This is a genomic window from Nocardioides alcanivorans, assembly GCF_021555175.1.
In the GTDB taxonomy this organism is placed as follows: Bacteria; Actinomycetota; Actinomycetes; order Propionibacteriales; family Nocardioidaceae; genus Nocardioides; species Nocardioides alcanivorans.
In genome coordinates, this window is record NZ_JAKGRW010000048.1 from 1 (window position 1) to 47,666 (window position 47,666).

Genomic DNA, 47,666 nt, shown 5'->3' on the forward strand with positions numbered 1-47,666 from the left:
CCGGGCCGTGCCGTCCGGGGCAGCCTCCGTCGCTGGGGCGGCGCGTCGTGAGCGCGGCTTTTTGGGTGGGTTGCGTTGGGTGGGCGCCCGCCGCGGCCAAGCCCCTTGACGCTCCGTCGGCAACCCCGGACGTCCCACCGCGTCCCTGTGCCCCGCCGGTCGAGCTTGTCGAGACCATTGCCGCACCCCGTTGCTCGAGCCTGTGCGCCGTTTGGTCGACCTGTACGTCGTTGGTCGAGCCTGTCGAGACCTTGCCGCACCCCCGCTGGTCGAGCCCGTGCGTCGTCGGTCGAGCTTGTCGAGACCAGCTCTGATCCGCGGGGCAAGGTCTCGACAGGCTCGACCACCGGGATCCTGTTCTCGAACCCATGGCATCCCCGCCGGTCGAGCTTGTCGAGACCCCCGCCCCCTCTGGTCGGTGTGGTGGGCGTGCCTGTGCCCCGGGAGAGCGTGTGTTCTCCCGGGGTGGGCGGGTGGTGCTGTTCGGCAGGCGCTGTTTGTGACCCGGTGGTGCTCAGCTGAGCTCAGCGGGTGGCGGTGGTGTCGTGGGTGCCTTGGGGTGTGACCAGCCAGGTCCTGCCGTGCTGGCTGGTCCAGATATACGTTCCGTCCCTGGCCCGGCGATAACGCCACCTACCGTGGGTTTTCATCAGGTGGTGACGTCGACACAACGGCGCCAGGTTCTCGGGGCGGGTTTGTCCGGGTGGGCCACCCTCACCGGGTGGTTGGTAGGGGTCGATGTGGTCGAGGTCGGCGTCCCAGCTGGAGCGTTCACAGTTGGGATACACACAGTGTGGGTCACGTAGTCGGACGAGGGTGTCCATCCATTCGGGTGGATCATGACGATCCACCGCATCGGTGCGGTTCAAATCCACGACCGGGGTGATGGTCGCAAGCGAACCGTGACGGGTGATCCAGCCTCGTAGTTGGCTGGTGAGGACCTGCCCCAACCGGTCGGTGGACGTGATCCCGTCGCCGTCCAACCCCAACTCGTGGGGGTCGAGGCCCAACGCGAACAGGTCCGCAAGGTTGACGTGGGCCATCACCCGCAACCCACGCCGACGTCCGAACGGCCCCGGTGTCGTCACCAACCGACCCGGCTTCACCCCGACCCCCGGCTCGCCCAGCACCGGGTTGCCCAGCACCGACTCGCCACCCGCCGCCACAACGGCGGACGAGGCGCTGCCGGTGCCGTTCTCGCTGTCGTCATCAATGAGGGTGGTGTAGTCGAGGGTGGGTTGGTCGGTGTCGTCGGTGAGCCGTCCGATCGCCTTCGCACGACGCTGGTTCACTGTGTCGGTGTCGCCCAGACGCCGCAGGGTTTCGGCTTCGTGGTTGAGGAGGTCCAGGAACCGGGTGAGATCCAGCGAGTCACCAACAGCTTGGAGCTCCGAGGTTCCTGCAACACCGCCGGCTCCTTCTTCGTGTCCGGCGTGGGGGTGGTGCAGCCACACACCCCAATCAGCCTTCCCCCTCGGCATGGCGGGGTCTTTGACGAGGTCGGGGTGGAACTTGGCGATCGCCATCGCCAACCACTTCTCAATCGTCGGCCACCCGGTGAGGCCGGTGGCGGCGAGGTGGTCGTCGAACCACCGTGCCGCCTCATAGGACAGTTTCCTGGTGAGGAGGGCGACGCGACGGGCGTTCCACCCCGGCACCTCCAGGGCCTCGACCTTCGCCCACAACAGAGGCAACCGGTGCACCAGGTCCAACGCGTCGGCGACCAGGGAGAACCCAGCAGCACGCGACATCCCGGCCGATGCGGCGAGTTCCTCGACCGCGAACAGGGCGATGTCGGGGGTGCCGTCACCCGAGATCCTGTCCTCACAGTCGGTGGGAAACAGGGTCTCGTCACCCACCACCGCCTTCGGGTGCTCCGGAGACGGCGGGTGCATGATCGCCCACTGGTAGGCGAGGCGGAGTTTGCTGCGGATGGCTTTCAGCTCGACGATCCGGTTCTCGGCGAGGAAGCCGAGCAGGGTCCCGCCATCGAGGTCAGAGACCTCGTACGGCTGGTGGCGGGCGTCGATTTCAATCATGAAACCAGTCCAACATTTGGCTCCGACACAACCCGGCGATCACGAACTCAACCTGTGGACAACCACCACCCGGGCTGCCGCGCTGCCGGAACGAGGTCTCGACAAGCTCGACCAACGGAGTACAGGCTCGACCAGCGGGGTGGGCGGCGCGAGGGGTCTCGACAGGCTCGACCTCCGGGGGTGGGCGGCGCGAGGGGTCTCGACAGGCTCGACCAACGGCGGAGGGGTGGCTCGCGCTCGTCGACTGATACGAGCAACGACACAGGCCAGCAGGCAGGCCAGGGCGAGCCCGGCGGTGAGCAAGGTGAACCACGTGTCACCGTGGTAGAGGATCGGGTGCCGGTGAAGACCAGCCCGGCGAGCATCCATCCGTAGCCGCGCACCCGGGCCAGGCGTGCCTGGCGGACGAAGACCCAAGCCACGCCCACGCCGACCATCCAGGGAACCATCACCGCGCTGTACATCAGGCCCTCGATGCCGCGGGGAGGACGCGGGAACTCCCGCCCGTACCTCTCTCCGAAGTAGCCGTATTCGTAAGCCTTGTGGACGTCGATGGTGGTCAGCCGGTGGTGGTCCCAGAACACCCCGATGTCTATCCCCAGGAATACCGCGCCCACCAAGGCGCCGAGCCCGAGCAACCACAGGCTCGCTCGCCGCACGGGTGTCCACGGCGTGGGTCCTCGGTAGGCACCGCCACGCGTCTCGACCTCGTCACGCAACGCCGTCAGCGCCACTTCGTTGCTGAACGATGCCGAGACGGTGTTCTTCTCCGCACCCACCCCAACCGAGTGCCACTCGAACATTTCCCCGTGGGTGGTCGCGCCGAGGTCTTCGAGCGTTCGGGCCGTGACCACGGCAACCCTCCGGGCGCCGAGGTCGCCGAGTGTCATCCGGTACTCACCGACGACCTTCACCTTGACGTCGACACCGAGCAGGTTCTTGGCGAAACGGCGACCGGCCTCCTTGCTGGTCTCACCGGACCGGATCACCTCGTGGGGCAGAGAAGCCACGCGGTCATGCGGGCCCCGCAGCAGGAGGGCCTTGCCATCACGCACGAAGACGAGCAGGACCAATTCCGCCGGCACCTTCTCCGGCGCACGTTTCCCGGTCACGCAACCTCCACGTCAGAGCGCCCGCGACATCTCAGCGCAGGCCTGCAGCCACGCGCTCCTCGTCTCCTCCGACAGCTGGTCGTAGTGCAGCACCGAGCCGGCCACCAGTGCCGGGTCGTAGGGGATCCGGAAGACACCGCGGGTGCGCTTGCCATAGACCTCGACGAGGTCCTTGGCCAGTTGCGCATCCACGTTGGGCGACGGGTCGGCCAACACCGTCACGGTGCGGTTGAAGAGGTCCTGATAACCCGCATCCGCCAACGCGTCGAGCATCCACAGTCCGCTGTAGCCGGTGTCTTCACGGACCGTGCAGGTGACCACGATCAGGTCGGCTGTCTCAGCGGCTGCCAGCCAGTTCTCCGCACGCAGGTTGTTGCCGGTGTCGACGAGGATCAGGTGGTAGAAGCGCTCCAGCAACCGGTGCACAGCAGAGAAGTCACGCGCCTTGATCGTGCCGGTGACGTCGGCCCGCTCGTCGGAGGCAAGCACGTCGAAGTGGGCGTCGCCCTGGCTGCGCACGAACGCCCCGAGGTCCCCGATGCGCGACTCATAGACGTCACTGAACCGCTCGAGGTCATCGAGCAGCTCGCGCGTCGTGTTCTGGTGGTTGGCCTGCTCACCACGGATGCCGAGGGTGCCGCGGGTCTCGTTGTTGTCCCACGCGACCACACCGCCGCCGCGCACCGTGCCGAACGTGAAACCCGCAGCCAGCACACTCGTGGTCTTGGCCGCTCCGCCCTTCGGATTGGCGAAGACGATCGTGCGTGGCCCCGAGAAGGAACGTTGTACGGCGGCGCGCGCCTCCCGGTGGGCCCGTTCCTTCGGGCCCATCTTCGGCTTGACGAGGCCGAACGTTGCCCTGCGGAGCTTGCCGCGCCAGCCCCAGGTCGCGGGACCGTGGTCGATCGACCGGTGGCGACCCTGGAGGAAGTCCTGCGCCGTGGGCAACGGCTCCGGGGCGGGAGGTGCGGCCGGAGGGGCCGGCGGCTGTTCGAGATACTGCTGCGGGGCTGCGCCATGCGCTGAGGCACGTAGGGCTGCTCCGGCACCGGCTGGACGGGAGCGATCGGCTGCCCAGTCCACGGGTCCCACTGTTGCGCCGGCCCCTGGGGCGCCTCGGGTTGCGCAGGAGTGTCTCGCGGCGTCGACTGGGTGCTCATCTTCAACACGTCCAGCTGCTCGGCCGGCACCTCACCTTCCGGCCGTGGCGCATCGGCCACGGGGCCCGGTTGCACCTCCCACATCTGCTGCCCTTGCGTGCTGTGACGGCCGGCGCCGGGATGAGTGGGCGGATTCTCCGGCGGGTGCTGCGACATGGTGCTCCTCGCACGACGTGGCGCCTCCCCGAGTAGGACACGCCTGCGTGGCGCGCGTACCCACCACGACGCTCGGCAAAACCCACGACCTCGTTGTCTGCTACTTGGTCACGCGTCCGACTACGCTGCCCCCATGACCTCGACAGGGGTGGCGCCCACCACACTCTCGCGGCGTACCCGCTTCGGCTACGCCACCGGCTCGGTGGCCACGGGCGCCTTCGGGACGGTGCCCGGACTGATGCTGCTGCCGTTCCTCACCGACCAGCTTGGCGTCGCTGCGCTCTGGGCCGGCGTGATCGTCTTCCTGCCGAAGGCGTGGGACGTCATCCTCAACCCGATCGCTGGCCGCATCAGCGACCGCACCGTCGACCCGCGCGGACCCCGCCGCCCCTGGCTGCTGCGCGGAGGCATCACCCTCGCGATCACGTTCGCGGTGATCTTCGCGGGGCCCGAGCTCGGCTCCTCCACTGCCGACGCCCTCTGGGTGCTGGTGGCGTTCCTCGCCTGCGCATCGGCCTACGCCTTCTTCCAGGTCCCCTACGTCGCGATGCCTGCGGAGCTCACCTCCTCCTACGACGAGCGCACCCGGATGATGTCGTCCCGGGTCGCCGTGCTCGCCTTCACGATCCTGCTCGCCGGCGCCAGTGCCCCCGCGATCCGCGACGCAATCGGCGGCCGCGACGGCTACCGCGTGATGGGCGTGCTGATGGCGGCGCTCATCCTCGTCGGCGTGATCGGCACGTACGTCGGCACTCGCGCCCCGACGTACCCGGCGGTCTCCGCGGGCCAAGCTGGCCTGCGCGACCAGCTGCGGATCGTCGCCAAGGTGCGTGACTTCCGGCTGCTATTGACGACGTTCATCGTCCAGGCGCTCGCCGTCGGGGCGATGCTCGCCGGCGTCGACTACCTGGCCGGCGACGTGCTGGAGAAGACGGGGGCCGCGACGGTGCTCTTCATCTGCTTCGTCGGGCCAGCGCTGGTGCTGACTCCCGTGTGGGCACGGTTCGGGACGCGCTTCGGCAAGCGCCGCGGCTACCTGACGTCGTCACTGGTACTGGCCACCGGTGCCGTGTTCGTCTTCTCGGCGCTGTGGGCGCCGAACTGGGTGGTGTTCGTCGCGGTCGGCGTGGTCGGCGTCGGCTACACCGGTGCGCAGGTCTTCCCGATGGCGATGCTGCCGGATGTCGCCGCCACCGACGCGCGACTCCACGGCGAGAACCGGATCGGCGTCTTCACCGGCATCTGGACCGCGGGTGAGACCCTCGGCCTGGCTGCCGGACCGGGTGTCTTCGCCGTGCTGCTCGCCCTGGGTGACTACCGCTCGTCCACCTCGGGAGGCGCCGACCAACCCGACTCCGCCGTCACCGCGATCGTCCTCGGGATGTCGCTGCTGCCGGCCGCCCTCATCCTGTTGTCCCTGTGGTGGCTGTCGCGTTATCGCGACACGCACGATCCCGACCCCGTTCACCCCGACCGCTCCATCGAGGAGGCCCTGTGAACTCCGACGTCCTGGCCCGGCTGGCCAAGCTGCAGGAAGCAGACCTGCCCGTGCTGGGCGGTCGCACGCTCGCCTACGTGTACGACTCCGGCCTCGCCGAGGTCGATACGCTCGGCCGCGCTGCCGTGGCGGCCTACGCCGGCTCCAACGGGCTCGACCCGACGGCCTTCCCGTCGCTGCTGACGATGGAGAACGACCTGGTCCGCTTCGCCGCCCCGCTGCTCGATGCCCCCGACACGGTCGTCGGGTCGGTGACCTCGGGCGGCACGGAGTCGGTGCTGCTCGCCGTGCAGGGTGCGCGCGACTCGCGGCCCGACATCGACCGTCCGACGATGGTCATCCCAGCGACGGCACACGCTGCCTTCCACAAGGCCGCGCACTACTTCTGCGTCGAGCCGGTGATCGTGCCGGTCGGTGACGACTTCCGCGCCGATGTCGCCGCCATGGCAGCAGCCGTCGACGACCGCACCGTGCTCGTCGTGGCGAGCGCTCCGTCGTACGCCCACGGGGTCATCGACCCGGTCACCGAGATCGCATCACTCGCCCAGGAGCATGGCATCCGCTGCCACGTGGACGCGTGCATCGGTGGCTGGGTGCTGCCCTACAAGGCACGGCTGGGGCGCGACGTACCGCCGTGGACGTTCGCTGTCGAGGGGGTCACGTCGATCTCGGTCGACCTCCACAAGTACGGCTACGCGCCCAAGGGGTCTCGCTGCTGCTGCACCGTGATCCGTCACTGCGGAAGCCGCAATACTTCGCCAGCGCTGCATGGCCGGGCTACACGATGCTCAACTCGACGATGCAGTCCACGAAGTCGGGCGGCCCGCTCGCCGGTGCCTGGGCGGTGACCCAGCGTCTGGGCCACGAGGGCTACCGGACACTGACTGCCGACGTACTCGAGGCCGTCGATCGGATCGTTGCCGGCGTCGCCGACATCCCCGCGCTGTCGCTGGTCGCGACGCCCGACTCCACGCTCATCGCCTTCTCCTGTGACGAGACCTGCGACCCCTTCACGATCTGCGACGAGTTGGCGACCGCCAAGTGGTACGTGCAGCCGCAGATGGCCTTCGCCGGGCACCCCGCCACCGTCCACCTGTCGGTGAGCGCTGCCACCCTCAGCGGGGTCGACGACTTCCTCGCGGCCCTGCGGGCTGCGGTTGAGCGCGCCGTGGCCGCCGGACCGGTGCAGGTCGACCCCGACGTGGTCGCCTTCATCGAGGCCCTCGACCCGACCGCCCTGACCGACGCCGACTTCGACGGCCTCCTCGCTGCCTCCGGCCTCCTCGGTGGCGCCGGGACCGAAGGCCGTGCCGACGCAGCGGGCGTCGAAGGCGGCCCGGACGGATCCGCCAGCCTGCAGTTGCCCAGCCGGATGGCCGAGATCAACGCCCTCCTCGACGTCGCCGCCCCGGCCATGCGAGAGGCGCTCCTCATCGCCTTCCTCGACCGCCTCCAGCGCCCCTGACCCGCGAACCTTCACTCAGAACACGCGAACCTTCAGAAATGTACGGTGATCCTGCAGCAGTCCGTCACCGAGGAGAATCACCATGGCTCATCACCGTCCACACCGCTTGAGCTGCACACTGGCGCTCCTGCTCGCTCTCACCCTGGTGACACCAACCGGCCCCGCAGCCGCAGCGCAGCGCGCCCAGCCCGGCAAGTACGCCGGCAACGTCCTGGATGCCGGGAAACCGAGCAAGAAGGAATACGTGAGGTTCACGGTCAAGGGGCGGCGGGTGGTGAAGCTCAAGGGCCGCGTCTGGGTCCACTGCTACACCTACCCATCCACCTACACCCAGCTTCCCGTCGTCTTCACGATGCCCAAGGCCAAGATCAAGAGGAACAAGATCGACAAGTCGTGGAAGACGAAATACAAGGTGGACGGCGAGTCCTACACCTTCACGGGGCGGGTCAAGCTCTCGTTCAAGAAGCGGGGCAAGGTGTCGGGCCGTCTCTCGGTCGACTTCGCCAACTGCGCCAGTCGACTCGGTGACCCGCCGTACTGGGTCAAGCTCAAGGCCAGGAAGCGCTGATCCGCTGCCCGGATCCCGCGAACCTGCAGTCAGGCCTCACGCCACCCCGGGCGCCAACCGCCAGTCGACCGGCGTACCGCCCTGCTCCTCCAACAACCGGTTGATGCGGCTGAAGGGCCGCGACCCGAAGAAGCCACGAGAGGCCGAGAGCGGCGAGGGGTGCGCCGACTCGACCCACGGGATCGGCCCGAGCATCGGCTTGAGCGACTGCGCATCGCGCCCCCAGAGGATCGCGGCGAGCGGCCCGCCACGCTTGGCGAGAGCAGTGATCGCCTGCTCGGTCACGGGTTCCCACCCCTCCCGCGGTGCGACGCCGGAGCGCCTGGACGCACGGTCAGTGACCTGTTGAGCAACATGACGCCCTGATCGGCCCATGCGGAGAGGTCACCGTGCGCCGGCGTCTCGATGCCCAGGTCGGTGCGCAACTCCTGGTAGATGTTCGTCAGGCTGCGCGGCAGCGGGCGTACGTCGGCGCCCACCGCGAAGCTCAAACCGATGGGATGGCCGGGGGTCGGGTAGGGGTCCTGGCCCACGACGAGCACCTTCACCTCGGAAAGCGGGCGCTGGAACGCGCGCAGGATCTGGTCACCGCGCGGCAGGTAGTCGTGCCCGGCCGCGATCTCTTCGCGGAGGAAGACGCCCATGCGTGCGATCTGTTCCTCGACTGGCGCCAACGCCTCGGCCCAGTCCGCGGCCACGAGGCCCTTCTCCACCAGATCGGCAAGCGTGCTCATGGGGAGAGCCTAGAACCTCTCCTCCATGGTTGAAGTTTCAATCAAAATGAGGCATCATGGAGTCATGGCCGAGACGACCCCCACCCCCAGCGACCGGATGCCCGCTCTCTACATCGGTCACGGAGCACCTCCGTTGCTCGATGACCCACTGTGGTCGGGCCAGCTGGCTGCCTGGGCCGCTCGCCTCCCCCGCCCGAAGGGGATCCTGATCGTGAGCGCCCACTGGGAGTCGGCCCCGCTGAGCCTCACTGCTTCCGAGGCGCCCCTCGTCTATGACTTCGGAGGATTCGCAGAGAAGTACTACCGGATGACCTACACGACGCCGGACTCCACGGCGCTCGCTGCCAAGGTCGCCTCACTCATGCCCAGGACCGAGCCGGTCCACCAGCACACCTCCCGCGGTCTCGACCACGGCGCCTGGGTGCCGCTGAAGATCATGTACCCCGCCGCCGACATCCCCGTCGTACAGATGTCGCTGCCCACGCACGATCCCTACAAACTGCTCGGCATCGGCATGCGCCTGCGCGCCCTGCGCGACGAGGGCATTCTCGTCATCGGCTCGGGCTTCCTGACCCACGGCCTGCCGTTCCTCACCGACTGGTCGCTCGACGCCAAGGCCCCGACCTGGTCGAAGGAGTTCGACCTCTGGGCCGCCGAGGCGATCAGCAAGGGCGACGTCGATGAGCTCGCCCAATTCAAGCAACGCGCCCCGGGCATGCCCTACGCCCACCCGACCGTCGAGCACTACAGCCCGCTCTTCATCACCCTCGGCGTGGCCACCAAGAGCGACGAACCCGCCGACCAACTGGTCGACGGGTTCTGGATGGGGCTGTCCAAGCGCTCGCTCCAGGTCGCCTGACCCCCTGAAATCACCGATCGTCCCTAACAGATTTGTAGTTTTCCAGCCAGAAATCTACAAATCTGTTAGGGACGATCCTCCAAGAAAGACGGAGGCGGGTCAGCGGATCCCGAGCTTGCGCATGATGCCCAGGCCCTTGATCTGCTCCTCGACGTTCTTCTCGAAGGGCTTGTCGTCGGGGACCTGCATGACCTGCTTCTTGAGGATGCCGACGTTCTGGCAGTCGGTGTACTTCAGCAGGCCCTGGTCGCCGTGGCGAGCGCCGACGCCAGACTGCTTGACGCCACCTGACGGCGTGCCCTTCGACGCGTAGGCCGTCGCGAGGATGTCATTGATGTTGACGTTGCCCGATTCGATGCGCTTGCCGACCCGGATCGCGTTGTCGAGATCCGAACCCCAGACGCTGGCATTGAGGCCGTAGTCGGTGTCGTTGGCGAGCCCGATGGCCTCGTCCTCGGTCTGGTAGCGGTGCAGCGCCACGACCGGGCCGAAGGTCTCGGTCACGCCGGCCAGCATCTCCTTGGTGACCCCCTCAAGGATCGTCGGCTCGAAGAACGCCGGCCCGAGGTCGGGGCGCTCCTTGCCACCGGTCACGACGGTCGCGCCCTTCTCGACGGCATCCGCGACGTGCGAGGCCACGCGGTCCTTGTGGTCGACACTGATCAGCGAGCCCACGTTGGGACCGAAGTCGTACGCCGCCCCCACGACCAGCTTCTCGGCGGCTGCCTTGAAGCGCGCCTTGAAGTCGTCGTAGATCGAGTCATGGATGTACATCCGCTCGATGTGCATGCAGATCTGGCCGGTGTTGCCGAAAGCACCGAAGAGTGCACCCTTGACCGTGTCGTCGAGGTCGGCGTCGGGCAGCACGATCATCGGGTTCTTGCCGCCGAGCTCGAGGCAGGCACCGATGAGGTTGCGGCCGGCCCGCTCACCGATCACGCGCCCGGTGTTGGTGGAGCCGGTGAACATCACGTAGTTGGCGTTGTCGATCAAGGTCGGCCCCACGTCGGGGCCCTCCCCGCAGACCACCTGGAAGAGGCCCTTGGGCAGGCCAGCCTCCTCCAGCAACTGGACGCCGAAGAGCGGCGAGAGCGCCGTCTTGTTGTCGGGCTTGACCACCACTCCGTTGCCGGCGATCAGCGCCGGGATCGCGTCGGAGATGCCGGTGGCAAAGGGGAAGTTCCACGGCGCGATGATGCCGATGACCCCCTTCGGGATCCGCACCTCCTGCGACGAGGAGACGACCGGCACCGGCCCCGCGTGCTTCTTGGTGGCGAGCACCTTGGCTGCACGCTTGAGGTAGTAGCCGGTGACCATGGGTACGTCGAGGGTCTCCTCGAACGCCATCCGCCGGGCCTTGCCCGACTCGACCTGGATCAGGTCGACGATCGTCTCGTTGCGCTGGAGCACCAGCGAGTGGAACTTCTTGAAGACCTTGAGGCGCTGCTTGAGCGGCGTGGCCGCCCAGGCCTTCTGCGCCCGACGGGAGGCTGCGAAAGCGGCTTCGATGTCTTCGGGCGACGACTGGGGCAGCTCAACCAGCACGTCACCGGTGTAGACCTCGGTGAGCTTCCAGGTGTTGCCGGTCGTTCCCGGCACCCGGGAGACCAGCTTCTGCAGGAACTCCGGCGTGACGGAGGTGGGACGCTTCAGTTCGGTGACGGTCATCAGAGTTCCTGCCCAAGCACGATCGCGCCGGCCATGTCGCCGATCATCATCGACGGCGCGTTGGTGTTGCCGCCGATGATGGACGGCATGATCGAGGCGTCGGCGACGCGCAGGCCTTCGACGCCACGGACCTTGAGCTCCGGGTCGACCACGGCTCGCTCGTCGACGCCCATGCGTACCGAGCCGACCGGGTGGTAGACGGTGCTGACACGTCGCAGCACCTCGTCCTTGAGCTTGTCGCCGGTGTAGGACGGTCCGGGCTCGTATTCCTCCTTGACGTGCTTGGCGATCGCGGAGTCGGCCATGATCGCGCGGATCATCTCGACGCCCTCGAGCAGCACCTTCAGGTCGTCGGGCTCGGAAAGCAGTTTCGGGTCGATGATCGGCGCTGCGAGCGGGTCCGCACTGGCCAGGCGCACCGTGCCGCGCGACTTCGGCCGGATCAGCGTGGAGAAGGCCGACAGCGAGGGGCGTTTGTCGGGGCTGAGCCGCACCGGCTCGTCCTGGAAGGGCGGGTAGGACCACGGGATGGCGAAGAGCTGCAGGTCGGGAGCGGTCGACTGCGACAGGGAGGTGTGCAGGAAGGCACCCGCCTCGAAGACCGAGTGCGCCAGGAAGTTCGAGCCCGGCTTGAAACGATCCTTGAGGATGCCCTTGCCGAAGTAGAACGGCGTGCTGCGGTGCGGCGAGTTGTCGACCGAGTAGGTCATCGGCACGAACAGGTGGTCGTGCAGATTGTCACCGACCGGCAGGTCCGCGACGACGTCGATGCCGTGGCCGCGCAGGTGCCCGGCCGGACCGATCCCGGAGAGCATCAGGATCTGCGGGGAGCCGAAGGCGCCAGCGGCGAGGATCACCTCGGTGCGCGCCTTCACGATGCGGCGCTGACCGCCCTCCTCGATGACCTCGACGCCCGTCGCCCGGCCGCCCTCGATGACCACACGGGAGACCGTGCCGCCCTGCTGCACCTCGAGCGTCGGCAGCTCCTGCCCGGTCAGATAGCCGCGCGAGGAGCTGAATCGGATCGCTTTGCTGGTGTTCTCCTGGATGACGTGCATGCCATCCTGGCTCGCCCCGTTGTAGTCGGGGTTGACCGGCACGCCCAGCGCCGAGGCACCGGCCTCGATGAACGTCTTGGCCGCGTCGCAGATGTCGGGGTTCTCGAGAACCTTGATCGGACCGCCCTTGCCACGGTAGTCGCTCGCGGGGCCGGCCCAGTCCTCCATGCGCTTGTAGGACTTGAGGACGTCGGCATAGCCCCAGCCCTTGTTGCCCTCGGCCTCCCAGGAGTCGAAGTTCTCCTTGTTGCCGCGCACGTAGATCATGCCGTTGACCGAGCCGGAACCACCCATCACCTTGCCGCGCGTGGCGACGAGGCGGCGGTCGTTCACATGCTCCTGCGGGCTGAGGTAGTAGCCCCAGTCGAACTTCTTCTTCAGCTTCGGCTCGCTGTGGATCATCGTGATCATCCCGGGCCGCTTGAACATGATCGACTTGTCGGGACCACCGGCCTCGATCAGGATCACCTGCTTGCCGGCTTCGGCGAGGCGACCGGCCAGGGCACATCCCGCGGACCCGGCACCGACGATGACGTATTCGGCCTCGTTCGAGTAGGGCTTCTTGGCCATGCTGCTACCTCTCCAGCTCCCGGGTGTGGCACACCCCACACCAATCCCGCCAACTGTAACTTGTTCTACTTTGTGGTTACAAGACATACCGACCGACGGTATGGAACTGATTTCCGGTCCGCGCCGCGTCTTCGCCCGGGCCGGTGGGAGACTGTCGGCGTGAAGGTGCTCTCCATCCAGTCCTCGGTCGCCTATGGCCACGTCGGCAACTCCGCAGCGGTCTTCCCGCTCCAGCGCCTCGGTCACGAGGTCTGGCCGGTCCACACGGTGAACTTCTCCAACCACACCGGGTACGGCGCGTGGCGCGGTCCCCTGATCGCGGCGGAGGACGTGCGGGACGTGATCACCGGCATCGAGGAACGCGGCGCGCTCGCCGAGGTCGACGTCGTACTCTCGGGCTACCAGGGGGGCGAGGCGATCGGTGACGTCATCCTCGACGCGGTCGCCCGGGTGAAGGCGGCGAATCCCGATGCGGTCTACGCCTGCGACCCCGTGATGGGCAACGCCAAGAGCGGCTGCTTCGTCAACCCCGCCATCCCGGTCCTGCTGCGCGAACGAGTCGTGCCGGCAGCCGACATCATCACGCCCAACCAGTTCGAACTCGGTTTCCTCACAGACCGCGAGCCAAGGACCCTCGCCGAGATCCTCGAGGCAGCCGACGCCGCTCGCGCGATGGGCCCGAGCACGGTGCTGGTCACCAGCGTCGAGCAGGCCGAGCGCCCGGCCGACACCATCGAGATGCTCGCCGTCACCCCCGACGGCGCCTGGATCGTGCGGACTCCCCTGCTGCCGATGAAGGCCAACGGCTCCGGCGACGTGACCGCAGCACTCTTCACCGCCCACTACCGGTCCAGCGGCGATGCCGGCGACGCCCTCGCCCGCACCGTCTCGAGCATCTTCGACCTGCTGCAGAACACGCTCGACGCCGGCTCGAAGGAGCTGTTGCTGGTGGAGTCGCAGGAGGCCTACGCGCACCCGCGGCTGCAGTTCCAGGTCTCACGGGTCCGCTGACGCCCGCAGCGTTCGACCCCTGATCCCGTCGGAGCCGGAGACAGGATTTGAACCTGCGACATCCTCTTTACAAGAGAGGCGCTCTACCACTGAGCTACACCGGCGCATCGCGGTGACCGCGACGAGCAAATCCTAACCGGAGCGTTGAGCTCACAGGTCCGCGGTGGTCGTCAACGCCGACAGGGGCACCCAGTCGTCGACGTCGAAACGGCCGTTCGTCTGCAACGTGACGTTCTGCAACCCCGACGGCTGGCCGTTGCGGATCGTGAGGAGGGTGAACTGGGCAGAGCGCCTCAACTTGCTCCCCACCGCGACGGCGTACGCCGCTCCCCGGACGTCCCGTTGGTGTAGGTGTAGCCCACCCGACCGTTGATGCCGGTGATCTCGTCAGGACCGGTCTGCACGTGCACGTGGCCGGCGATGACGAGGTCAGCACAGCCACGCGCAAGTGCGTCGCTGCCCATGTCGTCGTCGTGCACCATCACCAGGTTGACCCGTTCCTCCTCGGCGCAGGCCACGTTGCCGATGCTGGCGGAGACATCGCCGACGGTCTGCTCGACCGCGTCGCGCCAGGTGCCGAGACCGCTGGAGCGCGGGTCGTTGCGGGCGATCATCCGCATCCCGCCCGGGCCGTCGAACGCGTCGTGCTCGGCACCCTTCCAGCCTCGCTGCTCCAGATAGGTGCCCACGAAGGTGCCGTGGTCGTGGTTGCCCTGGACTGCATAGCGGTCGTAGTCCTTGAACGCGCTGTCGAGCGAGTCGAGGGAGAAGGCCTCCCAGGCCTCACCCGTCGACGTGTCGTCACCGAGGTCGAGCACGGCGGTCGCACCCGCGTTGTCGGCGACCGTACGGATCACCTTGTCCATGCCGATGTTGTCGTGTCGGTCGGAGACGATGACGGCGACGGTCTCGCCTTCCTGCTTCTCCCGGACGACGACGTCCTCGGCCGCCGCGACCGCGGCCTTGTAGAAGTTCTTGCTGCGGTCATAGGTGTCGACCGCGCTCATCAGCAGCTTCCGGCTGCCGGTGCTGGTCGCGGTCACTGCCACCTCGACCCGCGCTGCCTCGGAGGGCACGTTGAGGGTGGGCAGGAACTCGGGCAACGTCTGCCAGTCGACGTTCCTCGCCTGGATGGCCGTGTCGTCGGCCCAGGGCCGGACGCCCAGCACCACCACCAGAGCCACGACGGCGAAGGCTGCCGACCAGCCGGTGATCATCCGCTTGAGGAAGGTCCCCCCGAGCAGCTGATAGCGCCGCTCGCGGCCGATGAGCAACCACAGCATCGGCGGCAGCAACGCCACCAGCGCAGCCTGGCCGGCAGACGTCAACGCCAGTTGGAACAACGCATCCTTGACGTGGTCGATCTGGGCATCCGGCTGGCTGGCGATGAACGCGTAGCGCTCCACCATCGCTTCGGGTGTCGCTGCCTCGGTCTTCCCCAGTTGCAGGTCGACGCCGATGAAGGAGTCCGACGGCATCCGCAGGTCCGGCAGGTAGGGCCCGGTGTGCACCGTGACGAAACGGTCCGTCGTCGGCGACACCACGGTGTCGTGCGAGGCGACCGGGACGACCGTCGACGAGTTGAAGAAGAAGACGATCGACAACGGCACAGCCACGATGAACCACGTCAGGCCGTAGCGAGCGGCCTGACGGACCCGGGGCCGGCGCCACCACGAGGTCATGCGTCAGCTCCGGGCCTGCGCCACCGAGTAGAGAGCGATCGACGCGGCGACACCGGCATTGAGCGACTCGAGTTCGGCAGCCATGGGGATGGAAAGGAGTTGGTCACAGGTCTCGCTGACCAGACGTCCGAGGCCCTTGCCCTCGGAGCCCACCACGAGCACGAGCGGACCGGTGGCCAGCTCGAGGTCGGGCAGCGACACGTCACCGTCTGCCGCCAGGCCGACCACCATGCAGCCGGCCTCCTGGTAGGCCTTCAGCTGGCGGGTCAGGTTGACCGTCTGCGCCACCGGAACCCGAGCGGCGGCACCCGCAGAGGTCTTCCACGCCGACGCGGTCATGCCCGCAGCACGACGCTCCGGGATCAGGACGCCGTGGGCACCGAAACCACCCGCGGAGCGGATGATCGCGCCGAGGTTGCGGGGGTCGGTGACCTGGTCGAGCGCCACGATGAGCGGCTTCTCGCCCCGCTCCGCCGCCAACGCGAGCAGGTCGTCGGGGTGGGCGTACTCATAGGCTGGCATCCGCGCCGCGAGGCCCTGGTGGACCGCACCCGCGGTGAGCCGGTCGAGCTCGGCGCGCGGCGCCTCCAGCAGGCTGATGCCCTGCTCGGCCGCCAGCTCGAATGCCTCGCGCAGCCGACCGTCGCGCTCGGCTCCCTCGGCGACGTACAACGTGGTCACCGGCATGTGCGAACGCAGCGCCTCGACGACCGAGTTGCGCCCGGCGACCCACTCGGAGTCGCCGCCGCGCGACGGCTTGCGGGGTCGGCGCGCGCCCTCCTTCTCGACGCGCTTGGCTGCCTTGTGGGCCTGATGGTAGGGACGGTCCTTGGCCTTGGGCGTGGGGCCCTTGCCCTCCAGACCACGGCGGACCCGGCCTCCGGATCCTGCCGTCGGGTTGCCCTTGCCGCTCTTGCGAATGGCGCCCTTGCGCTGGGAATTGCCGGCCATCAGTGGCCCTCTCCGTTGATGCTCCATTGGGCCCCGGACGGGGTGTCCTCGATCGAGATGCCAGCCGCCTTGATCCGGTCGCGGATCGCATCGGCAGTGGTGAAGTCCTTGGCGGCGCGAGCCGCCTGACGCTGCTCCAGCAACCCGGCGATGAGCTCGTCGACCGCTCTCTCCAGGTCGGCGTCATCACCACCGGTCGCGAAGGCCGGGTCCGCCGGGTCGAGGCCGAGGACGTCGAGCATGGCCCGTACCTTGCCCGCCACCGTTGCAGCGCCGTCGCGATCACCGTCGCCGAGGAGCTTGTTGCCTTCACGCACGTGGTCGTGGATGACGGCCACGGCCGCCGGGGTGGCCAGGTCATCGTTCATCGCGCCCACGAACGCCGCAGGAAGCTCGGCGCTGATCTCGGCGGGGGCTCGGTCGAGGAAGTGTTCGATGCGCCGGAACCCGGCCGCCGCTTCATCGAGTGCCTCGAAGGAGAACTCGACGTGGGAGCGGTAGTGGGCCGCCACCATGTAGAAGCGCAACTCGATCGCCCGCACTCGTTTGAGCACCTCGGGCACCAGCAGTGAGTTGCCCAGCGACTTGCTCATCTTCTCGCCAGCCGTGGTGATCCACGCGTTGTGCATCCAGTAGTTGGCGAAACCGTGCCCGGCGGCGCGCGACTGCGCCTGCTCGTTCTCGTGGTGCGGGAAGCGGAGGTCGAGTCCACCACCGTGGATGTCGAAGGCCTCGCCGAGATACTTGCCGGCCATGGCGGAGCACTCGATGTGCCAGCCGGGACGGCCACGGCCCCACGGGCTCGCCCAGGACGCGGTGCGGGGCTCGGACTCCTGCTTCCAGCCCTTCCACAGCGCGAAGTCACGGGGGTCGCGCTTGCCACGCGGATCGGCGTCGGCAGCCGCCTCCATGTCGTCGACGCGCTGTCCTGACAGCTCGCCGTACGCCGGCCACGACCGGACGTCGAAGTAGACGTCACCGGAGCCGTCGGCCGCAGCGTAGGCATGACCGCGCTCGATCAGCAGCTCGATGAGCTCGATCATCTCCGGCACGTGGCCCGTGGCGTTGGGCTCGTAGGTGGGCCGGGCGACGTTGAGCAGCCCGTAGGCACGGGCCAGCTCGGCCGCCATCTCGTAGGCGAGGTTGTACCAAGGACGTCCCTGGTCGGCTGCCTTGGCGAGGATCTTGTCGTCGATGTCGGTGGTGTTGCGGATGAAGGTCACCCGGTGACCGGACGCACGCAGCCAGCGCTGGAGCACGTCGAAGTTCACACCCGAGCGGATGTGACCGACGTGGGGCTCCGACTGCACGGTCAGCCCGCACAGATAGATGCTGACCTCGCCCTCGCGCAGGGGCACGAAGTCGCGCACGGTGCGGGTGGCAGAGTCATGGATGCGGAGCGTCACTCGGCAATCCTAGGTGGAAACCGTGGCCAGACCCGAACCCGCGTCGTCCGGGGTCAGACGCCGTAGCCGCCGTCGACGTCGAGCTTCTGCCCGCTGATGAATCCGGCGCGCGACGAGGCGAGGAAGCAGACCGCCTCGGAGATGTCCCGTGCCCGGCCGAAGCGCGACAGCGGGATGTTGCGTCGGGTGATCTCCAAGGCCTCTTCGTCCAGGTCGCCGCTACCGATCAGCCGCTCGGCCATGCCGTCGGTCAACATGCCCGGGCCGACCGCGTTGACCCGGATGCCGAAGCGTCCCTCCTCCGATGCGAGACCACGCACGAGCGCCTCGACCGCGGCCTTGGGCGCCGAGGAGAGACCGTCGCGTTTGGGGTGGCGGGCGGTGCCCGCCGTCGTCACCGCGACGATCGATCCCTGCGACTCGCGCAACGCCGGCAGGGCGGCATGGACGACCGTGAAGAAACCGAGCGTGTCGTCGCGCAGTTGCTGTGCCATCTCGTCGGGGGTCACCTTCGACAGGTGCACCATCGGCACGTGCGGACCCGCGGCATGCACCAACGTGTGCACTCCGCCGTGAGTCGCGATCACCTCGGAGACCACGCGAGCCGCGCCCTCCGCGGAGGTGACGTCGAGCTGGTGGCTCGATCCCGCGCCGTACGCCGTCACGTCGGCCAGGGTGCGCGCTGCGGCATCGCTGCCACGACGGTAGGTGAGGGCGACGGCGCTGCCCCGCTCGGCGAGGAGCCGGGCGATGTCGGCACCGAGGCCGCCGCTGCCGCCGATGACGAGTGCGGCGCCGGTGGTGGGGAATTCGGTCTGCATGGACGCAGTCTGGCGCATCAGGACACGAAGAACTCGACCTCGTGCCACCCCGTGGCACCGTCAGGACGGACGTCGGTGACCACGCCGGTCTGCTCCTCGCCGTCACGTGTGATCGCCCTCACCCGTGCCTCGTGGTTGCCGGAGCCGAGTTCGACGCCGATCTCCCACTGCACCCACGTGTCCGGGTTGGGGACCTCGGCGATGCGCGCCGTCATCCACGGCCCGCCGTCGACGGCGACCTGCACCTCGGCGACTCCGCGGCGGGGTGCCCATGCAGTTCCCCCAGCTGCACCACTCCGGCGTCGAGCGACTGCCCGGCAGTCGGGACTTCGATACGGGAGCCGGTCTTGACCGGCCCCAGTTCAGCGAAACCGCGTCGGGTGGCCTCGCCCTCGGCAAGCTCGAACGTGGTCACCTCGAGGCTGGTCAACCACTTGCACGCCGACACGTGTCCGAAGAGGCCGGGCACGATCGTGCGTACCGGGTAGCCGTGCTCGATCGGGAGTGGCTCGCCGTTCATGCCGACCGCGAGCATCGCCCCGCGGGAATCGGTCATCGCAGCGAGCGGCGTGACGCACGTCCAGTTCTCGACGGAGGTCTGCAGCACCGCGTCGGCACCCGGCAGCACCCCCGCCTCCTTGAGCAGTGCTGCGACCGGCACCCCACTCCACCAGGCCGTGCCGATCTGGTTGCCGCCCACGGGATTGAGCACACTCGCCAGCGTGGTCCACGAGCTGACGATCTCCCGCTCGATCAGCTGCTGGTAGGTGAGCTCGACCTCCCGCTCGACCATGCCGTGGATACGCAGCCGCCATTCGGTGAGTTCCACCGCTGGCTCGACCAGCGCCGTGTGCTGCACGAAGAAGTCCTCGTTGGGAGTGCGCCACGGCCCCACTCCCGGGACCCCCACCCGCCATGCTGCGGGTGGCGTCTTCGCCTTGATCGGAAGGTTGAGCAGTCGGCGGGTCTCGTCGACGTGGCGCAGGCGGCGTCCGAACTGCCCGCCCCGCAACCACAACCACGTGCCGCCCAGGCCGAGCACCGCCGTACGCGCCACGAAGTCCCGGCGCCGCAACCGAGTGCGGGCAGCGACCTGCTCGGGATCCTGCTTCTCCATGGGTTCGCGCGCGGCCAGGTGGCGCTGCAGCGGTCCGAGGACGAAGGAGAGCACCACGATCCACGTCGCGGCACCGGCCACGACAGGTACGGCGGTGACCACCGACATGCCGTAGTTGCCGAGCATCGCCAGCACACCCACTGTCCCGACTGCGACCTGCAGGACGACGGGCTGCCACCAGCCGCGCCTCCCGAGCGCGCCAGCGGTCACGCAGATCCCCGCGAACAACGCGAAGAAGATGATCGTCAGCCACGGTTGGATCACCTCGGTGGCTGCGACCTCGGAGGCGCCGGTGTCGCGGTTGCCCAGCAGGTTGACGACCGTGTCCTGCAACCAGCCCGGCGTGCGATCAGCTGCGAACTCGCCCGCTGACACGAAGGGGTTGGGGCGCAACGTGAGTCGCATGGTGAGGGCATGCGCGACTGCGATCCCGGCCACTCCCGCGACAAGACCGGCCACCGGCCATGCGGCACGCTGCATCCTCACGAGCCCATGTTCTCAGGCATGATCGACCTGTGACTCCCACCCCCGCATCGGCATCGGCACCGACGTCCACCGTTACGCCGAGGGGCGGCCCCTGTGGTTGGCCGGCCTGGAGTGGCCCGACGAACCCGTCGGGCTCGAGGGCACTCCGACGCCGACGTCGTCGCGCACGCCGCCTGCGACGCGTTGTTGTCGGCCTGCGGGCTGGGCGATCTCGGCTCCAACTTCGGTACGTCGGCCCCCGAGTGGGCCGGCGCCTCCGGCGTCGCACTGCTCACCGAGACGGTGCGCCGCGTCCACGAGGCCGGCTTCACCGTGGGCAACGTTGCGGTCCAGATGATCGGCAACCGGCCGCGGCTCGGCACCCGGCGCAGTGAGGCCGAGACCACGTTGTCCGACTGCATCGGCGCACCGGTCAGCATCTCCGCCACCACCACCGATGGTCTCGGGCTCACCGGGCGTGGCGAGGGTGTTGCCGCCATCGCCACCGCCCTCGTCCTCTGAACCGTTCAGAAACCGCCAATTCCCCGCCCGGGCGGGGAACTTGTCGCTTGGCGTGCGTGGTTACGGCCCACAAGGGCCCATTTAGGTGACACAGTCTGGGCTCTGGACCCATCGAGCCCTTGAGTTCGGTGGTGCTCGGAGGGCGGCGACGCAGCGATACCCACCCCCGGCGTACGACGCCAGCCCGGTCCCCGGCATGGGTGGCAGTCGAGCCTGGGGTTGAGTCGTGCAGCCCATCGCCGAACGACCCGAACCTGCGCGGCGCCGTACACACCCCTGGAGTCCCAGCAGTTGCACTAAGTGATGGGAATGAACGCTTGGCGGCTGTGGCTACACGCACCAAGCGACAAGTTCCCCGCCCGGGCGGGGAATCTTGAGGCGCGTGAGACGCGTGAGACGCGTAGGGCTGGAGCTCAACCCCCGCTGTCACCGGGGAGCGGGAGCAGGCGCTCGAGCATCTCGGGGCTCATGGCGCTGAGCTCCTCGCGCAGGGCGATCTCGATGTTGCTGGTGAGGGCGGAGCGGAAGGCGGCCATCACGACCTGGACGGCGTTGGGGATGACCGACTCGAAGTTGCCGATCAGCTGCTCCCAGCCCTCCTCGGGCATCCCGTCCCTGGCGAAGGGCTCCCAGACCTCCTTGCGAGCCGCGGTGACGAACCGCTCGGCGAGGTCGCCGGTGTCGTGGGTGATGGCGTCGAACAGCGCGATCACGGTCGGCGGTGCGAAGCCGATGTTGAGCACCTGCGCGCCGCAGCGCACGATCGTCGGCTCGAGCGCCCTGAAGTGCTCGTCATCGATCACCTCGATCAGGCCACGGTCGACCATCTGCCCCACCAGCCAGTCGCGCGTTGCATCGTCGCGGATCCCGGCGAGCGCGGCCAGCGTCTCCCGGCTCATCACCTCGGGCTCGGGGCGCTGACCCATGGGGTTGGCCAGCAGGCCGAGCAGGTCAAGGGCATGGGTGTCGGGCATCTCCGGGCGCCCCTCGAGCGCCTTCTCCACCGCACTCAGGGTGTAGCCGCGGTCGATCAGCTCCCGGATCAGTCGCAGCCGCGACTCGTGCTCGGGGCCGTAAAACCCCTTGCGACCCACCAGCGTCGGCGCTGGCAGCAGTCCCCGAGTGGCATAGGCGCGCACGTTGCGCACCGTCATGCCGACCCTCGACGCCAGTTGGTCGATGGTCATCTCACGTGCACCCACGGCTGCCTCCGCCCTCGCTGCCTCACCACGGCCACCCGGCCACCCAGTTGACCGGTTGCCGCAGCCTCCCGACCATGATGTCATGATCGATGTTACATTCACGATGTCACACAGGAGTGCACGATGCAGACCTTCGACGGCCTGGAGCTCCACGTCCGCACCTACGGTCGCACCGATGCCGACGTCACCGTCGTGCTCGCCCACTGTTGGACCGCCGACGTCGAGGACTGGCACTACCAAGTGCACGACCTCCTTGCCGAATACGGCCACGAGATCCGCATCGTCACGTGGGACCACCGAGGCCACGGCAAGTCCGACCCCGCACCCCGCGACGCCTGCACGGTGCACAACCTGGGCCGCGACATGGCCGACGTCATCGACGGGCATGCCCCCACGGGCAGGCTGGTGCTCGCCGGCCACTCCATCGGGGGCATGACGATGATGGCGCTGGCCGAGCAGCGCCCCGACATCATGGACCGGGTGGCCGGCGCTCTCTTCTGCGCCACCTCCGCCGCCGACCTCGACACCGTCAACCTCGGCATGCCCGAGATGGGCAGGTTCGCCAAGGCGCAGATCCCGCTCATCCTCGCCCAGCGGGCCTGCCTCAACCTCGCAGCGCCCGCCGTCGGATGCCGGTGGTCGAGCGCCACGTCGTGCGCCGCTTCCTCTTCGGGCGACCGCTGCGCCCCCGTGACACCGGTCTGGTGGTCGACCAGATCATCCAGTGTCCGCCCGCCACCATGGAGGGTTTCCTGCGCGACATGCTCCACCACCACGACCGGGTCGAGGCACTCAAGGCATACGACGACATCCCCACGGTCGTGCTCGTGGGCGACCACGACCTGCTCACCCCTCCCCGCACGCACGCAAGATCGCCGCCAGCATCCGCGGCGCCCGCCTCATCACCCTGCCCGGCGCGGGCCACATGCTGACGCTGGAGCGCGACGAGACGGTGTCGGGCGAACTCATCTCGTTGGTGAAGAGGGCTCAGGCCGCAGCCGACACCAACGCGCGCCGATAACGTCGCACCACGAGCTGGGCGACCAGTGGATCGGGGCCGATCACCTCGGCGACCACGGTCGCCCCGTGCAGTCGCGCTTCCCGAGACAGCCTGGTCGCGAAACGGCCCCGCGCGAGCAGGTACGGCGCCACCGCAACCCGCGCGCCGGGCCCGGCCACCCGGCGTACGTCGGCCATCGCCTCGGGCAAACCGCGGCCCGAACCCGCTGAGGGTCGCCACCCGCACCGGCCCGCCCCAGCGCATGGCGAGGAGCCGACCGGCCAGCACGAGGTCACGGAGGCCGTCAGGGTCGCTCGACCCCGCAGCCGCCAGCACGACTGCGTCGGTTGGCCTCGCCCCGGCACCACGCAGCCGGCGCACCAGCACCTCGGCAAGCAGGGGGTCGGGGCCGAGTCCGGCCGTGATCACCGCCCGGGCTCCCGAGCCACGGACCATCGCCGGGATGTCGCGGCGCTGGTGCACCCCGCTCGAGAGCAGCAGGGGCACCACGACCGCCGACGGCAGCTCCGGTCCGCCGATCACCTCCCCCAGCACGGGCGCGCACAACCCGACGTAGGCGGCCGTGCCCGGGACACCGAGCAACCTCGCCGCCCGCGCGGTGACCGCCGCCCCGACCAGGTTGCCCGCGCGCAGCCGGGTGCCGTGGAGACCGTCACCAGGCGGGTCATCCGACAGCCAGTCGATAGCCCCGCTTCACGACTGTCTGCACCAGGCGGGTGCCGACGGCTGCCCGGAGCCGGGCCACGGCCATCTCGACCGCGTGCTCGGTCGTGGCCTGACCGCTGGGCAGGGAGACCAGCAGGTCACGGCGACTGACCACGTGACCCGGGTTGACCGCCAACGCGGTGAGCACCGCATGCGGTCCGGGCGGCAGGTGCACCTCGGTGCCGTCGAGCACGACGACATCGCCGTGCAGGAGCAAGGACCTGCCGGCCACGCTCAACGTCTGCCCGGCCCGGCGCAGTGGCAGCTCGACCTCGAGCATCTTGATCATCGCGGCAGTGCGCGACCGCTCGGGCTGCACCGTCGGCACGCCCCACAGCTCCAGGGCGGCCGCAGTGACCGGTCCGACGCAGGTGGCGACCACGTCGGCCTGGAAGGCGGCGACCACCTCGTCGCGGCGCCCCAGCGCGGCCGCTGCCTCGAGCAGGGACGCAGCGGCGGGGGCCGACGTGAACGTGACCGCATCGAGCTTGGCCTCGGCGATCAACCCCACCATCCGGAAGAGCGGGGCCTGGTCCTCGGGCCCCTCTATCCGATAGACGGTGACGACCTGCACGTCAGCGCCTTGGCTGCGCAGCACGTTGGCCACCGTCGACAGCGACTGCCCGTGCTCCTGCACCACGATCCGCTTGCCGGTGAGCTCGCGACCGCGCAGGTGCGTGAGCACGTCCTCGAAGCACTCCGACTCCGGCACCCACAGCTCTCGCAATCCGGCCCGGCGCAGTGCACCGACCGACTTCGGGCCACGTGCCAGGATCTCGGCCTGCCCCAGCGCCGCCAGGAGGTCGGGCAGCAGGCCCCACTGCTCGGCGTACTCGAACCAGGAGTTCACACCGATCCCGGTCGTGGCGACGAACATGTCGACCGGCGCTGCGATGACCTGTTCGGTCGCCGCCCGCAGGCCGGCCTCATCGACGCGGTCGGGTTCGACCGACACCGCAGGCGCCCACTCGACCTCGGCGCCACGACGCTCGAGCAGGGCGATCTGTTCCTCCGCACGTCGGGCAGCGGTCACACCGACGCGCCAGCCGGAGAGCGGTCCCTCCGTTCCGGGCCCAGTCATCGTGCCTGTCTCCCGCCGACCATGACCACATCATCGACCACGTCGACCTCGTACGTCGCCACCCGGACCTGCTCGTCGTCGAGGCACTGGCCGGTGCGCAGGTCGAAGGCGTGCTTGTGCATCGGGGAGGCGACGAAAGGCGTGTCACCTCGGGTGCCGACGATGCCGCGGGAGAGGACGCTGGCCCGTGCGAAGGGGTCGTAGTTGTCGAGGGCATGGAGTTGGTCGTCGTGGGTGCGGAAGACCGCGACCGCCCGACCGTGCACCAGCGCGACGACGCCGCGCTCGGGCACCAGGGCACTCATTCGGCAGATCGGCTCCCAACCCGTGGTGCTCATCGTGTCCCCGCATCGATCCGGGCCACGGCCGGGGCGCCGACGGAGATGGTGGCACCGAGCAGGACCGGGCCGTCACTGACCGCGGGGGCGATCTGCCCCTCGTCTCGGTGAAGCTGATGTGTGGATCGGGCACGTCAGGTGCGTTGACGAACGACACGAAGCGGGCGAGCTTCTCCGGATCCTCGAGCGTTGCCGCCCACTCGTCGACATAGCCGCCGATGTGGGTGGCCATGGCCGCCTCGAGCTCCGCCCCCAGACCGAGTGCGTCGTCCAGCACCACCGCGCGGACCCGTTCGACACCTCCGTCGAGGCTGTCGAGCCAGGTCGACGTCCGCTGCAGCCGGTCGGCGGTGCGGATGTAGTACATGAGGAACCGGTCCAGCGCCGACAGCAGTTCGTCGTCGCTCAGGTCCGCAGCCAGCAGCTGCGCGTGGGCCGGATTGGCGCCGCCATTGCCCCCGACGTAGAGGTTCCAGCCCTTCTCGGTGGCGATCACGCCGAAGTCCTTGCCTCGTGCCTCGGCGCACTCGCGGGCACAGCCGGAGACGCCGCCCTTGAGCTTGTGCGGCGAGCGCAGCCCCCGATAGCGGAGCTCGAGTGCGATCGCCATGCCGACACTGTCCTGGACGCCGAACCGGCACCAGGTCGAGCCGACGCACGACTTCACCGTGCGCAGCGACTTGCCGTAGGCATGGCCGCTCTCGAAACCGGCGTCGACGAGTCGGCTCCAGATGGCCGGGAGCTGTTCGGTGCGGGCCCCGAACAGGTCGATCCGCTGGCCGCCGGTGATCTTGGTGTAGAGCCCGAAGTCGCGAGCCACCTCGCCGATGACGATCAACTTCTCCGGGGTGATCTCCCCACCGGGGATCCGCGGCACCACCGAGTAGGTGCCGTTCTTCTGCAGGTTGCCGAGGTAGGCGTCGTTGGTGTCCTGCAGCGTGCCAGTCTCCTGCGAGAGCACGTGGCCGCCTGTCTGGGAGGCCAGGATCGAGGCGACCGTCGGTTTGCAGATGTCGCAACCGCGGCCCGTCCCGTGCCCCTCGACGATCGCGTCGAAGGTGCGGTAGCCGTGCACCAGCACCAAGTCGAAGAGCTCCTGCCGGGTGTGGGCGAAGTGCTCGCACAGGCTCTTGTCGACCGACTTGCCCTGGGCGGCGAAGTGCTCCTCGATGAGGTTCTTGACCACCGGCACGCAGGAACCGCAGGTGCTGCCGGCCCGAGTGCACGCCTTGACGCAGGAGACGTCGGCACAGGAGTGGTCACCGCCGGTGTCGAGGGCCCCGGTGATCTCCCCCTTGGTGACGTTGTTGCAGGAGCAGACGACAGCCTCGTCCGGCATCCCGAGTGGGGCGGCTCCTTCACGGGCAGCGGGGAGGATCAGCTCCTCGGGGTTGTCGGGCAGCGCCATCCCCGACGAGACCATCGGGCGCAGCACGCCGTACGCCGACGCGTCGCCGACGAGGATGCCGCCGAGCAGTCGGAACGTGCCGTCCTCGCTCTCGGCGACGACGAGCTTCTTGTAGGTCCCGGCCACCGCGTCGGCGAAGACGAGTTCCAGGGACTCCTCGGTGGCACCGAACGCGTCGCCGAACGACGCGACGTCGACCCCGAGGAGCTTCAGCTTCGTGGACATGTCGGCGCCCAGGAACTCCCCGGCCCTCCGAGCAGGGCATCGACGACGACCTCGGCCATCGCGTAACCGGGGGCGACGAGGCCGTACATCCTGCCGCCGGGAGCCGCGCACTCGCCGATGGCGAACACCGCCGGGTCACTGGTGCGGCACTGCTCGTCGACCAGGATGCCGCCACGCTCCGCGACGTCGAGTCCGGCGTCACGCGCCAACTGGTCGCGGGGTCGGATCCCGGCGGAGAAGACCACGACCTCGGCCGGAATCGCTTCCGCTTCCTTCAACCCGAGCCCGCCGACGGTGCCGTCGCCCGCGTCCTGCACCTCCGTGGTGGCGGCACCGGTGTGCACGGTGACACCGAGCTTCTCGATGTGCCGCACGAGCGTGGCGCCCGCGGGTTGGTCGAGCTGCACCGGCATGAGGCGCGGTGCCATCTCGACCACATGGGTCTCCAGGCCCAGCTGCACCAGGGCGTTGGCCGCCTCCAGCCCGAGGAGCCCGCCACCGATCACGGCGCCGACCGTTGCGGTCCTTGCCGCCTCCCGGATCGCCTCGAGGTCCTCGATGGTGCGATAGACGAACGCGCCGTCGAGGTCCTTGCCGGGGATCGGCGGAACGAACGGTCCGGCGCCCGTGGCGAGCACGAGGTGGTCGTAGTCGACGACCTCACCAGTGCCCAGCAGCACCTGCTGCGCCTTGCGGTCCAACCCGGTCACCGGGGTGTCGAGCACCAGGCGGACCCGAGGATCGTCGTAGGCCCCGCCGGGCAGGAAGGAGAGTTGTTCCGCGCCCACCTCGAAGAAGGAGGTCAGGGCCACCCGGTCGTACGCCGGACGCGGCTCCTCGCCGATGACCACCAGATCCCACCGTTCAGTGACCCCGCGCTCGATGGCGGCCTGCACGAAGCGGTGTCCGACCATGCCGTTGCCCACCACGACCAGGGTCCTGCGTGTGTGCGTCATCCGAGTTCCTCTCATTCCGCAAGGTCCTTCAACCTCTGTGGGCAAACCTAGGAATCTCGTGTTCTCGCTGCGTTCCCCGTTTGTAACAGCGAGGAAAACCCTCGCTCACGGCTGTGACGTGGCGGCGGCCTCGGCGGTGCCCACGAGGCGCGCGACGACCGACGTGCACCCGCCGCAGCCGGTGGTGGCGCGGGTGCGCACCTTGGCTGCCGCCACGGAGGGGCAGGCGCGGAGCGCACCCGCGGTCACACCCGGCACAGGCGCAGACCTCGCGTCGTCGTCGGGCAGCATCACCGGTTCGGCCTCGGGCCGCTCCACCATGAGCAACTCCCGGCTCCTGCTCGCCGAGCACGGTTCCGCGGTCGTAGAACTGGGTGATCAGCCCGATCCGGCTGAGGTCGCCGACCAGGGCGCCAGCGGTGATGACGCCGCCGTGCACCACCAGTTTGCGGTGGCTGCCGACGACAGGGTTGGTCACCTCGACGACCTCGCCCTCAGCCTTCTCCGGGTCACCCAGCACCGCCACGTCCAGACCGGTGGCGCGGAGGCGGGCGACGGTCCGAGTGCCCGCGTACGTCGGCACCTCCAGCGTCGATCCCGCCGAGAGGATCCCGGCGAGCACCTCTGCCTGTTCCCAGGCGGGAGCGACGAAGCCGGTGCTGCGCTCGTTGAACTCGGCGCAGTCACCGATCGCGTGGACCCGGGGATCGGTGACCGAGGCGAGATGCTCGTCGACGACGATCCCGCGACGTACTCGCAGACCCGCGGCGCGCGCCAGGGCGGTCGAGGGACGGCCGCCGGCGGTGAGCACCACCAGGTCGGTGTCGAGCACGTGCCCGTTGTCGAGCTGCACGCCTTCATCGGTGAGCCGCACCGCCCGGGTGCCGGTGTAGACCTCCGTGCCCAGCTTGCGCAGGCTGCGTCGCAGCACCGAGCCACCACGAGCGTCGACCTGGCGCGACAGCAGGTGCTCGGCCCCTTCGACGACCTCGGTGTGGATTCCCCGCACGCTGAGGGCGCGGGCCACCTGCAGGCCGAGCAACCCACCACCGACGACCACGGCACGCTGCGCCGCGGGTACCGACCCCATCAGGCGCAGGCAGTCGGCCAGCGATCGAAAGGCGTGGACCTTCGGGTGCAGCTGCCCGTCCATCCCGACGAGGCCGCGGATGGGTGGCAACGTCGGGATCGCGCCTGTCGCGAGCACCACCTTGTCGAAGCCGAAGCGGGTGCCGTCGACCAGCATCACCTCGCCACGCCCGAGGTCGAGCTCGAGCACCCGCGCCCCGAGCCGCAGGTCGATGCCGTGGCGGGCGTGCCACTCCGGATCGCGCAAGGTGAGCGCGTCCAGCGAGTGCGTGCCCTCGAGCACCGCCGACAACAGGATCCGGTTGTAGGCAGGTCCCGGCTCGTCGCCGAGCACGGTGATCGATCCGGCGTAGCCGTGGGACACCAACTCCTCGCACAGCCGAGTGGCGGCCATCCCGTTGCCGATCACGACGAGCCGTTCCCGCATCACCGCGCTCCTCCAGCAGCGCTCACCGCTGCCGCGCACACCTTGAACTCCGGCATTCGTGAGGTGGGGTCGAGCGCATCGTTGGTGAGCAGGTTGGCCCCGACCCAGTGGAAGGGGATGAAGACGGTGTCGGGCCGGATGCCCTCGTCCACCTTGGCCGGCGCCAGCATCTCGCCGCGGCGGGTGCGTACGGTGATGGCGTCGCCGTCGACCACCGCGAGCCGACCGGCCAGTTGTGGGTGCAGCTGCACGAAGGGGCCGGAGTCGGGCAGTTCCTTGACGCGCCGGGTCTGCGCGCCCGACTGGTACTGCGCCAGCACCCGGCCCGTGGTGAGGTGCACCGGGTAGTCGGCGTCGGTGGGCTCGGCCGGACCGCGATGCTCCACCAGGTGGAAGCGAGCGCGGCCGTCGGCGTGGGCGAACCGGTCGAGGAACATCCGCGGCGTCCCGGGGTGGTCCACGCTCGGACACGGCCAGAAGACGCCGCCCTCCGCGACGATCCGCTCCGGCGTGATGCCTGAGTAGTCGGCCGGGCCGCCGGCCGAGGCCCGTCGTAGCTCAGCGAAGACCTCATCGGGGTCGGTGGGGAAGCCGGCGGTCGAGCCGAGTCGTCGGGCCAGGCCAGCCACCACGTCGAGATCGCTGCGTACGCCGGCCGGCGGGGTGATTGCGCGCTCCCTGCGGATCACTCGCCCTTCCAGGTTGGTCATCGTGCCGGACTCCTCCGCCCACTGGGTCACCGGCAGGACGACGTCGGCTCGGGCGGCGGTCTCGCTCATCACGAAGTCGGCGACGACGAGCAGGTCGAGGGCGTCGAGGCGGTCGGAGACCGAGCGGGCGTTGGGAGCGGAGACGACGATGTTGGAGCCGAAGACCAGCATCGCCTTCGGGCCGCCGTGGGTGCCCAACGCGTCGAGCAACTCGTAGGCAGAGCGTCCCTTCCCGGGCAGGTCGTTCGCGTCGATCCCCCACACCCCGGCGACGTGCTCGCGAGCCGCCGGGTCCTCGATGCTGCGATAGCCCGGCAGCTGGTCGGCCTTCTGGCCGTGCTCGCGACCACCTTGTCCGTTGCCCTGGCCGGTGAGGCAGCCGTAGCCGGCGTACGGCGTCCCAGGCGCTCCGAGCGCCAGCGCGAGGTTGATCCACGCCAGCACCGTGTCGGTGCCGCTGGCATGTTGCTCGGCACCTCGGGCGGTGAGCACGATGACCCGCTCGGAGGTGCCCAGGAGGACGGCCAGCTCCCGGAGCTGGCCGGCGCCGACGCCGCTGACCCGTTCCACCCGCTCGGGCCACCAAGCGGCCACCGAGTCGCGCACCGGCTCGAAACCCGAGGTACGGGCCGCGACGTAGTCGGTGTCAACGTGGCCACCGGCGACCACGAGGTGCAGCAGGCCTTGGGCGACGGCGAGGTCGGTGCCCGGCACCGGCTGCACGAAGTGATCGGCGAGCTCCGCGGTCGCCGTACGCCGGGGGTCGACCACGACCACCTTGCCACCGCGCTCCTTCAGCGCCGCCAGGTGGCGGGCGGCCGGTGGCATGGTCTCGGCCAGGTTGGAGCCGAGCAGCACCACCACGTCGGCCTGCTCGACGTCGGCCAACGGGAACGGCAGACCACGGTCGAGCCCGAACGCCCGGGAACCGGCGGCCGCCGCGGACGACATGCACCAGCGACCGTTGTAGTCGATCTGGCTGGTGCCGAGGGCGACCCGAGCGAACTTGCCGAGGGCATAGGACTTCTCATTGGTCAGTCCCCCGCCACCGAAGACCGCCACTGCGTCCTTGCCGTGCTCGGCCTGCAAGGCACCGAGGCGCTCGGCGATCAGGTCGAGGGCCTCCTCCCAGCCGACCGCGGAGAGCTCGCCGGTGGCCCGGTCCCGCACCAGCGGTGTGGTGAGCCGCTCGCGGTGCTTGAGCAGGGAGGCCGAGCTCCAGCCCTTGCGGCAGAGCGCGCCCCGGTTGACCGGGAACTCGTCCCAGGCACTGATCTCGGGGCGACGTGGACCGCTGACCTGCATGCCGCACTGCAGGGAGCAGTAGGGACAGTGGGTGCGCGTGGCCATCAGACGCGCGCCTCGGCCAGGCTCGGCACCCGGGTGATGAGGAAGCTGCGGCGGGTGTAGACGAACCAGGTCACCACCAGGCAGACGACGTAGAAGCCGAGGAACGTGGTCATCGCTCCACGCACCGCCGCGCTGGGGTCATCGATCCAGGGGGCGCCGAAGGACATCGGGATCAAGAAGCCGCCCATGGCACCGATCGCCCCGGCGATGCCGATGACGGCGGAGGCGTTGCGAGTCGCCTGGGCCATGGCCTCCGCGCGGACCGGGCTGCCCTCGGCGCCGGTGCGCTTCGCGTTGCGGGCCCAGATCGTCGGGATCATCCGATAGGTGGAGCCGTTGCCGATGCCGCTGGCGGCGAAGATCACCAGGAAGGCGAACAGGAACGGCGCGAACCACGCTTGGTTGCCATCCGCGATCGCAATCTCCTGACCGGGGTTGTCGGTGAGCCGGCCGAGCACCACGAGCACCCCCAGGGCGCCCACACCCATCCCGACGAAGCTCCACGCGGTCACCCTCGCGCCGCCGTACTTGTCGGCGAGCCAGCCACCGAACGGACGCGCCACGGAACCGACGAGGGCGCCGAGGAAGGCGTAGTGGGCGAAGACGATGCCGGTGCCGGCCGGGCCACCACCGGGCACCCAGAAGTTCACCTTGATCAGCAGCGGCATGGCCGCGGAGAAGCCGATGAACGAGCCGAACGTGCCGAGGTAGAGGAAGGACATGACCCACGTGTGCTTGTGCTTGAGCACCTGGAACGACTCGCGCGCACTGGCGCTGGCGACCGTCAGGTTGTTCATGCCGAACCACGCACCGGCGGCCGCGACCACCGAGAGCACCACATAGACCCAGGCGGCACGTTGGAGGTGGATGCCGCCGTCGCTGGCCTGCACCATGCCGAAGATGCCGGCACCGCCGACCAGCACCGGCAGGAAGAACTGGATGAGCGCAACGCCCAGGTTGCCGCCGGCCGCGTTGAGGCCGAGGGCGGCGCCCTTGCGGGCGGCGGGGTAGAAGAAGTTGATGTTGGCCATCGAGGAGGCGAAGTTGCCGCCGCCGAAGCCGGCTGTCGCCGCGATCACGACGAAGACCCACAGCGGCGTGCCGGGGCGCTGCACGAAGACGGCGAAGAGCAGCGTCGGCACGAGGAGCAGCAGCGCGCTGATCGTCGTCCACGTCCGGCCACCGAACTTCGGCACCGCGAACGTGTAGGGCAACCGCAGCAACGAGCCGACGAAGTTGGGGGCCGCAACGATCAGGAACAACTCCTGCGCGGTGAAGTCGAACCCCATCGACAGCAGGTAGGCGGAACTGACGCTCCACATCAGCCACACCGAGAAGCCGAGGTGTTCGGCGAAGATCGACCAGATCAGGTTGCGGCGGGCCACCCGATCCGCACCGGCCGCCCAGAAGTCGGGGTCCTCCGGGCGCCAGTCGGTCAGGGTGGTCCCTCCGGGGGCGTACGTCGACTGCTGCGCGCGGTCCGGTGCGGTTCGGGTCACGAGTCACTCCTCCAGGACGGGTGGTGACCGGGACGCTAGTGAGGCGACGTAACGCGTCGTCGTGTGCTCGTCACGCCTCAGGTGACGGTGTCCTCACGACCTCACACCCCGGCGTACGGCCAACGTGAGCTGGCGGATTCGGATTGAATGGCCACCGAATGGGCAGGACCCAGAGCGGCCGGTCATGGGGATCGGCCAACCGAAGGAGGAACGACGCATGGTCTGGTTCATCGTGGCGGTGCTGCTGCTCGCAGTCGGAGTCGGCCTGACCGTCGGTGCGCGCACCGCCCGCAACAAGCACAAGAGTCTGCTGCTGACGGAGAACACCACCACCGGACCGCTGCGGGAGCTGCACCGGACGGCTCGGGAGGTGGCTGGCGACGACATCTTCACGCAGCTGGTCGATCTGTCCGGACGCACCCAGCCCGGCCCGCAGGGGCTGCTCACCGCGGAGATCTCCCAGACCCAGTGCGTGTGGTACCAGCAGAAGGTGACCCGCCGCTACAAGCACGTCAGCCGGGACTCCGACGGCAACCGCAAGACCACCACTCGTGAAGAGGTGGTCAGCCAGAACCAGTCCAGCGCGCCGTTCGTGCTGCGCGACAAGGACGGCGAGATCACCGTCATCCCGACGGACGGCGTGAAGCAGGCACGCAAGACGATGAGTGAGTTCTTCAAGGAGGAGGGCGCCCGCCGGAGCGGCGCCACCATCGATTTCGGCGGTTTCAGCTTCAACGTCGGCAGCCGTGACGGCGACACCATCGGCTACAAGTACGAGGAGTGGGTGCTCACGCCCGACACCCAGGTCTTCGTGCACGGTGAGGCCAGCGATCGCGGCGGCCAGCTCGAGATCGTGAGCCCGGCCGGCAAGGAGAAGATGCTCATCACCACGAAGACGGAGCAGGAGCTCCTCGAGAGCGCCGAGACCTCCCACATGTGGTTCCGGTGGGGCTCCTTCGGCTCCTATGCCGCAGGAGCGGTCCTGCTCATCGTGGCGGTCGTGCTGCTCGTCTTGTGAGGCGCCCGTGGCCGAGGAGTTGCTTCAGCGGCATGACTAAGGCCCCCGCCAACTTGGCGGGGGCCTTCGTCATGAGTCAGGCGCGATCAGGAAGCGAGCACCTCGTCGAGGATGGTCTCAGCCTTGTCCTCGTTGGTGTGCTCGGCGAGCGCGAGTTCGGAGACCAGGATCTGGCGTGCCTTCGCCAGCATCCGCTTCTCCCCGGCCGAGAGGCCGCGGTCGCGCTCACGGCGCCAGAGGTCGCGGACGACCTCGGCCACCTTCATCACGTCACCGGAGTGGAGCTTCTCCAGATTTGCCTTGTAACGACGCGACCAGTTGGTCGGCTCCTCGACCTGCGCCGCGCGGAGGACGTCGAAAACTCGGTCCAGTCCCTCCTTGTCGACCACGTCACGAACCCCGACCAGGTCGAGGTTGCAAGCCGGAACCCGAACGACCAGGTCCTGCTGTGCGACGATGCGAAGAACCAGGTATTCGCGTTCCTCGCCCTTGATGGTGCGCGTCTCGATGTCCTCGATGACCGCTGCACCGTGATTCGGGTAAACAACCGTTTCGCCGACGGTGAATGTCATGTGCCAAGTACCCCTTCCTAGGTGACCATTCTAACACGTCCGGCAACGACTCCCGATATCGTTTCCGCAGGTCAGACGGCACATGCGGGGTTGACAGAACCCTATGAATGTGTCTGGGCCCGGAGGGCGCAGTGCTGATGGCCGCCCCTCTTCTTCCCCAGCCGGGGCGTCCGAAACCTGCCTGTCCACCACCCACGTGGACTCTTTCTGGTCAATACTGCCGACCATGTCTCCGAAGAGATACCAACCTGCGCAGCGCATCCGAGGGCTCGACGCCGAGGGCAACCCCATCCCCGTCTTCGAAGTGAAGCGCTCGTGGCCGATCGGACTGGCCCGCTCGTGCCACGCCCGCCACGGCATCCTCGTCACCCTCGGCGTGACCGTGGCCGCCGCGCTGTCGGGGCGCAGCACTCGCGAGGTGGGGTTGGTGCTGCTGACCGTTCTCGTCGGCCAGTTCCTCCTCGGCGTGCACAACGACTTGGTCGACCGTGAGCGCGACCGCGACAACGACCGCGTCGACAAGCCCATCGCCGAGGGTTGGTACAACCCCAGCAGTGCCGGCTTCGCCATCGCGGTCGCCGTCTTGCTCGTGATTCCGCTGTCGATCTCGAACGGTGTGGTGGCCGGCTGCCTCCACCTCGGATTCCTCGCGGTGGCGATGCTCACCAACGCCGGCGTCCTCCGCAAGGGAGGGTTCTCCTTCTTGCCGTGGGCCATCAGCTTCGCCCTGCTCACGGCCTTCCTGGCCTACGGCGGCTGGGGCGCGGACGGGAGCGACACTCCGCCCACGGTCGCACTGACGGTGTGCGCCGCGCTGCTGGGTGTCGGCGTACACGTGCTGCACTCCCTGCCGGGCCTGGTCGACGAGAACCGTGCCGGCTGGAAGACCTTCCCACTGCGGATTGCGCTCAAGATCGGAGCCGCCAAGACACTGCTGGCGACGGTCGTCTATCTCGTCGTCGTGGGGGCTGCCACGGTCGCCGTCGCCGTCAGCGTGGGCCTGAGGCAGTGAGTCGGAAGCGTCTCCACTAGTCTGGGGTCCGCACTTGGTGACCGGTCAAGGACGGTCCACCGCCGATGGAGAAGGCTGAAGAATGCTGCTTCGCAACCGGATCGCCCGCGGGGTTGCCGCCGGCGCCCTCGTGCTCGCCCTGCCGACGCTGACGGCGTGTGGCGACTTCGCCACCGACAAGGTCTACACGCCGGCTCCCGGCGCCAACGACCGCGCCGGTGACGTCGACGTCCTCAACGCCGTCATCGTGGCCACCCAGGACGGCCACGGCACGTTCCTGGCGAGCTTCTCCAACAACCTCGACTCCAACGTCGTCAACGAGTTCGGCGACGTGACCGACACCTTGGTGAGCATTGACGGCGACTTCGAGGCCGTCATGCCGGGCACCGAGGTTCCCGATGAAGGAGCCACGCCCGACGGCACCCAGGTCGAGGAGACCTCGCTCCGCGACAAGAACGCCGAGCAGAGCGGCGCCGAAGTCGCGCCGGTCGTCATTCGGGGCAGCCAGCTCTTCCGCCTCGGCACCAAGGGCGACGCGGCAGGCATCCCGGTCAACGGCGACTTCAAGATCGGCGACTTCGTGCCCGTCACCTTGACCTTCGAGAACGCCGGCGAGGTCGTCATCACCGTCCCCGTGCTCTGCAACGCCATCCACTGGGAGGGTGAGGACACCAACCCGGTCAACGCCGGCGCCGAGCTCGCCCCGACCTGTGTCTCCCTCGAGGGTGGCGAGGCCGCCGCTGAGGGCGGCCACTGATGGTGCACACCCTGATCGTCGTCCGGCACGGCGAGAGCGAGTGGAACGCCAAGAACCTCTTCACCGGTTGGGTTGACGTCCACCTGACCGACAAGGGCCGGGCCGAGGCAGTCCGCGCCGGCGAGCAACTCAAGGCCGCTGGCCTCCTGCCCGACGTCGTCCACACCTCGCTGCAGCGTCGCGCGATCAACACCGCCGCACTCGCCCTCGACGCCGCCGACCGTCACTGGATCCCCGTGAAGCGGTCGTGGCGCCTCAACGAGCGCCACTACGGCGCGCTGCAGGGCAAGGACAAGAAGCAGACCCTCGCCGAGTTCGGCGAGGAGCAGTTCATGACCTGGCGCCGTTCCTTCGACACCCCGCCGCCGCCGCTCGACGACTCCTCCGAGTGGTCCCAGGCCGGCGATCCGCGCTACGCGGACCTGGGCGACGAGATGCCGCGCACCGAGTGCTTGGCGGACGTCATCACCCGGTTCCTCCCCTACTGGGACGGCGAGATCGTGCCCGACCTCGCCGCTGGCAAGACCGTGCTCGTCGCCGCCCACGGCAACAGCCTCCGCGCCCTGGTCAAGCACCTCGACCAGATCAGCGACGCAGACATCGCCGGACTCAACATCCCGACCGGCATGCCCCTGGTCTATCGCCTGGACGACGACTTCCGTCCCACCGTCCCCGGCGGCGAATACCTCGACCCCGATGCCGCGGCCGCTGCTGCTGCCGCTGTCGCCAACCAGGGCCGCTGACACCCGACACAGCCGCCTCGGCCCGCGCGGACCGCTCACGATCAGACACCGAACGGCCCCGACAGACTCCTCTGTCGGGGCCGTTTCGCTGCCCAAGACTCCTCGGTCCAAGACCGATCGTCCCTAACAGATTTGTAGGTCCCGGGCGAGGATCTACAAATCTGTTAGGGACGGCCCCGCATTTTCTGCGGGTTTCTGACAGGTCGAGGTGAAGTGTCAGCTCTCGTGGTGCTCTTCGCCTGTGACGACGAAGATGACGCGGCGGGCCACGGAGACGGCGTGGTCGGCGATGCGCTCGTAGTAGCGGCCGAGGAGGGCGAGGTCGACGGCGGGCTCCACGCCGTGGGACCAGTCGGCGCTGAGCAGCTCGCGGAAGTTGTTGCGGCGGAGCTGGTCCATGGTGTCGTCGGCCTCGTCGAGCTCCCGGGCGGCCTCGACGTCGCGCTCGGCGATCACCCGGACGAGCACCCGGCACATCTCCTTGGCGACCTCCGCCATCTGCTCGATCGTGGGCACCACATCGCGGGGTACGGCGACACCCGGCACTCGCAGTCGGGCCACCTTGGCAACGTGGACGGCGAGATCTCCCATGCGCTCGATCTCGGCCACCATGCGCAGTGCTGCCACCACGGTGCGCAAGTCGCTGGCGACGGGCTGCTGGAGCGAGAGCAGCGAGAAGGCGGTGTCCTCGATGGCCTCGCGCTGTCGGTCGATGGACTCGTCGCCGGCGATGACGCCGTCAGCCAACTCTCCGTTGCCCGAGAGCAACGCCTGGGTAGCACTGGCGACTGCAACCTTCACCTCCGCGGCCATGGAGCCGAGGCTGGCGAAGAGAGAGTCGAGTTGGTCGGTGTAGGCCTCACGCATGATCGCGAGGCTAGCCGCGCGAGATGAGGGCACGGGTGCCTCATTCTGAACTGGAGATGAACAGACGGTGCTCACACCGACACCGCACCAACTGCAGGTGAATCGTGCGTACGATCAGAGTCGTGACCTTGACAGAGACGTTGCTCGTGGCACTGCTTGCCGTGCTCATCGTCTTCGGGGTCTTCGGGGCCTTCCTGGTCAGCGAACGCCAGCTGAACAAGGTGCCCGTGGTCGAGGAGCCCGCGGTACCGGAGAAGGTGACCGCCGTCCTCTCGGTGCTCCGCTCCTCGGCGGTGATCGTCGACGAGGTCGACACGGTGCTCAAGGCCAGCGCTCCGGCGTACGCGCTCGGCCTGGTGCGAGGCACCGAGATCCTCGTCGACGAACTGCAGGAGACGATCCGCCAGGTGCGCCGCGACGGCCAGATCCGAGAGATCGAGTTCGTCCTCGGGCCTCCGACCGCCCCACCACGTCACGTGCAGGCGCGGGTCGCTCCCCTGGGCAGCCGGCTGATCCTGGCGCTGGTGGAGGACCGCACACGAGAACGTCGGGTCGAGGCCATCCGGCGCGACTTCGTGGCCAACGTGAGCCACGAGCTCAAGACACCGGTCGGTGCGATCAGGCTGCTCGCCGAGGCGGTCGGTGACGCCCGGGACGACCCCGAGGCGGTGAAGCGGTTCGCCGGCCGGATGGTCACCGAGAGCGACCGACTCACCGACCTCGTGCAGCAGATCATCGAACTCTCCCGGCTTCAGTCGGACGACCCCTGGGCGGAGCCCGAGCAGCTCGAGCTCGACGAGATCATCGAGACGGCGATCGACACCGTGGCGATCGACGCCGCTGCCCGCAACACCGAGGTCCTGGCCACGGGCGACAAGGGCATCGTCATTCCGGGCGGTCGGGAACAGGTCACCGTCGCGATCAGCAACCTGGTCGCCAACGCGGTCAACTACTCGCGCGACAGCACCGCGGTCCTGATCGACGTACGCCGCGTCGACGACCGTGTCGAGATCGCCGTCACCGACCAGGGCATCGGCATCCCGCAGACCGAGCTCGACCGCATCTTCGAACGCTTCTATCGCGTCGACCCCGCCCGTCACCGGTCGACCGGCGGCACCGGGCTGGGGTTGTCCATCGTCAAACACGTCGCCGCCACCCACGGCGGCGACATCCGGGTGTGGTCCGTCGAAGGTCATGGTTCGACCTTCACGCTGTCCCTGCCCACATCCCCGGCGCCGGGCGGCTGGCCCGCCGGGGACGAGTTGGTCCAGCCCGACAAGGAGGAACGCCCGTGACCCGGGTTCTGGTGGTCGAGGACGAAGAGAGCTACAGCGACGCCCTGTCGTTCCTGCTCCGCAAGGAGGGCTTCGAGGTGGCGCTGGCCGCCACCGGCCCGGAGGCGGTGGCGGAGTTCGAACGCTCCGGCGCCGACATCGTGCTCCTCGACCTCATGCTGCCGGGATTCCCCGGCACCGAGGTGTGCCGACAGATCCGCAGCACCTCCAACGTGCCGGTGATCATGGTCAGCGCCAAGGACGACGAGGTCGACAAGGTCGTCGGGCTGGAGCTCGGCGCCGACGACTACGTCACGAAGCCCTACTCCCCGCGCGAACTCGTCGCCCGCATCCGCGCGGTGCTGCGTCGCGGCAACATGGACGAGTCTCTCGAGGAAGGCGTCCTCGAGGCAGGCCCGGTCCGGATGGATGTCGAGCGCCACGTGGTCACGCTGGACGGCTCGGAGCAGAAGCTGCCACTCAAGGAGTTCGAACTCCTCGAGATGTTCCTGCGCAACCCCGGCCGGGTGCTCACCCGCGGCCAGCTCATCGACCGGGTGTGGGGCTCTGACTACGTCGGCGACACCAAGACTCTCGACGTCCACGTGAAGCGGCTGCGGGCCAAGCTCGAACCCGACCCCGCCTCCCCCACCTACCTGGTGACCGTGCGCGGACTCGGCTACAAACTCGATCTGTGAGCCGGATGGCCACTCCTTCCTGTGACAGAAGGGTCGGAGTGTGCCTACAGTGACTGGCGTGACCTCTCCACGCCGACTCGCCGCAGCTGCCCTCACGCTCGCCGTGGGGACGACGCTCGCCACCCCCGTGGTCGGTACGTCGTCCCTCGCCGCTGCTGCTCCGGCCTCGGGGAAGGCGCAGATCACCCTCAGCCGTTGGGTAGGCACCGATCTGTCGAAGGGCAAGCACCGCGGGACCGAGGTGCGCAACGGCAACCTGCGCATCGCGAAGGCCACGGGAACCGAGAAGGTCGCCGACCCGTTCGGCACGAAGAAGACGAAGACCTTCGAGCGGGCACGCTGGCTCTCCACCTGGGCCAGGCCCGGCTTCAAGGCCACCAATCTCGTGCCGAGCTGGAATGCGAAGGCCAGGAAGAAGACCTTGGTGAAGGTCGAGGTGCGGGTCGCCTCCGGCTCGACCAAGGGATCGTGGGACCAGGTCGCCCTGTGGGGCTTCACCCCCAAGGGCGTGCGACCGCACTCTGGTGCCGCGCAACCCGATGACCTGGCTCGCCTCGCGACCGACACGGTGCTGGCCAACGCTGGCAAGAGCTTCGACCGGTGGCAGGTGCGCATCACCCTGCTGCGCCCGCAGGGCACCAAGCGCACCCCCAAGCTCACCTCTGTCAACGGCGTCGCCGCCGACCGCACCACCGTGAGCACACCGGTGAGTGCCACCACGATGAAGACGACCCGACAACTGACGCTGCCGACGTACTCGCAGATGGTGCACGCGGGTCATCACCCGGAGTGGGGCGGTGGCGGCGAGGCCTGGTGCTCGCCCACCTCGATGGCGATGGTGGTGCAGCACTTCGGCAAGGGACCGAAACCCAAAGCCCTGGCGTGGGAGAAGGGCGCGGACGCCCGCGTCGACCACGCCGCCCGGCACACCTACGACCACCGCTATCGCGGTACCGGCAACTGGCCCTTCACCACCGCCTACGCGGGCAACTACGGCCTGGACGGATTCGTCACCAGGCTGCGCAATCTCAGGGATGCCGAGAAGCTGGTGAAGAAGGGCATTCCAGTGGTGGTGTCGGTCAAGTTCGGGCGCGGTGAGCTCACCGGTGCCCCGATCTCCTCCACCAACGGCCACCTGATCGTGGTCAGCGGGTTCACGGCTGCCGGTGACGTGCTGGTGCACGACCCCGCCGCGAGCAGGAACGCCGAGGTACGACGGACCTACGACCGGGCCCAGTTCGAGCGAGCATGGCTGCGGGGATCCGGCGGCATCAGCTACGTGGTGCATCCCGCCGACAAACCGCTGCCGAAGAGCAACGGCCGCTGGTGATCAGGAGTCGTCGGCCTCGAGCCAGCCGCGGAAGGCCTCGAGGTTCGCAGTCGACTCGCCCCGCGAGATCCGCCACTCCCACTCCTTGCGGATCGACGTGGCGAAGCCCAGCTCCAGCAGGGTGTTGAAGGACTCGTCAGCCGTGGCGAGCACGGTGCCGAGCACCCGGTCGAGATCGTCGGCCGTGACGGTGGTGAGCGGCAACCGCGCGTCGAGGTAGATGTCGCCGTGGTGGTCGACAGCGAAGGCGACGGCGAAGAGCCGCAGGTTCTTCTCGAGCAACCACCGGAAGACGGTCTCATGGTTCTCGTCGGGGTTGCGACAGACGAAGGCGTGCACACCCAACGAGTGCGGCCCCACGTCGAGCCGCACCGGCGTCTGGAGCTTGCGTTCACCGGGCAACGAGAAGGAGAACATCCCCGTCTCGGTCTCGTCGGCCTCGATCTCGTTGTCGGCCAGCCACTGGCGGACCACCCCACGCGCATCAGACATGTGCTGTCTCCTCCCGCATCGCACGCGATGCCTTGGCATAGACGTCGAGGGTGGCCTCGGCGGTGCGCTCCCACGAGAAGTCAGCGGCTTGGCGCAGTGCTCCGCGCGAAAGCTCGGCCCGGAAGTCAGCGTCATCGAGCACCCTGCGGATCGCTGCGGCCCAGTCGCGGGCCTCGTGGGTGTCGACCAGCAGCCCGGACCGGCCGTCCCGCACGACGGTGGTGAGTCCGCCCACCGCGGCGGCGACCACCGGGGTGCCGGTGGCTTGCGCCTCGACGGCCACCAGACCGAAGGACTCGTTGTAGGACGGAACCGCCACCAGCGTGGCCGCGGCGCACCAACGGGCCAGGTCGTCCTGCCTGACCGGCGGCACGAAGCGCACCACGTCACTGATGCCGAGGTCGGCGGCGAGGTCCGCCAGGGAGGTCGGGTGCTCCAGTCCGGAGCCGGAGGGTCCGCCGACCACGGGGACGACGAGGCGAGAACGCAGGGCCGGGTCCTCGTCGAGGAGTACGGCGACCGCGCGGAGAAGCACATCAGGAGCCTTGAGCGGCTGGATGCGACCAGCGAAGAGCAGCACGTGCGCATCGAGCGGCAGACCGAGCTGGCGACGTACGACGTCACGTGGCTGCGGCCGGAAGCGACCCAGGTCGACACCCGGGTGCACGACGTCGACGCGGTGCGGGGCCGCGTCGTAGAGGTTGATCAGCTGTTTGGCCTCGAGGTCGGTATTGGCAATGAGCGCGTCGGCCGCCGCGACGACCTGCTCCTCGCCCAGGACGCGGGCTGCCGGCTCGGGGGTGTCGCCGAGGGCGAGGGCCTCGTTCTTGACCTTGGCCATGGTGTGCATGGAGTGGATGAGCGGCACCCCCAACGGTCGCGGGCCAGCGCGCCGACCTGACCGGAGAGCCAGTAGTGGGAGTGCACGGCGTCGTAGTGGCCGGGCAGCAACCCGGCCTCGGTGCGCAGCACCTCGCGGGCGAAGACGCACATCTGCCCCGGCAGCTCAGCCTTCGAGAGGCCCTCGAAGGGCCCGGCGGAGATGTGACGCACCAGGATGCCGTCATCGACCTGGACCGTCTCGGGCAGCCGCGATGAAGTGGCCCGGGTGAAGATGTCGACCTCGATCCCGCGATCCGCGAGGCGGCGGGAGAGCTCGAGCACATACACGTTCATGCCCCCGGCGTCGCCCGTACCGGGTTGGTCGAGCGGGGACGTGTGCAGGCTGATCATCGCCACCCGCTCCGTCACGCGCTCCACCTCCTCAGGATCCACCGAGGATGACAACCCGGTGTGGGAGAGGAGTATTCCGCCCCTCCCCGCATGACCGCTCCAGTGGCCCTCGTCCTGGCCCCTGCCGGGTGCCACGGAGCCAGCGTCAGCGCGCGTGGGCGCCACGCCCCGACCGTCGGGACTCACGACGGGAGGACCGGTGTGGTGGGACGAGTCCGAGGCGGCAGCGCGGGTTCGGAGGCGACGCGCGGCATCGGGATCCGGACCGTTTCCTCGCTCGCGGCGCGGGACCCGGGACCGCGGTGGGCCGCCCGCCTCGGTCGCAGCAGTCGCCCCGGCTGTGGGCCTCGGCTCGGGGACGGTCGCTCGCGAACGCCCGCGCCGTACGCGCCCGACGAGGAGAGCATGAGCGCCAGAGCGAATCCGGCCACGCCCAGGACACCCACCACCGGGTTGACCCTGTCGGCCCCGAGCTCCGTCTCGAGGGCCAGCCAGAGTGAGGCGACGAGGAGCGCTGAGCCGCCCGTGACGACGACGCGCAACCACAGCGGACCGGTTGCCACGACACCCACGAAGAGCAGGCCGATCACCGCGATGACCATGCCGAGCGCGGCCGACGTCGCCGTCGGCGGCAACTCGAGCAGCAAGGCCCCGCTTCCGATCACTCCACCGAGCAGTGTGATCGCTCGCACCTCGCACCACCTTTCCGAGTCGCCGGGCAGTCTGCCTCCTCGGGACGGCCGAGGGCCACCCCGTGACCGCCTTTCGGGCATCCGATCCGGCAGACTCGCGTCCATGGAACCTTCACGTGTCGCAGTCGTCACCGGCGCCTCCAGCGGAATCGGCGCCGCCACCGCACGAGTCCTGGCCCGCGATGGCTACCGAGTCGTGTGTGCTGCTCGGCGTCAGGAGCGAATCGCGGCGTTGGCCGATGAGATCGGCGGCATCGCGATCACCTGCGACGTCACCGACCCTGCTGCCGTGGCCCGGTTGGCCGAGGCAGTCGGCCCCCGGCTGGCCGTGCTCGTCAACAACGCCGGCGGCGCCTTCGGGTTGGAACCGATCGAGAAGGCCGACCCCGAGCAGTGGCGGCAGATGTACGACGTGAACGTGCTCGGCGTCCTCCAGGTCACCCAGGCGCTCCTTCCTGCGCTGCGTGCGAGCGGCGACGGCCTGGTGGTGACGGTGACGTCGACCGCCGGACGCATCGCCTACGAGGGTGGCGCCGGCTACACGGCTGCGAAGCACGCGTCGAGGGTCGTGTCGGAGACGCTGCGACTGGAGTTGTGTGGCGAGCCGATCCGGGTCACCGACATCGCCCCCGGCATGGTGCACACGGAGGAGTTCTCGACGGTGCGGTTCGGCGGCGACCAGGCCCGGGCGGACGCGGTCTACGCCGGCGTACCCGATCCGCTGGTGGCCGAGGACGTGGCCGAGGCGATCGCCTTCGTGGCCAGCAGGCCGGCTCACGTCAACATCGACGAACTCGTGATCAAGCCACGCGCCCAAGCCTCGCAGCACAAGATCCATCGCGTCCAGGAGTGATCAGCGAGACGAATCCGAGGTGTCCTCCACAAGGCCAACGATCCATGTCAGACTGCCCCGCGTGAAGACAATCGGACTCATTGGCGGCATGAGCTGGGAATCCAGCGCGGTCTACTACCGGGACCTCAACCGAGGCGTCGAGCAACGGCTCGGCGGGCTCTCCTCGGCGAAGACCGTGATGGCCTCCGTGGACTTCGCCGAGGTCACCGCCCTGCAGGAGCAGGAGGACTGGGACGCCGTTGCGGAGATCCTGGCCGAGGCCGCTCGGTCCGTGGAGCGCGCGGGCGCCGACTTCCTGCTGTTGTGCACCACGACCTTCCACCGGGTGGCCGAACAGGTCGAAGCCGCCGTCGGCATCCCGGTGCTGCACCTGGGCGACGTGATCGCGGAGGCCTGCAAGGAACACCGCCTGGACTCGGTCGCCCTGATCGGCACCACCTTCGCGATGTCGCGCGTCTTCTTCACCGATCGACTCGCCAGCCACGGCCTCGAGGTCATCGTGCCAGCTCCCGAGAAGCACGATGAGATCAACGCGATCATCTATGACGAGCTCGTGCACGGCAAGATCAACGACGACTCCCGTCGCACGGTGGTGAAGGTCATCGAGGAGCTGTGGGAGAACGGTGCCGAAGGCGTCATCCTCGGCTGCACCGAGTTGGAACTGCTGGTCAAGCAGACCGACGTCGAGGTGCCGCTCTTCCCGGGCACGACGTTGCACGTCGACGCCGCTCTCGACCGCGCCCTCGGCTGACCCCGAAGGGCGATCGGCCACTCAGTCCACGACGGATCGGTCGGTCTTGACCATGTCACCACGACCGACCTCGAGCGGCGAACTGACCGTGCAGACCACGGAGAACTCGCCCTCGGTGTCGCCCCACAGCTCGGGATAGATCTCCGCGACAGCGGTGAGTCCGGCCTCGGGCTCGTTGGCGACGAGGGAGAAGTAGGCACCACACTCCGCGTCGAGCAGCTGGAACGCTTCGTCGCGGAGCTCGACGTACGTGCCGCCGGAATCCTCCTCGATCGCCCTGCGCCCAGGCAGCTGCCCGGACGTGACGGCGGGGGTGGCAGTGAGCACGAGCAACTGCTCGCGGGTGTGCGGGGTGTTGCAGGCGACGGTGACCAGGTCGTCGTCGAGGCAGACTCTCAGCGTGGGGTCGAGGTCGGGGCTCTGGAAGTCGGCGTACCTCATGGCTCGGGCGGTGTCCTGGCGCAGCACGCACGCGAACTTCCGCTCCCCGCCCGCCAGTCGGCGTAGGGGAAGGGGACGAAGGAGGTCCGGATCCCACCGACGAAGGCGGGGCTGGGGATGAGATCGAGGGGACTGGCATCGGCCGCGGCAGCCAGCGCCGGGTCGGCCTCATCGCGGCAGGACGCGGCGACGGCCGATCGAATCCGCTGGTGGTCCTTCGCCCCGCTGTCGAGCACCGCGTTGTAGTTCCGGGCGACCTTCGGCGCATCGACGACTGCGTAGACCTCCAGCTGGTGGGGCTGGTCGCAGGCGATCGGGTCGTCGTACGTCGGGAGGTCGCGTACCGCTGCGACCGCCACGGTGTCGAGCTCCCCGATGAGGGCGAGGGCATCGTCGCTCGCCAGCGTGGCGCCGCCGAAGCAGGTGCCGGGTTCGGGGCCGGTGGTGCCGAGCACCGGTGGGGCGGGCTCCCCTGCCTCGGAGGAGTCGTCGCCGGTGCAGCCGCCCAGCGCGAGCATCGTCATGACGGTCGCGGCTGCAATGACGGCCATGCGGCCGCGACCAGGTGCTGCGCGGAGGAGGCTCATCGGTTCGCCGATCTCGGGTGGGGGCTGGCTCGCGCGGCTACCCTAAGCCCATGGCTGAGCGGGATGAGTTGCGCCGCAGCGCGCTGGGGCGGACCGCCCGGCTGGCTGCGATCCCCGTCGGCTTCGCCGGGCGTACGACACTCGGGGTCGGAAAGCGCCTCGTTGGCCGCCCCGCAGCCGCGGTGCTGACTGAGGTGCAGATGCGCACTGCCGACCAGATCTTCAAGGTGCTCGGCGAGCTCAAGGGCGGGGCGATGAAGCTCGGCCAGGCGATGAGCATCTTCGAGTCCGCGCTTCCCGAGGAGATTGCGGGGCCCTATCGCGACGTACTGGTGAAGCTGCAGGACGCTGCTCCCCCGATGTCGAAGCGGCTGCTCGAGGAGATGCTCACCGAGCAGCTCGGCGGCGAGTGGCGCGCCCTCTTCGACTCCTTCGACGAGCAACCGGTGGCCTCGGCGTCGTTGGGGCAGGTGCACCGCGCCGTCTGGGCCGATGGCCGCGACGTGGCAGTCAAGGTGCAGTATCCCGGCGCGGCCGAGGCGCTCCGCTCCGACCTGAAGCAACTTTCGCGGATGGCGAAGATGTTTGCCGTCGTGGCGCCCGGACTCGATGTGAAGGCGCTGCTCGCCGAGATCGAGGAGCGGGTCGTCGAGGAACTCGACTACCGGCTCGAGGCCGCGTCCCAGACCGCCTTCGCCGAGGAGTACGTCGACGACCCCCACATCGTCGTACCTGCCGTCGTTCACCACACCGAACGGGTACTGGTGTCCGAGTGGCTGGAGAGCGAGTCGTCGCTGGCAGCGATCATCGCGGAGGGAAGCGCGGACCAACGCAACCACTTCGGCGGCCTGTATGCGGAGTTCTTGGTCTCCGCACCCTCACGACTGGGCCTGCTCCATGCGGATCCGCATCCCGGCAACTTCCGGGTGCTGGCTGACGGCCGGATGGGCGTGGTCGACTACGGAGCCGTGGCGCGGCTGCCTGACGGATTGCCCCGCCCGATGGGCGAGCTGCTGCGGCGTGCGGTCGATGAGGACTGGGAGGCGGTCGTCGCGGGTCTGCGCGAGGAGGGCTTCCTGCTGAACCGCACGGAGTTCTCCGCCGATGCCATGCGTGACTACCTCGGCCCGTTCCTCGATGCAGCACGCAAGCCGGAGTTCACCTTCGACCGGGCGTGGCTGCGGGGCCAGGCCATGCGCGTCGCAACTCCCACCGGCGACAACGTGGCGACCGCACTCAAGATCAACCTGCCACCTGACTACATGCTCATCCACCGCGTTTGGATAGGTGGAATTGGCGTGCTCTGCCAAGTAGGTGCCACCGTCCCCTTCCAAGGACTGCTCGAGGAGTTCCTCCCCGGTTTCGCCGACGACTGACCGTGATGATGTGAGTGACCCCGTCCGGGTGCCCGTTGGTCGAGCCTGTCCCCCGTTGGTCGAGCCTGTCGAGACCCTGCACGTGGGTGTGGTGACC

The 47,666-nt window shown here is 68.8% G+C and carries 43 protein-coding genes, 1 tRNA gene and 6 pseudogenes; 18 read left to right on the forward strand and 32 right to left on the reverse strand.

Annotated features, from left to right (window positions below):
* Positions 1 to 524: 524 nt before the first annotated feature.
* From L1066_RS20640 to L1066_RS20650, 3 genes are read right to left on the reverse strand one after another with little or no spacing between them, the layout of a single operon-like run.
* A complete protein-coding gene (locus L1066_RS20640) occupies positions 525 to 2,039 on the reverse strand; it encodes an HNH endonuclease signature motif containing protein (protein WP_235738124.1) in 1,515 nt (504 codons plus the stop codon).
* Between the two features lie 47 nt (positions 2,040 to 2,086).
* Complete coding sequence (locus L1066_RS20645; RefSeq protein WP_235738126.1) at positions 2,087 to 3,151, reverse strand: hypothetical protein; 1,065 nt, start codon at positions 3,149 to 3,151, stop codon at positions 2,087 to 2,089.
* A gap of 12 nt (positions 3,152 to 3,163) precedes the next feature.
* Positions 3,164 to 4,234 carry a MinD/ParA family ATP-binding protein gene (locus L1066_RS20650; protein ID WP_235738128.1) on the reverse strand — a complete coding sequence of 357 codons (1,071 nt, stop codon included), beginning with the start codon at positions 4,232 to 4,234 and terminating at the stop codon, positions 3,164 to 3,166.
* Between the two features lie 366 nt (positions 4,235 to 4,600).
* On the opposite strand from L1066_RS20650, the gene L1066_RS20655 reads away from it, so the two are divergent.
* The 4 genes from L1066_RS20655 (at position 4,601) to L1066_RS20670 (ending at position 7,998) form a co-directional block, all read left to right on the forward strand.
* On the forward strand, positions 4,601 to 5,965 hold the full coding sequence (locus L1066_RS20655) for an MFS transporter (RefSeq protein WP_235738129.1): 1,365 nt from the start codon (positions 4,601 to 4,603) through the stop codon (positions 5,963 to 5,965).
* Positions 5,962 to 6,813 carry a pyridoxal phosphate-dependent decarboxylase family protein gene (locus L1066_RS20660; protein WP_235738131.1) on the forward strand — a complete coding sequence of 284 codons (852 nt, stop codon included), beginning with the start codon at positions 5,962 to 5,964 and terminating at the stop codon, positions 6,811 to 6,813. The genes L1066_RS20655 and L1066_RS20660 overlap by 4 nt, the downstream gene beginning before the upstream one ends.
* A complete protein-coding gene (locus L1066_RS20665) occupies positions 6,765 to 7,430 on the forward strand; it encodes a hypothetical protein (RefSeq protein ID WP_235738133.1) in 666 nt (221 codons plus the stop codon). Before L1066_RS20660 ends, L1066_RS20665 begins: the two co-directional genes overlap by 49 nt.
* Before the next feature lie 82 nt (positions 7,431 to 7,512).
* The gene (locus L1066_RS20670; RefSeq protein ID WP_235738135.1) at positions 7,513 to 7,998 is read left to right on the forward strand and encodes a hypothetical protein; all 486 of its coding nucleotides are present in this window, start codon (positions 7,513 to 7,515) and stop codon (positions 7,996 to 7,998) included.
* 36 nt (positions 7,999 to 8,034) lie between these two features.
* Here L1066_RS20670 and L1066_RS20675 read toward each other — a convergent pair.
* Positions 8,035 to 8,732: pseudogene (locus L1066_RS20675) on the reverse strand (uracil-DNA glycosylase).
* Positions 8,733 to 8,796: 64 nt separating this feature from the next.
* On the opposite strand from L1066_RS20675, the gene L1066_RS20680 reads away from it, so the two are divergent.
* On the forward strand, positions 8,797 to 9,591 hold the full coding sequence (locus L1066_RS20680) for a dioxygenase family protein (protein ID WP_235738136.1): 795 nt from the start codon (positions 8,797 to 8,799) through the stop codon (positions 9,589 to 9,591).
* Between the two features lie 99 nt (positions 9,592 to 9,690).
* Here L1066_RS20680 and L1066_RS20685 read toward each other — a convergent pair whose 3' ends face one another.
* Both L1066_RS20685 and L1066_RS20690 read right to left on the reverse strand, forming a co-directional pair.
* Complete coding sequence (locus tag L1066_RS20685; protein WP_235738138.1) at positions 9,691 to 11,259, reverse strand: succinic semialdehyde dehydrogenase; 1,569 nt, start codon at positions 11,257 to 11,259, stop codon at positions 9,691 to 9,693.
* Entirely contained in the window at positions 11,259 to 12,887 is a 1,629-nt protein-coding gene (locus L1066_RS20690) for a GMC family oxidoreductase (protein WP_235738141.1), read from the reverse strand. The genes L1066_RS20685 and L1066_RS20690 overlap by 1 nt, the downstream gene beginning before the upstream one ends.
* A 159-nt stretch (positions 12,888 to 13,046) precedes the next feature.
* On the opposite strand from L1066_RS20690, the gene pdxY reads away from it, so the two are divergent.
* Positions 13,047 to 13,898: a pyridoxal kinase PdxY gene (gene pdxY / locus L1066_RS20695; protein ID WP_235738147.1), complete on the forward strand. Its 852-nt coding sequence runs from the start codon at positions 13,047 to 13,049 to the stop codon at positions 13,896 to 13,898.
* A gap of 32 nt (positions 13,899 to 13,930) precedes the next feature.
* Here pdxY and L1066_RS20700 read toward each other — a convergent pair.
* The 8 genes from L1066_RS20700 to L1066_RS20735 form a co-directional block, all read right to left on the reverse strand.
* Positions 13,931 to 14,002, reverse strand: a tRNA-Thr gene (locus L1066_RS20700).
* Between the two features lie 46 nt (positions 14,003 to 14,048).
* Positions 14,049 to 14,207: a hypothetical protein gene (locus L1066_RS20705; RefSeq protein ID WP_235738149.1), complete on the reverse strand. Its 159-nt coding sequence runs from the start codon at positions 14,205 to 14,207 to the stop codon at positions 14,049 to 14,051.
* Positions 14,192 to 15,580, reverse strand: a complete 1,389-nt coding sequence (locus tag L1066_RS20710; protein ID WP_235738151.1) for a metallophosphoesterase family protein — start codon at positions 15,578 to 15,580, stop codon at positions 14,192 to 14,194. Before L1066_RS20710 ends, L1066_RS20705 begins: the two co-directional genes overlap by 16 nt.
* A gap of 3 nt (positions 15,581 to 15,583) precedes the next feature.
* Positions 15,584 to 16,531, reverse strand: coding sequence for a 23S rRNA (guanosine(2251)-2'-O)-methyltransferase RlmB (rlmB, locus tag L1066_RS20715; protein ID WP_235738153.1), 948 nt, complete (start codon positions 16,529 to 16,531; stop codon positions 15,584 to 15,586).
* Positions 16,531 to 17,937, reverse strand: coding sequence for a cysteine--tRNA ligase (cysS, locus tag L1066_RS20720; RefSeq protein WP_235738155.1), 1,407 nt, complete (start codon positions 17,935 to 17,937; stop codon positions 16,531 to 16,533). Before cysS ends, rlmB begins: the two co-directional genes overlap by 1 nt.
* Before the next feature lie 53 nt (positions 17,938 to 17,990).
* The gene (locus tag L1066_RS20725; RefSeq protein ID WP_235738156.1) at positions 17,991 to 18,758 is read right to left on the reverse strand and encodes an SDR family NAD(P)-dependent oxidoreductase; all 768 of its coding nucleotides are present in this window, start codon (positions 18,756 to 18,758) and stop codon (positions 17,991 to 17,993) included.
* A 17-nt stretch (positions 18,759 to 18,775) separates the two neighbouring features.
* Positions 18,776 to 19,003 carry a molybdopterin-binding protein gene (locus L1066_RS20730; protein ID WP_235738163.1) on the reverse strand — a complete coding sequence of 76 codons (228 nt, stop codon included), beginning with the start codon at positions 19,001 to 19,003 and terminating at the stop codon, positions 18,776 to 18,778.
* Complete coding sequence (locus L1066_RS20735; protein ID WP_235738229.1) at positions 18,970 to 20,355, reverse strand: molybdopterin-dependent oxidoreductase; 1,386 nt, start codon at positions 20,353 to 20,355, stop codon at positions 18,970 to 18,972. The genes L1066_RS20730 and L1066_RS20735 overlap by 34 nt, the downstream gene beginning before the upstream one ends.
* A gap of 52 nt (positions 20,356 to 20,407) precedes the next feature.
* Between L1066_RS20735 and ispF the strand changes: the two are divergent.
* Positions 20,408 to 20,862, forward strand: a pseudogene (gene ispF / locus L1066_RS20740) (2-C-methyl-D-erythritol 2,4-cyclodiphosphate synthase).
* 413 nt (positions 20,863 to 21,275) lie between these two features.
* On the opposite strand, the gene L1066_RS20745 reads toward ispF, so the two are convergent.
* Positions 21,276 to 22,064, reverse strand: a complete 789-nt coding sequence (locus tag L1066_RS20745; RefSeq protein WP_235738176.1) for a MerR family transcriptional regulator — start codon at positions 22,062 to 22,064, stop codon at positions 21,276 to 21,278.
* Positions 22,065 to 22,187: 123 nt separating this feature from the next.
* Here L1066_RS20745 and L1066_RS20750 point away from each other — a divergent pair.
* Positions 22,188 to 22,955 (forward strand): annotated as a pseudogene (locus tag L1066_RS20750) (alpha/beta fold hydrolase); the annotation flags it as partial.
* A 96-nt stretch (positions 22,956 to 23,051) separates the two neighbouring features.
* Here L1066_RS20750 and L1066_RS29335 read toward each other — a convergent pair.
* The 9 genes and pseudogenes from L1066_RS29335 to L1066_RS20785 form a co-directional block, all read right to left on the reverse strand.
* On the reverse strand, positions 23,052 to 23,261 hold the full coding sequence (locus L1066_RS29335) for a CbiX/SirB N-terminal domain-containing protein (RefSeq protein ID WP_512699730.1): 210 nt from the start codon (positions 23,259 to 23,261) through the stop codon (positions 23,052 to 23,054).
* Between the two features lie 181 nt (positions 23,262 to 23,442).
* Positions 23,443 to 23,769, reverse strand: a pseudogene (locus L1066_RS28930) (sirohydrochlorin chelatase); the annotation flags it as partial.
* Entirely contained in the window at positions 23,750 to 24,871 is a 1,122-nt protein-coding gene (locus L1066_RS20755) for a uroporphyrinogen-III synthase (protein WP_235738192.1), read from the reverse strand. The pseudogene L1066_RS28930 and the gene L1066_RS20755, both read right to left, overlap by 20 nt.
* Positions 24,868 to 25,209, reverse strand: a complete 342-nt coding sequence (gene nirD / locus L1066_RS20760) for a nitrite reductase small subunit NirD (RefSeq protein WP_235738194.1) — start codon at positions 25,207 to 25,209, stop codon at positions 24,868 to 24,870. Before nirD ends, L1066_RS20755 begins: the two co-directional genes overlap by 4 nt.
* Before the next feature lie 235 nt (positions 25,210 to 25,444).
* Positions 25,445 to 26,842 (reverse strand): annotated as a pseudogene (gene nirB / locus L1066_RS20765) (nitrite reductase large subunit NirB); the annotation flags it as partial.
* Positions 26,827 to 27,798, reverse strand: coding sequence for an NAD(P)/FAD-dependent oxidoreductase (locus L1066_RS20770; protein WP_235738196.1), 972 nt, complete (start codon positions 27,796 to 27,798; stop codon positions 26,827 to 26,829). The gene L1066_RS20770 and the pseudogene nirB, both read right to left, overlap by 16 nt.
* Positions 27,799 to 27,826: 28 nt before the next feature.
* Complete coding sequence (locus tag L1066_RS20775; RefSeq protein WP_235738198.1) at positions 27,827 to 29,314, reverse strand: NAD(P)/FAD-dependent oxidoreductase; 1,488 nt, start codon at positions 29,312 to 29,314, stop codon at positions 27,827 to 27,829.
* A complete protein-coding gene (locus L1066_RS20780; RefSeq protein ID WP_235738200.1) occupies positions 29,314 to 31,374 on the reverse strand; it encodes a molybdopterin oxidoreductase family protein in 2,061 nt (686 codons plus the stop codon). The genes L1066_RS20775 and L1066_RS20780 overlap by 1 nt, the downstream gene beginning before the upstream one ends.
* The gene (locus tag L1066_RS20785) at positions 31,374 to 32,873 is read right to left on the reverse strand and encodes an MFS transporter (protein WP_235736690.1); all 1,500 of its coding nucleotides are present in this window, start codon (positions 32,871 to 32,873) and stop codon (positions 31,374 to 31,376) included. Before L1066_RS20785 ends, L1066_RS20780 begins: the two co-directional genes overlap by 1 nt.
* 217 nt (positions 32,874 to 33,090) lie before the next feature.
* Here L1066_RS20785 and L1066_RS20790 point away from each other — a divergent pair, with 217 nt between their 5' ends.
* Positions 33,091 to 33,891 (forward strand): E3 ubiquitin ligase family protein, encoded by an 801-nt coding sequence (locus L1066_RS20790; protein ID WP_235736691.1) that lies wholly within the window; start codon positions 33,091 to 33,093, stop codon positions 33,889 to 33,891.
* Between the two features lie 86 nt (positions 33,892 to 33,977).
* Here the strand turns inward: L1066_RS20790 and L1066_RS20795 are convergent, their stop codons facing one another.
* A complete protein-coding gene (locus L1066_RS20795) occupies positions 33,978 to 34,463 on the reverse strand; it encodes a CarD family transcriptional regulator (RefSeq protein WP_235736692.1) in 486 nt (161 codons plus the stop codon).
* A 226-nt stretch (positions 34,464 to 34,689) separates the two neighbouring features.
* On the opposite strand from L1066_RS20795, the gene L1066_RS20800 reads away from it, so the two are divergent.
* The 3 genes from L1066_RS20800 (at position 34,690) to L1066_RS20810 (ending at position 36,975) form a co-directional block, all read left to right on the forward strand.
* The gene (locus tag L1066_RS20800) at positions 34,690 to 35,475 is read left to right on the forward strand and encodes a UbiA family prenyltransferase (RefSeq protein WP_235736693.1); all 786 of its coding nucleotides are present in this window, start codon (positions 34,690 to 34,692) and stop codon (positions 35,473 to 35,475) included.
* An 82-nt stretch (positions 35,476 to 35,557) separates the two neighbouring features.
* On the forward strand, positions 35,558 to 36,232 hold the full coding sequence (locus L1066_RS20805) for a hypothetical protein (protein ID WP_235736694.1): 675 nt from the start codon (positions 35,558 to 35,560) through the stop codon (positions 36,230 to 36,232).
* Positions 36,232 to 36,975 carry a phosphoglyceromutase gene (locus L1066_RS20810; protein ID WP_235736695.1) on the forward strand — a complete coding sequence of 248 codons (744 nt, stop codon included), beginning with the start codon at positions 36,232 to 36,234 and terminating at the stop codon, positions 36,973 to 36,975. The genes L1066_RS20805 and L1066_RS20810 overlap by 1 nt, the downstream gene beginning before the upstream one ends.
* 216 nt (positions 36,976 to 37,191) lie before the next feature.
* Here the strand turns inward: L1066_RS20810 and phoU are convergent, their stop codons facing one another.
* Entirely contained in the window at positions 37,192 to 37,842 is a 651-nt protein-coding gene (phoU, locus tag L1066_RS20815) for a phosphate signaling complex protein PhoU (RefSeq protein WP_235736696.1), read from the reverse strand.
* A gap of 122 nt (positions 37,843 to 37,964) precedes the next feature.
* Here phoU and L1066_RS20820 point away from each other — a divergent pair, with 122 nt between their 5' ends.
* Genes L1066_RS20820 through L1066_RS28055 form a run of 3 tightly spaced genes read left to right on the forward strand, consistent with a single transcriptional unit; the run spans position 37,965 to position 41,144 of the window.
* Positions 37,965 to 39,137, forward strand: coding sequence for a sensor histidine kinase (locus L1066_RS20820; RefSeq protein ID WP_235738209.1), 1,173 nt, complete (start codon positions 37,965 to 37,967; stop codon positions 39,135 to 39,137).
* Positions 39,134 to 39,814: a response regulator gene (locus tag L1066_RS20825; RefSeq protein WP_235738211.1), complete on the forward strand. Its 681-nt coding sequence runs from the start codon at positions 39,134 to 39,136 to the stop codon at positions 39,812 to 39,814. The genes L1066_RS20820 and L1066_RS20825 overlap by 4 nt, the downstream gene beginning before the upstream one ends.
* Before the next feature lie 58 nt (positions 39,815 to 39,872).
* Positions 39,873 to 41,144, forward strand: a complete 1,272-nt coding sequence (locus L1066_RS28055) for a C39 family peptidase (RefSeq protein ID WP_235738213.1) — start codon at positions 39,873 to 39,875, stop codon at positions 41,142 to 41,144.
* Here the strand turns inward: L1066_RS28055 and L1066_RS20835 are convergent, their stop codons facing one another.
* The 4 genes and pseudogenes from L1066_RS20835 to L1066_RS20850 form a co-directional block, all read right to left on the reverse strand.
* The gene (locus tag L1066_RS20835) at positions 41,145 to 41,636 is read right to left on the reverse strand and encodes a type III secretion system chaperone family protein (RefSeq protein ID WP_235738215.1); all 492 of its coding nucleotides are present in this window, start codon (positions 41,634 to 41,636) and stop codon (positions 41,145 to 41,147) included.
* Positions 41,629 to 42,486: a glycosyltransferase gene (locus tag L1066_RS20840; protein ID WP_235738216.1), complete on the reverse strand. Its 858-nt coding sequence runs from the start codon at positions 42,484 to 42,486 to the stop codon at positions 41,629 to 41,631. The genes L1066_RS20835 and L1066_RS20840 overlap by 8 nt, the downstream gene beginning before the upstream one ends.
* A pseudogene (locus L1066_RS20845) lies at positions 42,444 to 42,869 on the reverse strand (glycosyltransferase); the annotation flags it as partial. The gene L1066_RS20840 and the pseudogene L1066_RS20845, both read right to left, overlap by 43 nt.
* A 182-nt stretch (positions 42,870 to 43,051) precedes the next feature.
* The gene (locus L1066_RS20850) at positions 43,052 to 43,561 is read right to left on the reverse strand and encodes a hypothetical protein (RefSeq protein ID WP_235738218.1); all 510 of its coding nucleotides are present in this window, start codon (positions 43,559 to 43,561) and stop codon (positions 43,052 to 43,054) included.
* A gap of 103 nt (positions 43,562 to 43,664) precedes the next feature.
* Here L1066_RS20850 and L1066_RS20855 point away from each other — a divergent pair, with 103 nt between their 5' ends.
* Together L1066_RS20855 and L1066_RS20860 are read left to right on the forward strand one after the other, a co-directional pair.
* Complete coding sequence (locus tag L1066_RS20855) at positions 43,665 to 44,414, forward strand: SDR family NAD(P)-dependent oxidoreductase (RefSeq protein WP_235738220.1); 750 nt, start codon at positions 43,665 to 43,667, stop codon at positions 44,412 to 44,414.
* Between the two features lie 61 nt (positions 44,415 to 44,475).
* Complete coding sequence (locus tag L1066_RS20860; RefSeq protein ID WP_235738222.1) at positions 44,476 to 45,165, forward strand: aspartate/glutamate racemase family protein; 690 nt, start codon at positions 44,476 to 44,478, stop codon at positions 45,163 to 45,165.
* 21 nt (positions 45,166 to 45,186) lie between these two features.
* Here L1066_RS20860 and L1066_RS20865 read toward each other — a convergent pair whose 3' ends face one another.
* Together L1066_RS20865 and L1066_RS20870 are read right to left on the reverse strand one after the other, a co-directional pair.
* A complete protein-coding gene (locus L1066_RS20865; RefSeq protein ID WP_235738223.1) occupies positions 45,187 to 45,606 on the reverse strand; it encodes a hypothetical protein in 420 nt (139 codons plus the stop codon).
* Entirely contained in the window at positions 45,603 to 46,193 is a 591-nt protein-coding gene (locus tag L1066_RS20870) for a hypothetical protein (protein ID WP_235738225.1), read from the reverse strand. The genes L1066_RS20865 and L1066_RS20870 overlap by 4 nt, the downstream gene beginning before the upstream one ends.
* A 50-nt stretch (positions 46,194 to 46,243) precedes the next feature.
* Between L1066_RS20870 and L1066_RS20875 the strand changes: the two genes are divergently transcribed.
* Entirely contained in the window at positions 46,244 to 47,569 is a 1,326-nt protein-coding gene (locus L1066_RS20875) for an ABC1 kinase family protein (protein ID WP_235738227.1), read from the forward strand.
* The last annotated feature ends 97 nt before the right edge of the window (positions 47,570 to 47,666 follow it).

What these genes read in the sequence shown, in the direction of transcription:
- L1066_RS20775 (WP_235738198.1), bottom strand. Translation starts at nt 29,314, where the DNA reads ATGCGGGAACGGCTCGTCGTGATCGGCAACGGGATGGCCGCCACTCGG.
- L1066_RS20855 (WP_235738220.1), top strand. Translation starts at nt 43,665, where the DNA reads ATGGAACCTTCACGTGTCGCAGTCGTCACCGGCGCCTCCAGCGGAATC.
- L1066_RS20875 (WP_235738227.1), top strand. Translation starts at nt 46,244, where the DNA reads ATGGCTGAGCGGGATGAGTTGCGCCGCAGCGCGCTGGGGCGGACCGCC.
- L1066_RS20795 (WP_235736692.1), bottom strand. Translation starts at nt 34,463, where the DNA reads ATGACATTCACCGTCGGCGAAACGGTTGTTTACCCGAATCACGGTGCA.
- L1066_RS20710 (WP_235738151.1), bottom strand. Translation starts at nt 15,580, where the DNA reads ATGACCTCGTGGTGGCGCCGGCCCCGGGTCCGTCAGGCCGCTCGCTAC.
- L1066_RS20680 (WP_235738136.1), top strand. Translation starts at nt 8,797, where the DNA reads ATGGCCGAGACGACCCCCACCCCCAGCGACCGGATGCCCGCTCTCTAC.
- phoU (WP_235736696.1), bottom strand. Translation starts at nt 37,842, where the DNA reads ATGCGTGAGGCCTACACCGACCAACTCGACTCTCTCTTCGCCAGCCTC.
- L1066_RS20810 (WP_235736695.1), top strand. Translation starts at nt 36,232, where the DNA reads ATGGTGCACACCCTGATCGTCGTCCGGCACGGCGAGAGCGAGTGGAAC.
- L1066_RS20670 (WP_235738135.1), top strand. Translation starts at nt 7,513, where the DNA reads ATGGCTCATCACCGTCCACACCGCTTGAGCTGCACACTGGCGCTCCTG.
- L1066_RS20805 (WP_235736694.1), top strand. Translation starts at nt 35,558, where the DNA reads ATGCTGCTTCGCAACCGGATCGCCCGCGGGGTTGCCGCCGGCGCCCTC.
- L1066_RS20790 (WP_235736691.1), top strand. Translation starts at nt 33,091, where the DNA reads ATGGTCTGGTTCATCGTGGCGGTGCTGCTGCTCGCAGTCGGAGTCGGC.
- nirD (WP_235738194.1), bottom strand. Translation starts at nt 25,209, where the DNA reads ATGAGCACCACGGGTTGGGAGCCGATCTGCCGAATGAGTGCCCTGGTG.
- L1066_RS29335 (WP_512699730.1), bottom strand. Translation starts at nt 23,261, where the DNA reads ATGGCCGACGTACGCCGGGTGGCCGGGCCCGGCGCGCGGGTTGCGGTG.
- L1066_RS20690 (WP_235738141.1), bottom strand. Translation starts at nt 12,887, where the DNA reads ATGGCCAAGAAGCCCTACTCGAACGAGGCCGAATACGTCATCGTCGGT.
- L1066_RS20770 (WP_235738196.1), bottom strand. Translation starts at nt 27,798, where the DNA reads ATGACGCACACACGCAGGACCCTGGTCGTGGTGGGCAACGGCATGGTC.
- L1066_RS20640 (WP_235738124.1), bottom strand. Translation starts at nt 2,039, where the DNA reads ATGATTGAAATCGACGCCCGCCACCAGCCGTACGAGGTCTCTGACCTC.
- L1066_RS20655 (WP_235738129.1), top strand. Translation starts at nt 4,601, where the DNA reads ATGACCTCGACAGGGGTGGCGCCCACCACACTCTCGCGGCGTACCCGC.
- L1066_RS20735 (WP_235738229.1), bottom strand. Translation starts at nt 20,355, where the DNA reads ATGCAGCGTGCCGCATGGCCGGTGGCCGGTCTTGTCGCGGGAGTGGCC.
- L1066_RS20755 (WP_235738192.1), bottom strand. Translation starts at nt 24,871, where the DNA reads ATGACTGGGCCCGGAACGGAGGGACCGCTCTCCGGCTGGCGCGTCGGT.
- L1066_RS20835 (WP_235738215.1), bottom strand. Translation starts at nt 41,636, where the DNA reads ATGTCTGATGCGCGTGGGGTGGTCCGCCAGTGGCTGGCCGACAACGAG.
- L1066_RS20725 (WP_235738156.1), bottom strand. Translation starts at nt 18,758, where the DNA reads ATGCAGACCGAATTCCCCACCACCGGCGCCGCACTCGTCATCGGCGGC.
- L1066_RS20665 (WP_235738133.1), top strand. Translation starts at nt 6,765, where the DNA reads ATGCAGTCCACGAAGTCGGGCGGCCCGCTCGCCGGTGCCTGGGCGGTG.
- rlmB (WP_235738153.1), bottom strand. Translation starts at nt 16,531, where the DNA reads ATGGCCGGCAATTCCCAGCGCAAGGGCGCCATTCGCAAGAGCGGCAAG.
- L1066_RS20800 (WP_235736693.1), top strand. Translation starts at nt 34,690, where the DNA reads ATGTCTCCGAAGAGATACCAACCTGCGCAGCGCATCCGAGGGCTCGAC.
- L1066_RS20870 (WP_235738225.1), bottom strand. Translation starts at nt 46,193, where the DNA reads ATGAGCCTCCTCCGCGCAGCACCTGGTCGCGGCCGCATGGCCGTCATT.
- L1066_RS20780 (WP_235738200.1), bottom strand. Translation starts at nt 31,374, where the DNA reads ATGGCCACGCGCACCCACTGTCCCTACTGCTCCCTGCAGTGCGGCATG.
- L1066_RS20685 (WP_235738138.1), bottom strand. Translation starts at nt 11,259, where the DNA reads ATGACCGTCACCGAACTGAAGCGTCCCACCTCCGTCACGCCGGAGTTC.
- L1066_RS20840 (WP_235738216.1), bottom strand. Translation starts at nt 42,486, where the DNA reads ATGCACACCATGGCCAAGGTCAAGAACGAGGCCCTCGCCCTCGGCGAC.
- L1066_RS20865 (WP_235738223.1), bottom strand. Translation starts at nt 45,606, where the DNA reads ATGAGGTACGCCGACTTCCAGAGCCCCGACCTCGACCCCACGCTGAGA.